Source organism: Burkholderia sp. BE17 (genome assembly GCF_009362305.1).
GTDB classification, from domain to species: domain Bacteria; phylum Pseudomonadota; class Gammaproteobacteria; order Burkholderiales; family Burkholderiaceae; genus Burkholderia; species Burkholderia pyrrocinia_C.
The window spans coordinates 171,903-228,409 of the sequence record NZ_WHNU01000002.1 but is presented as its reverse complement, the minus strand read 5'-3'; the positions used below and the strand labels follow the sequence as shown (position 1 = coordinate 228,409).

The following is a 56,507-nucleotide window of genomic DNA, read 5'->3' as shown; positions in this document are numbered from 1 at the left end:
ATACGCGCCCGACTGCACTTCGATCAGTTCGAGCGGCATCATGCCCGGGTTTTCAAGGCGGTGCGATACGCCGAGCGGGATGTACGTCGATTCGTTTTCGGACAGCAGGAACGTTTCGTCGCCGCGCGTGATGCGCGCGGTGCCGCGCACGACGATCCAGTGTTCGGCGCGGTGGTGGTGCATCTGTAGCGACAGTCGCGCACCCGGTTTCACGACGATGCGTTTCACCTGGAAGCGCTCGCCCATGTCGATCGAGTCGTAGTGGCCCCACGGCCGATGCACCTTGCGGTGATCGGTGGCTTCCGCGCCTTGTTGCGCCTTGATGCGGCCGACGATCTTCTTCACGTCCTGCACGCGCGACTTGTCCGCGACGAGCACGGCGTCGGGCGTTTCGACGACGACGAGGTTCTGCGTGCCGACGCAGGCGACGAGCCGGCTTTCCGAATGCGCGAAGGTCGATTCGGCGCCTTCGAACAGCACATGGCCGCGGCCGACGTTGCTGGCCTCGTCCTTCTGCGAGATCTGCCAGATCGCGTCCCACGAGCCGACGTCCGACCAGCCCGCGTCGAGCGGCACGACGACGCTCTCGCACAGTTGCGGCAGGCTCGCGAGCGGCTCCATCACCGCGTAGTCGATCGAGTTCGACGGCGACGCGGCGAACGCATCGCGATCGACGCGGAAGAAGTCGCCATCGGCCTTGCCCTGCGCGATGGCCTGTTCGCAGGCCGCGTAGATCGCCGGTTCGAGCTGGCGGATCGCCTTCAGCCACACCGACGCGCGGACGATGAAGATGCCGCTGTTCCACCAGTACTCGCCGGATGCGACGTACTGCTGAGCGAGTTCGAGGTGCGGCTTCTCGACGAAACGGTCGAGGCGGCGCACGTCGAGGTTGCCCGTCGCGGCATCGCCGAGCGGCGTGCCGACGCGGATGTAGCCGTAGCCGGTTTCCGCGTGCGTGGGCACGATGCCCATCGTCGCGATTTTGCCTTGCGCCGCGCAGTGCACGCCGGCCGCGACGGCCGCGTGGAAGCGCGGCAGGTCGGCGACTGCATGGTCGGCCGGCATCACGGTCATCACCGCATCGTTGCCGTCGGCGACGAGCCGCAGCGCGGCGAGCGTCAGCGCGGGCGCGGTGTCGCGGCCGAGCGGCTCGAGCATGATCGTCGCGGGTTTGGCCGTCAGGCGCAGTTGTTCGGCGGTCGTGAAGCGGTGATCCTCGCCGCACACGATCAGCACGTCGTCGTTCAGCGGGTGGTCGGCCGTCAGGCCGTCGAGGCGCAGCGCGGTCGACTGCAGCAGCGAATGCTCGCCGAGCAAGCCGATGAGCTGTTTCGGAAAGCGTTCGCGCGACATCGGCCACAGGCGTGTGCCGGACCCGCCGGCAAGAATCACCGGCTGCACGACGAGGCGCGTGCCGGTGGCGGGGGCGGCGGAAGAAGATTGGCGCGTTTCGGCTGCCACGGCCGGAGCATTCATGATGACACTCTCCACGGTTGAAGTCAGTGCCTGTCGTTGTAGCATGAAGTAAATCGACAATAAAACCGGGTCCATTGGCTGATATTCGCCGGGCATTCATCTGGAAAAATTTTCCGCGATCGCATCGGATGCAAATAAAAAAATAAAAAATAATTCCGGGCATTGTTGGCCATCCCGTGCCCGCAAAGGGCTCGCGGCGAACGTAAAGTTTCCGAAACTTCCCGATTCCCGATCGATTCGGGAAAACGTGCCGAATTAAATCAAAAAGTTCGCGGCAAGAATTTCCGATTATTTTTCGAAATACTTGTGCGCTTGAGGGGCGATTTTCTTGTCGCTTCAATAGCGTCATGCAACGTTTGAATCGAATGTGCGGCACGGGCTGCACGAGGAGCTGTTCGGCAAACGCCTGTTCAAAGAGGAAGCAGACATGTTGAGCGTGCTGGCGAGAGTCATCGATATCGCGATGGTCGTGGCAGGGGCGCTGATCGCCGCTGCGCTGCACGACGGCAGCATCTGGCTCAACGACCTGCAGCGCACGACGGTGCTGTTCGACTGCCTGCTGGTCGTGGTGTTCTTTCCGGCCATCGGCATCTACCAGTCGTGGCGCGGCAAGCGTCTCGTCGGGCTGATGGGGCGCGTCGCGTTCGCGTGGCTCGTGGTCGAGCTCGCGGGCATCCTGATGAGCTTCAGTTTTCACCAGTCGGGCGACCTGTCGCGACTGTGGCTCGGTTACTGGGCGCTCGTGACGATGACGCTGCTCGCCGGCTCGAAGGCCTGCGTGCACGTCGTGCTGCGGCAACTGCGCCGCGGCGGCTACAACCTGAAGGCGGTCGCGATCGTCGGCGGTACGCCGGCGGCGCGGCGGCTGATCGCGCAGATGCGGGCGCGGCCGGAAGCGGGCTTCAACCCGGTATGCGTGTACGACGAAAGCGAAGCGCCGGGCGATGTCGCACTCGATGACGTGCGCATCGAGCGGCAGTTCGAATCGCTGGTGTGGCTCGTGCGCAGTCGCGCGATTCGCGAGCTGTGGCTCACGCTGCCGATCTCGGAGGAACCGAGGATTCACCAGATCGTGACGGTGTTCCGCCACGATTTCGTGAACATCCGTTTCATTCCGGACGTGCGCACACTGTCGTTCTTCAACCAGGAAGTGGTCGAGGTGCTCGGCGTGCCGGCGATCAACCTCGCGGCGTCGCCGATCACCGACGTGCGGATCCTGCCGAAGTTCGTGTTCGACCGGCTGTTCGCGCTGGCGGCGCTCACGGCGCTCGCGCCGGTGATGCTGCTGATTGCGAGCCTGATCAAGCTGACGTCGCGCGGGCCGGTGTTTTTTCGCCAGAAACGCAAGGGCATCGACGGGCACGAGTTCGAGATCTACAAGTTCCGCTCGATGAAGGTGCACCAGGAAGCGGCGGGCATGGTGACGCAGGCGACCAAGAACGACACGCGCGTGACGCCGGTCGGCCGGTTCCTGCGCCGCACGAGCCTCGACGAACTGCCGCAGTTCATCAACGTGCTGAAGGGCGAGATGTCGGTCGTCGGCCCGCGCCCGCATGCGCTCGCGCACGACGACATCTACAAGGATCTGGTCAAGGGCTACATGTTCCGCTACCGGATCAAGCCCGGCATCACCGGGTGGGCGCAGATCAACGGCTTTCGCGGCGAGACCGACCAGATCGAGAAGATGATGGGACGCGTGAAGCTCGATCTGTACTACATGCAGAACTGGTCGTTCTGGCTCGACATCAAGATCGTCGCGCTGACGCTGTGGAAAGGCTTCACCGGCAGCAACGCTTACTGAGCGCCCCGGGATCTGTCGCTTCGCGCCAGGCCGCCCGAGGGGAGCATCCCCAAAGGGGGCTTCCTGCGGGGCCGAAAACTCGGGACGGCTCGATGTTTTCTCGAGATGCACTCCCGCGCAGGCATTCCGGTTTTACGAATTTCGAATCATTGGTCAAGAGGTCCGACACATCATGAATCTGACTATCATCGGCAGCGGTTACGTAGGTCTTGTCACCGGCGCCTGTCTCGCCGACATCGGGCACGACGTGTTCTGTCTCGACGTCGACCAGGCGAAGATCGACATCCTGAACAACGGCGGCGTGCCGATCCACGAGCCGGGCCTCAAGGAAGTCATCGCGCGCAACCGCTCGGCCGGCCGCCTGCGCTTCTCGACCGACGTCGAGGCCGCGGTCGCGCACGGCGACGTGCAGTTCATCGCGGTCGGCACGCCGCCCGACGAGGACGGCTCGGCCGACCTGCAATACGTGCTCGCGGCGGCGCGCAACATCGGCCGCTACATGACGGGCTTCAAGGTGATCGTCGACAAGTCGACGGTACCGGTCGGCACGGCCGAGCGCGTGCGCGCGGCGGTCGCCGAGGAACTCGCGAAGCGCGGCGGCGACCAGATGTTCTCGGTCGTGTCGAATCCGGAATTCCTGAAGGAAGGCGCGGCGGTCGACGATTTCACGCGGCCGGACCGCATCGTGATCGGCTGCGACGACGACGTGCCGGGCGAGCGCGCCCGCGAGCTGATGAAGAAGCTGTACGCGCCGTTCAACCGCAACCACGAACGCACGCTGTATATGGACGTGCGCTCGGCCGAGTTCACGAAATACGCGGCGAACGCGATGCTCGCGACGCGCATCTCGTTCATGAACGAGCTGGCGAACCTCGCCGACCGTTTCGGCGCGGACATCGAGGCCGTGCGCCGCGGGATCGGCTCCGATCCGCGCATCGGCTATCACTTCCTGTACGCCGGCTGCGGCTACGGCGGCTCGTGCTTCCCGAAGGACGTCGAGGCGCTGATCCGCACGGCCGACGAGCACGGGCAATCGCTGCAGATCCTGAAGGCCGTGTTGTCGGTCAACGCGACGCAAAAGCGCGTGCTCGCCGACAAGATCGTCGCGCGCTTCGGCGAGGACCTGACGGGCCGCACGTTCGCGATCTGGGGCCTCGCATTCAAGCCGAACACCGACGACATGCGCGAGGCGCCGAGCCGCGAGCTGATCGCCGAGCTGCTGTCGCGCGGCGCGCGCATCGCCGCATACGACCCGGTCGCGCAGCAGGAAGCGCGCCGCGTGATCGCGCTCGATCTCGCCGATCACCCGAGCTGGCTCGAGCGCCTGAGCTTCGTCGACGACGAAGCGCAGGCCGCGCGTGACGCCGATGCGCTCGTGATCGTCACCGAATGGAAGGCGTTCAAGAGCCCCGACTTCGTCGCGCTCGGCCGCCTGTGGAAGACGCCGGTGATCTTCGACGGCCGCAACCTGTACGAGCCGGAGACGATGAGCGAGCAGGGCATCGAATACCACCCGATCGGCCGGCCGGGCTCGCGCCAGGCTGTTGCCGCCCGCGTGCCGGGCGCCGCGCGCGAGCGCGCGTAACCCGCTTCACGTCACCCGTTACGAGACGCCATGTTCCGGAACATCCTGATCGTCTGTCACGCGAACGTCTGCCGCAGCCCGGCGGCGGAAATGCTGTTCAAGTCGCACGCCGCGTCGCGCGGCGGCCCGCGCGCGACGTTCCACTCGGCCGGCGTGCATGCGAACGACGGCGACGGCATCGATCCGGTGATGCGGCGCTTGCTTGCCGAGCGCGGCGTCGATGCGACGACCCACCGCTCGCGGCGGCTGTCGCGCCGGATCGTGCGCGACGCCGACCTGATTCTCGTCAGCGAGCGCGGACAGATCGCGGCCGTCGAATCGGTCGATCCGTTCGCGCGCGGCAAGGTTCACCTGCTCGGCAAGTGGGAAGGGGCCGAGATTGCCGATCCGCACGGCGGCCCCGAGGCCGAATACCGCGAGAGCTACTCGCAGATCGAACGTCTGGTTCAAGGATGGCTACAGAAACTATGCTGAAACGCCCGATGCGCCCGATGCGCCCGATGCGCCCGGTGGCGCTTGCCGTCGCGCTGACGACTTTCCTGTCAGCCTGTGCAACCGCGCCCGGCAACTACCTCGACTCGTCGAACCTGAAGGACGACGGCCGCCAGCAAGCGGCCGAGACCTATCCGGTTCATTACATCGACGCCAAAGTGGTGATGGACCAGTTGCAGAAGAAGCAGGTCGATCACCCGCTGCCGCCTGCGCGTTATACCGATCCGTCGCAGTACGTGTACCGCGTCGGCCCGCAGGACATCCTCGGCGTCACGGTCTGGGACCACCCGGAGCTGACGACGCCGCAGGGCCAGTCGTTCTCGAGCGGCGGCAACACGACGCAGACGATCGCGGGCGCGCTGCAGCAGCCCTATTCGTCGTCGCTGCCGGGCCAGGCCGATCCTTACGGCCAGACGGTGGCCGCCGACGGCACGATCTTCTTCCCGTTCGTCGGCCGCATCCACGTGGCGGGCAAGACGATCGCGCAGACCCGCGACGAGCTGGCCACGCGCCTCGCGCGCTACGTGAAGAACCCGCAGCTCGACGTGCGCGTGCTGTCGTACCGCAGCCAGAAGGTGCAGGTGACGGGCGAGGTGAAGACGCCGGGCCCGCTCGCCATGAGCGACGTGCCGCTGACGCTGGTCGACGCGATCTCGCGCTCGGGCGGCTCGACCAACGAGGCCGACCTGCAGCGCGTGCGCCTGACGCGCGACGGCAAGCTCTACACGCTCGACGCGAACGGCGTGCTCGATCGCGGCGACGTGAAGCAGAACGTGATGCTGCAGCAGGGCGACATCGTCAACGTGCCGGACCGCAGCGACAGCCGCGTGTTCATCATGGGCGAGGTCAAGACGCCGGTCACGGTGCCGATGCTCAAGGGCAGGCTGACCATCGCCGACGCGCTGACGGCCGGCGGCGGCATCCTCGACACCGATGCGAACCCGCGCAAGATCTACGTGATGCGCGGGATGCGCGACAACCCGACGAAGCCTGAAGTGTTCCGCCTCGACATGACGCAACCCGATGCGCTGATGCTGTCGAGCCGCTTCCCGCTTCAGCCGCTCGATGTGGTCTACGTCAGCACGGCCAGCTCGGTGCAGTTCAACCGTGTGCTGCAGCAAGTGCTGCCGACGATCCAGACGATCTTCTTCATGCGGCAAATCACACGCTGATAGCCCGCCGGGGCGGCGCCTCCGCCCCGGCACCACTCAAGCGGGAACGAATGGTGAACACGCAAGCGAAACACTCCTACGCGGATCTGTCCGTGAAAACCGAGGAAGAGGACGTCGTCCTCGGCCAGTTGCTCCAGGTGATCATGGACGACATCTGGCTGCTGCTCGGCATCGCGGTGACGGTCATCGCGCTCGCCGGCCTCTACTGCTACATCGCGAAGCCGGTCTACCAGGCCGACGTGCACGTGCGGGTCGAGGGCAACGACAACACGTCGCAGGCGCTCACGCAGACGCAAACGGGCGCGTCGATCAACAGCGGCCCCCAGCAGGCGCCGACCGACGCGGAAATCGAGATCATCAAGAGCCGCGGCGTCGTGGCGCCCGTCGTCGAGCAGTTCAAGCTGAACTTCTCGGTCGTGCCGAAGACGCTGCCCGTGATAGGCAGCCTCGCCGCGCGCGTCGCGACGCCGGGCGAGCCGGCACGGCCGTGGCTCGGCCTGAAGTCGTACGCATGGGGCGGTGAAATCGCCGACATCGATTCGATCAGCGTCGTGCCCGCGCTCGAAGGCAAGAAGCTGACGCTGACGGCCGGCCCGAACGACACCTATTCGCTCGTCGACCAGAACGGCACCCGGCTGCTGGCGGGCCAGGTCGGCGAATCGGCGCAGGGCGGCGGCGTGACGCTGCTCGTGAAGAAGCTCGTCGCGCGCCCCGGCACGCAGTTCACGGTGACCCGCTACAACGATCTCGACGCGATCAGCGGCTTCCAGACCGGGATTCAGGTGAGCGAGCAGGGCAAGCAGACGGGCGTCGTGCAGATCTCGCTCGAAGGCAAGGACCCGGACCAGACCGCCGCGATCGCGAACGCGCTCGCGCAGTCGTACCTGAACCAGCACGTCGTTGCGAAGCAGGCCGAAGCGACCAAGATGCTCGACTTCCTGAAGGGCGAGGAACCGCGCCTGAAGGCCGACCTCGAACACGCGGAAGCCGCGCTGACTCAATACCAGCGCACGTCGGGCTCGATCAACGCGAGCGACGAGGCGAAGGTCTACCTCGAGGGCAGCGTGCAGTACGAGCAGCAGATCGCCGCGCAGCGCCTGCAGCTTGCATCGCTCGCGCAGCGCTTCACCGATTCGCACCCGATGGTGATCGCCGCGAAGCAGCAGCTCGCCGAGCTGGAGGGCGAGAAGGACAAGTACGCGAACCGCTTCCGCAGCCTGCCGGCGACCGAAGTGAAGGCCGTGCAGCTCCAGCGCGACGCGAAGGTCGCCGAGGACATCTACGTGCTGCTGCTGAACCGCGTGCAGGAGCTGTCGGTGCAGAAGGCCGGCACGGGCGGCAACATCCACCTCGTCGATTCGGCGCTGCGCCCGGGCGACCCGGTCAAGCCGAAGAAGGTGCTGATCCTGTCGGCCGCCGTGTTCCTGGGGCTGATCCTCGGCACGGGCGTCGTGTTCCTGCGCCGCAACATGTTCCAGGGCATCGAGGATCCCGATCGCATCGAGCGCGCATTCAACCTGCCGCTGTACGGGCTGGTGCCGCAAAGCGCCGAGCAGGTGAAGCTCGACGCCGCGGCCGAGAAGGGCGGCGGCCGCGCGCGGCCGATCCTCGCGAGCCTGCGTCCGAAGGATCTCAGCGTCGAGAGCCTGCGCAGCCTGCGCACCGCGATGCAGTTCGCGATGATGGATGCGAAGAACCGCGTGATCGTGCTGACGGGCCCGACGCCCGGCATCGGCAAGAGTTTCCTGGCGGTCAACCTCGCGGTGCTGCTCGCGCATTCGGGCAAGCGCGTACTGCTGATCGACGCCGACATGCGTCGCGGCCTGCTCGACCGCTACTTCGGCCTCACCGTGCAGCCGGGCCTGTCCGAACTGTTGAGCGACCAGTCGCCGCTCGAGGATGCCGTGCGCGAGACGCCGGTGCAGGGCCTGTCGTTCATCGCGGCCGGCACGCGTCCGCCGAACCCGTCGGAACTGCTGATGTCGACGCGCCTGCCGCAATACCTCGAAGGGCTCAGCAAGCGCTACGACGTCGTGCTGATCGATTCGCCGCCGGTGCTGGCGGTGACCGACGCGACCATCATCGGCCGCATGGCCGGCTCGACGTTCCTCGTGCTGCGCTCGGGCATGCACACCGAAGGCGAGATCGCCGACGCGATCAAGCGCCTGCGCACCGCGGGCGTCGATCTGGAAGGCGGGATCTTCAACGGCGTGCCGCCGAAGGCGCGCGGCTACGGCCGCGGTTATGCGGCCGTGCACGAATACCTGAGCGCCTGAGTGCAGTGCGCGAAACCGGGCCGGCGCGCAGCGCGCCGGCCCGGCCGACTGGAGAACCATCGATGAAAATTTCCGTGCTCGTTCCGACCTACCGGCGCCCGGCCGACCTCGCGCGCTGCCTGCTGGCGCTGCAGCGGCAGCAGCGGCTGCCCGACGAGGTGATCGTCGTCGCGCGCCCGGAGGACGACGCCACGCACGAGCGGCTCGCCGATCCGGCGGTCGGCGGCGCGCTGCCGCTGCGCATCGTGCCGGTCGACGTGCCGGGGCAGGTCGCCGCGCTGAACAAGGGGCTCGACTCGGCGAACGGCGACATCGTCGCGATCACCGACGACGATGCGGCGCCGCACCCCGACTGGCTGGCACGCGTCGAATCGGCATTCCAGGCCGATCCGCGCGTGGGCGCGGTCGGCGGGCGCGACTGGGTGCACGAGAAAGGCCGCGTGCTCGACGAATCGCGCGAACTGGTTGGCCAGCTCACGTTGTCCGGCAAGATCGTCGGCAATCATCACCTCGGCGTCGGCGGCCTGCGCGAAGTCGACATGCTGAAAGGCGCGAACATGAGCTACCGCCGCACCGCGATCGAACGGCTGCGTTTCGACACGCGGCTGCGCGGCGCGGGTGCGCAGGTGCACAACGACATGGCGTTCAGCATGCGCGTGCAGCGCGACGGCTGGAAGCTCGTCTACGACCCGGCGATCGCGGTCGATCATTTCCCGGCCGAGCGCTTCGACGACGACCGGCGCGATGCCGCTTCGCTGAATGCGATCAGCAACGGCGCGTACAACCTGCATCTGATCCTGCGCGAGCATCTGCCGCCGGTCCGGCGCGAGATCGCGTGGTGGTGGTGGACGCTGGTCGGTACGCGCGTCTATCCGGGTTTCGCGCACGTGCTGCTGTCGGTGCATACGGCGCAGCGCAGCCGGATCCGCGAGCACTGGCGCGCGGTGCGCCGCGGCGCGCGCGACGCACGCCGCGCGAACCTTGCCCCCCACCGTGCGGCGATGCCGCCGGTGACGTCTTGAACGGGCTGCGCGCATCGCGCGCGGCCATCCCCGGAGGGCTCGAAATGAAACAATCCCCACGCGCGCTTTGCGCGCTGCCTCCCGAGGGGGCGGTCAGCCTCCTTGGGGCGGCCCGGCGGAGGCTGACATGACTGCAACGAAAGCCGCAACGAACGTTCACGTCCATTTGTTTTACGGCGCCGATCCGCGTACCTACCGGAAAGGCGAGAACGTCGGCTGCCTGTACGGTTATCACCATGCCGAATCCGACGAATTCCGGCTGACCTATTCGCAGGACGGCGGCGAGGGCCGTGTCGCCAGCCTCGCGCGCCGCGCGCTGAAGGCGGCGCTCGGCTTCGACGTCGTGCATGCGTGGCGCAACCGCGCCGCGCTGCTGAATACCGACGTGATCTGGACGCATACCGAGCAGGAGCACCTCGCCGCTTCGCTGATCCTGAAGTTCGCCGGCGCACAGGGCAAGCGCCCGCTGCTGCTCGCGCAGAGCGTGTGGCTGTTCGACAAGTGGGGCAGCTTCGGCGGCGCGCGCCGCTGGCTGTACCGCAAGCTGCTCGCGCGCGCCGACGCGCTGACCACGCTCGCCCGCGACAACGCCGAGCTGTGCCGTCGTTATCTCGGGCGCGATGCGGAGTTCGTCTATTACGGGCTGAACACGCAGGATTTCCCGCTTACCGAGCCGCGGCAGTGGCAACCGAACCGGCCGCTGCGGATCGCGGCGATCGGCAACGACCGCGACCGCGACTGGCGCACGTTCCTCGCCGCGTTCGGCGGCGACGAGCGCTACGACGTGCGGCTTGCGACGCGTCGCCGCGTGCCGCGCGAATGGCATGCGCCGAACGTGAAGATCGGCTCGGCGTCGGGGCTCGCGAAGCAGCACGAGCTGTACGCGTGGGCCGACGTGATCGTCGTGCCGCTGCGGCCGAACTTCCACGCGTCGGGCATCACGGTGATGCTCGAGGCGGCAGCCGTCGGCAAGCCGATGATCGTGTCCGACGTCGGCGGCCTCAGCGACTACTTCCCGCACGATACGGCCGCCTATGTGCCGGCGTTCGACGCGCAGGCGATGCGCCAGGCCGCCGATCGCTTCGTCGCCGATCCGGTCGCGGCGCTCGGCTGCGCGCGGGCTGCCGCCGCGTGCCTGCGCGAGCGCGACCTGACCACGCAGGCGTTCGCCGAGCAGCACGTGCGGATCACGCGCGACCTGCTGCGCCGGCGCCGCACGCCGGCGGCCGCGGGCCTGGCGATGCCGCTCGCGGATTCGCGTCCGTCGTCGCGGTGAGAGCGGATCGATGAGTACGATTGCCGCCGAACGCGCACCGTCGCGCAACCGCAGCTGGTTTGCCGAGCCGAAGCACTGGGCCGGGCAGGCCGGGCTGTGGTCGTTCACCGCCGTGCTGATCGCCGCGCACCAGGGCAAGGTGCTGACGCTCGCGTTTCCGGTGCTGGCGATCGCGGTCGGCCTCTGGCTGTATTTCAAGAGCCCGGCGCGTTATGTCGGCTTCATGTGGTGGGTGTGGTTCCTGAGCCCCGAAGTGCGGCGTCTCGCCGACTGGTCGAAGGGCGCGTTCACGCCGACGAGCCTGATCCAGGTCGCGCCGCTCGCGGTGACGATGATCGCCGGCTTCGGGCTGATCCGGCATTACCGCGTGCTCGCGCAGCGGCGCGGGATACCGGTGCTGCTGATGCTGTTCGGGCTCGCATACGCCTATCTCGTCGGGATCGTGTCGAGCGGCGTGATGGCCGCGACCTACGATCTCGCGAACTGGGTGTACCCGGTGCTGATCGGCTTTCACATCATGGTCAACGCGCGCGACTATCCCGAGTACCGCGACGTGCTGCTGTCCACGTTCATGTGGGGCATGCTCGTGATGGGCGTGTACGGCGTCGTGCAGTACTTCGTGATGCCGCAGTGGGACGTGCTGTGGATGATCGGTTCGGACATGGGTTCGCAGGGCGAGCCGGTGCCGTACGGCGTGCGGGTATTCAGCACGATGAACTCGTCGGGGCCGTTCGCGTTCGCGATGATGGGTGCGCTGGTGTTCGTGCTCGCGGCGCCGCAGAAGATCCGCTGGTTCGCGGGCGCGGCCGGTTTCGTGTCGTTCGCGCTGTGTCTCGTGCGTTCGACGTGGGGCGGCTGGGTGATCGCGCTCGCGATCCAGCTCGCGCAGTCGAACAACCGCGTGCGGATGCGGATCCTCATCAGCGGCGTCGTGCTGGTCGGCTTATGCGTGCCGCTGCTGACCGTCGGGCCGGTGGCTGATCGTCTCGGCCAGCGTCTGCAGTCGATCGTGAACCTGAAGGACGACCGCAGCTACGACGACCGCAACAAGTTCTACGCAACCTTCGCGCAGACGGCGTTTACCGATGTCGCCGGCGAAGGGATGGGCGCGACCGGCGCATCGACGAAGCTGTCGAGCGACAGCGGCGAGCTCGGCAAGTACGGCAGCTTCGACAGCGGCGTGATGAACGTGCCGTTCGTGCTCGGCTGGCCCGGCACGCTGCTGTATCTCGCCGGCGTCGTGATGCTGTTCAGCCGCACGCTGCGCGCGGCGTTCAAGCTGCGCAAGGACAAGTTCGTCGGCGCGTGCCTGAGCCTGTGCCTGTCGACGTTCGCGATGCTCGTGTTCACGAACTCGCTGATCGGCACGGGCGGCCTGCTGATGTTTACAGCCATTTTTTCGATACTTTCCGCGGCGCACTGGCAGAAGGCTCAGCGCCTGCTGGCCGCCGCGCGTTCACGGGGAGGCGACCTTTGAGAATCGCGATCGTCACGCATGTCGTGCGACATAACGACGGGCAGGGCCGCGTCAATTACGAAATCGCGCGCGCGGCGCTGGCCGAGAACTACGAAGTCACGCTGGTCGCGTCGCACGTCGCGCCCGAGCTGCTGGCCGACCCGCGTGTGCGCTGGGTGCCCGTGAAGGTCGGGCGCTTCTGGCCGTCCAATCTCGTCAAGCAGCAGGTGTTCGCGCTGAAGAGCGCGTGGTGGCTGCGCGCGCATCGCGGCGAGTACGACGTGCTGCACGTGAACGGCTTCATCTCGTGGATCAAGGCCGACGTGAATACCGCGCACTTCGTGCACGGCGGCTGGTTCAGGAGCCCGTACTATCCGTTCGGGCTCACGAAGGGGATGTGGTCGGCTTACCAGTATGTCTATACACGCGTGAACACCGCGCTCGAGCGCTGGGCATACCGGCGTTCGCGTGCGATCACCGCCGTGTCGCAGAAGGTGGCCGACGAGATCGCCGCGCTCGGTATCGACAGCCGCAAGATCAGCGTGATCTACAACGGCGTCGACGGCAGCGCGTTCGCGGGCGCGCAGGCCGACCGTGCGGCGTTCAAGCTGCCGGACGACGCGTTCCTGCTGCTGTTCGTCGGCGACTTGCGCACGCCGCGCAAGAATCTCGGCACCGTGCTGAAGGCGCTGACTAATCTGCCGGCGAACGTCCATCTGGCGGTAGCCGGCTATCTGCCCGGCAGCCCGTATCCGGAGGAGGCGCGCGCGCTCGGCATCGATTCGCGCGTGCATTTCCTCGGCCTTGTGAAAAACATGCCGACGCTGATGCGCTCGGTCGATGCGTATGTATTCCCGTCGCGCTACGAAGCGATGAGCCTGTCGCTGCTCGAGGCGATGGCGGCCGGGCTGCCGGTCGTCACCGCGCGCACCGCGGGCGGTGCGGAAATCATCACGCGCGAATGCGGGATCGTGCTGGAGGACCCGGACGATCCGGCCGCGCTCGCGCAGGCGATCGGTTCGCTCGCGGCGTCGCGCGACACCTGTCGCGCGATGGGCGACGCGGCCCGCGAACTGATGACCCGTTTCGGCTGGGCGCACATGGGTGCCCAGTACGTCGCGCTCTACCGGCGCATCGGCCAACCTACGCAGCCGTCCGCTTTCGAGCGGGTCGAGCATGCAGTTACCCAGGAGCAGTCGTGATGTCCCAATCTTCCCGGCCGATCAAATCGTTGCAGATCGGCATGCACTGGTTCCCCGAACGTGCGGGCGGCCTCGACCGGATGTATTACTCGCTCGTCGGCGCGCTGCCGGGCGCGGGCGTCGAGGTGCGCGGGCTCGTCGCCGGCTCGCCGAAGGTCGCCGACGACACGGGCGGTGCGATCCAGGGCTTCGGTCCCGCGTCGCAGACGCTCGCGCGCCGGATGCTCGCCGCGCGGCGCGCGCTGCGCGAGGAGATCCGCAGCGAGCGGCCGGACGTGATTTCGTCGCACTTCGCGCTGTACACGTTCCCGGGCCTCGACGTGACGCGCGGGATTCCGCAGGTGTCGCACTTCCAGGGGCCGTGGGCAGACGAAAGCCAGGTCGAGGGTGCCGCGACGCTCGGGCAGCGCGCGAAGCGCTATCTCGAGCAGGCCGTCTATACGCGCTCGTCGCGGCTGATCGTGCTGTCGCAGGCATTCGGCCAGATCCTGACGAATCGCTACGGGATCGAGCCGTCGCGCGTGCGCGTAATTCCCGGCTGCGTCGATACCGCGCAGTTCGACACGCCGCTCACGCCCGCCGAGGCGCGGCACAAGCTGCAACTGCCGCAGGACCGGCCGATCGTGCTGGCCGTGCGCCGGCTCGTGCGGCGCATGGGGCTGGAGGACCTGATCGACGCGATCGGCCTCGTCAAGCACCGTCACCCGGACGTGCTGCTGCTGATCGCCGGCAAGGGCAAGATCGGCGAGGAACTGCAGCAGCGCATCGACGCGGCGGGGCTGCAGGACAACGTGAAGCTGCTCGGCTTCGTGCCCGACCATCATCTCGCGGCGCTGTACCGCGCGGCGACGGTCAGCGTCGTGCCGACGGTCGCGCTCGAAGGCTTCGGGCTGATCACCGTCGAATCGCTCGCGTCCGGCACGCCCGTGCTGGTCACGCCGGTCGGCGGGCTGCCGGAGGCGGTGGCCGGGCTGTCCAACGATCTCGTGCTGCCGTCGACCGGCGCGGACGCGATCGCGGAAGGGCTCGGCGGCGCGCTGTCGGGTGCGATCGCGCTGCCCGACGAGGCCGCGTGCAAGCGCTATGCGCGCGATCATTTCGACAACGCGGTGATCGCGCGGCGCGTCGCCGGCGTGTACGAAGAGGCGATCCAGGCGGCAGGCTGAGCGCCTGCGGCGCGCATCGTGCGTGCCGAACCGAAGGTCGAACCGGCGCGCATGCGCGCCGGTTCGCGCACCGGCCGCCCGCTACGGGCGTGCCGGCTTTCCCCACCCGATCCGCATCGCCGGCACGCGTCACGCGCGCCTGAGCGTCGCGACCCACACGCCGAGCGCGGCCAGGCTCACGACCGCGCCGAGCACGCAGACGCCCGTCCATCCGGCGCGCGCATACGTCATCGTCGACGCAATCGCGCCGAGCCCGCTGCCGGCCGAGTAGAACAGCATGTAGCAGCCGACGAGCCGTGCATGTGCGTCGGGCCGCGTGCCGAGAATCATGCTCTGGTTGACGACGTGGACGGCCTGTCCGCCGACGTCGAGCAGCACGATGCCGACGATCAGCAATGCAATCGACGTATCGCCGAACGCGAGCGGCAGCCACGAGCACGCGAGCAGCGCGAGCGCGGCGCCGGTCGTCGCTTCGCCGCGCCCGCGATCGGCAAGCCGGCCCGCGCGCGTGGCGGCGGCAGCGCCCAGTGCGCCGACGAGACCGAACGCGCCGATCTGCGTGTGCGACATCGAATGCGGCGGTGCGCTCAGCGGCAGCACCAGCGCACTCCAGAAGATGCTGAACGCCGCGAACATCAGCAGCGCGATCGCGCCGCGCACGCGCAGCACGCGCTCATCGCGCAGCAGCGACACCATCGATCGCAACAGCGCCGCGTAACCGATGCGTTCGCGCGGCCCGTTCGTGTCGGGCAACATCCGCGACAGCACGGCGAGCATCGCGATCGCGAGCGCACCCGAGGCGAGATAGACCGCGCGCCAGCCGGCAATATCGGTGACGACGCCGGCCACCGAGCGCGCGGCCAGCAGCCCGATCACGACGCCGCCCTGCGCGGCGCCCACCACGCGCCCGCGTTCGCCGGCGCCCGCGAGCGCTGCCGAGCACGCGATCAGCCCTTGCGTCATCGCGGTGCCGAGCAGCCCGACCGCGACCATCCCCGCCAGCAGCGCGATGCGCGTCGACGCCGCCGCCACGCCGATGCAGGCCGCCGTCAGCAGCAGAAGCTGCACGGCGATCAGGCGTTTGCGGTTCAGCAGATCGCCGAGCGGCACGACGAACAGCAGCGCGAGCGCGCAGCCGAGCTGCGTGGCGGTGATGACGCCGCCGACCGCGGCTTGCGACACGCCGAAATCCCGCGCGATCGAATCGAGCAGCGGCTGCGCGTAGTAGACGTTCGCGACGCTCGCCGCGCAGCAGACGGCCAGCAGCGAGACGTGCACCGCGGACAGGCGGCCGTCGCCGGCCGGATGCGCGGCGTTCGGTGCATTCGCTGCGTTCGACGCAACGGTGCTTGAATGACAGGAAGGCGCCATCGGTTTCCTAACGCAAAGTAGTTGCAATTCGAAACTGGTGTGAGTGTAGGAAAAGTAGTTTTAAAATGCAACTTGTTGTGCGGCGGGCGACGGGCCCGCGCACGGATGGCCGGCGCTGCCGTGAAGGCGGCCGGCACGAGAATGCGGAGAGGAACATGGCCAGGCAGAAAAGTCTTGCGGATTCGCCGTGCCCGGTAGCGCGGGCGACCGATATCGTCGGCGATCGCTGGGCGCTGCTGATCGTGCGCGATGCGTTCGACGGCGTGCGCCGCTTCGGCGATTTTCGCGCGAGCCTCGGCGTCGCGAGCAACATCCTGTCCGACCGGCTCAGGATGCTGGTGGACGCCGGCGTGTTCGACGTCGTGCCGGCGTCGGACGGCACCGCGTATCAGGAGTACGCGCTGACCAAAAAGGGCGAGGGGCTGTTTCCGGTCATCGTGATGCTGCGGCAGTGGGGCGAGGCGAACCTGTTCGCGCGCGGCGAGCCGCATTCGGTGCTGGTCGACCGCGACACGGGGCGCGCGATCCGCAAGCTCGCGCTGCGGCACGACGACGGGCGGCTCGTGAAGGCGGCCGACACGCTCGTGAGGAAGGTCGGCGACGAAGCGGGCGCGACGCGGCGGTGAGTGTCACGCGCGACGTTTTTACGCGGCTTCGCCTGATTCTGCGCGACCCCGGCGAAGCGTGACCGCGCGAGGTCAATCGGCAGCCGGCAATGCGTGACGCACCGGCGATGTGCCGCGATGCGCATCGGGTCGGACCAGCGTCGCGAGCAGCGCGGCGATGATCAGCAGCGCGACCGACACGGCCGTGTCGATCCGCAACCCGTCGACCACCTGCCACGGACCACCGCCGTCTGCGAGCGCGCCGAACGCGGCGACACCCATCGCGCCGCCGGCCTGCCGCGCGGTATTCAGCACGGCCGACGCAATGCCGGCCCGCTCGGGCGCGACCGATGCGAGCACGGCCGTCGTCATCGCCGGCACCGCGAACCCCATTCCCGACGGAATCAGCAGGAACGGCACGAGCAGCACGGGCAGCGGCGTCGACCCATCGACGAAATGCAGCGACCCGTAGCCGAGCGCGGCGACGAGCGCACCCGCCAGCATCGGCGCGCGCGGGCCGTGACGCGCGACGACCCGGCCGCTCGCGAGATTCGACAGCAGGAAGCCGCCGGTCAGAGGCAGGAACGCGAGACCCGCCTGCAACGCCGATTCGCCGCGGGCGCGCTGCAGGTACAGCGCGAGCACGAACACGGTGCCGTAGTACGTGAGGTTCACGCAGATCCCGAACAGCACGGCCGCGCTGAACGTGCGATGGCGGAACAGCGCCAGCGGCAGCATCGGCGTGGCCGTGCGCGACTCGACCGCGACGAACGCGAGCGCGGCAAGTGCCGCCAGCGCGAACCCGCCGGCGACGACCGGATGCGCGAAGCCGAGCGGCCGCCATTCGATTACCGCGCCGGTCAGCGCGGTCAGCATCGCGATCGCGATGAGCTGGCCGTGCAGGTCGAGCGCGCGGAGGGAACGGGTGCGCGCGGCCGTCTCGCGGCGTGCGGGCACCCACGCGAACGCGGCCGCGAGCCCCACCGCGCACAGCGGCAGGTTCACGAGGAAGATGCCGCGCCAGCCCCACGCCGCGATCAGCAGGCCGCCGACGACCGGGCCGGCCGCGATCGAGATCGAGCCGGCCGCCGTCCACCAGCCGACGGCCCGCGCGCGCAGGTGCGGGTCGTGCCGGCACGCGTCGTTGAGCAGCGCGAGCGAATTGGGCAGCATCGCCGCGGCGCCGACACCCTGCAGCGCGCGGGCCGTGATCAGCATCGCGGGCGCACTCGCGGCGCCGCACGCGAGCGACGCGAGCGCGAACAGCGCGAGGCCCGCGACATACAGGCGGCGCGCGCCGAAGCGGTCGCCGAGTGCGCCGCCCGACAGCATCAGTACCGCGAACGCGAGCGTGTACGCATCGACGACCCACTGCAGGCCGGCGACCGGCAGGTGCAGGTCGCCGGCGAGATGCGCGAGCGCGATGTTGACGATCGTTACATCGAGCTGCGTGACGACGAAACCGGTGCTGACGGTCGCGACGACGCGTGCAAGCGCGGGCGGGAAGGCGGGGGAAGGCGTGGTCGTATCCATGCGCCCATCGTAGGACGCGACGGGCGGGCGACGTTTCAGCGGGACGTGAAGCGTCGATACGCGCGACGCGCTGCGGCCGGGCTGCGAGCGGGAAAGAAGCGGGAAAGAAGCGGGAAAGAAGCAGGAAAGAAGCAGGAAAGAAGCGGAGGCGATGAAGGCCGCGACCGGGCCTGCGCGGATGCGGTTTGCCGAACCGTGACGCTATGTGGATCGACGCGTGCTCAGCTCAGGGAGACGGATTCGCTCAATGCCGCTCGCCGCGCCAGCGGCCCGGCGCAACGCCGAAGCGCTTCGTGAACGCATGCGTGAACGTGCTTTGATCCGCGAAGCCGACCATGCCCGCGATGTCGACGAGCGGATGCCGGCCGTCGGCGAGCAGCACGACCGCCGCGTCGAGCCGCAGCCGCTGCAGGTAGCGATGCGGCGTTTCGCCGAACGCGTCGACGAACAGTTGATGAAATCGGCGCATCCCGTAGCCGCAGTGCGCGGCGAGATCGGCGATGCGCAGCGGCTCGGCGAGTCGCGCGCGCAGCCAGCGGTCGATGCGCGCGAAATCGAGGCCCGACGCGGGCGCGGCGATGCCGGCATCGTCGATGAGCGCGCCGCACAGGCGCGCGGCGGCCTGCCACTGGAAACGGTGCGCGGCGGCCTGCCGTGCGTCGCCGGCCGGCGCATCGAGTTGCGCGGTCGCCGCCGCGACCTGCGCGACGAGCGAAGTGAGGGCCGGGTCGATCGACACCGCGCGTGCGTGGTCGAACAACCGTTGCGGCACCGCGAGCGATGCCGCGGGCAGGTCGATCACGAGCTGGCGATTGTCGCCGAGGCCCGCGTAGTCGTGGCGCGCGCCGGCCGGAATCAGCCAGGCCGCGTGCCGGTCGATGCGCCGGCCGATCCCGTCCACCGCCATTACCATCGCGCCATCGACGCCGAGCACGACCTGGTGGAAGTCGTGCACGTCCGACGCTTCGCACGTGTCGTAGCGGCGCAGCGCGATGGCGGGGGACGCGATGCGTTCCATCGGAAGGAAACGGCCGGGGGCGTCGTCAGACGTCGAGCAGTTCGACTTCGAACACGAGCGTCGCGTTCGGCGGAATCACGCCGCCTGCGCCGCGCGGGCCGTAGGCGAGTTGCGGCGGGATCGTCAGGCGACGCACGCCACCGACCTTCATGCCCTGCACGCCTTCGTCCCAGCCCTTGATGACCATGCCGCCACCGAGCACGAACGCGAACGGGTCGTTGCGATCCTTGCTCGAATCGAATTTCTGACCGTCGGTCAGCCAGCCCGTGTAGTGGACGCTGACGGTCTTGCCGGCTTGCGCTTCCGCGCCGGTGCCTTCGGTCAGGTCTTCGTATTTGAGGCCCGATTCGGTCGTGATGACAGACATGACTACTCCTGAAAGAGGGTTGCGTAAAACCGCTATTGTAGGCGAGCCCGCAGCGGGCCGTCGCACGTGGCTTTCACCCGCCGGCCCGCGTGCCGCGGACGGCTGCGAGGCAGCGCGCCCGCGATCGCCGCAAACGCGAATGGAACGTGCGTTTGAATTTTGCGCGGGCCGCGCGACCGGGGTTGCACCGTGCGAGTGCGCCGCGCGTATGAATCGGTGCTGCCGGGGCGGTATTCCATATGCCGCGCGCCGCCGCCGGATTCGTCGAAACGCCCGTCGCACGGGGCATTCGGGCAGATGGCGAGTCGCAGCGCCGACCGCCTCGCGTCGCTCGCAGGCCGGCGTGAGCGTTCGAATCGCGGCCCGCCCGGGCGCGGTTCGAACGTCGTTTTTTCCGCCTTTTCGACCGTGCCCTGTTTGGAAGCGCGCATCTACCGCGCGGCTTGCGCGCGCCGGCGCGGGCGGCCTATCTTTACATTTATCGATGTCAAGATTTTGGCGGTGCGCGATGCGCCGCCGGAGCCTGCGCCGGACCACGCGCCGGGCCGCTCCGGAACAGGAGAACGATGAACATGAAGTCAGCCGCTTCCGCCACCGCAGCCGGGATCATGCCGGTGCGCCGCGACCTGCGCTTCGACCTGCCGGTCGAACGCGCGAAGGACTGGCATGGCCTCGGGTCGCACGTGACCCATTTCTTCAACGCGCTGTCGCTGCTGTTCCCGGCCGGCGAGCGCTTCTTCATGGATTCGGTGCGCAATTACCGCGACCGGATCGACGATCCGGTACTGAAGCAGCAGGTGCTCGGCTTCATTGGCCAGGAAGCGATGCATACGCGCGAGCACGTCGAATACAACGAGCGGATGCAGGCGAACCGCTTGCCCGCGCGCAAGCTCGACAAGCGCGTGTGGGCGGTGCTCGGCTACATGAAGCGCAAGCTGCCGCATTCGGTGCAGCTCGCGCATACGATTGCGGCGGAGCACTACACGGCGATGCTCGCCGAGTGGCTGCTGCGCGACCCGACGCGCCTCGAAGGCTCGGTCGACGGCTACCGGCAGATGTGGATATGGCACGCGCTCGAGGAAACCGAGCACAAGGCCGTGTCGTTCGACGTGTGGAATGCCGTGATGAAGCCGGGGCTGCGCCGTTACCTGATCCGCATCGGCGTGTATCTGCTGACGACGCTGACGTTCTGGCCGGCCGTGTTCCTGATGCACGTGACGCTGCTGTGGCGCGATCGCGGCGCCGGACATCACGTGCGCGGGATGCTGCGCACGATCGCGTTCCTGTACGGGCCGCGCCGCGGGCTGTTCCCGCGCATCGCGGGCGAATGGCTGAGCTTTTTCCGGCCGGGCTTCCATCCGTGGGATCACGACAACCATCACCATCTCGCGCGAGTCGACGCGCTCGTCGCCGCTTACGGCGAACACGGCGGCACGCCGGCCGGCCGCGGCCGCGCGAACGCGCTGGCGCCGGTCGCGTCGGGCCGCTGACACAATCCGCCGCGCTGCCATGTGCGGCGTCGCACCGAGCATGTTGCGTTCCTGCATCATCCGGCTTCCTCTGACGATTGACCGAAATCAATCGGAACCGGCTGCGCGGGCGTCCGGCTGTCCGGTCGACCGGCCGCGCACATACCCGCCGACGGCCCGATTCTCCATGCGCCGCATCGTACGCGAACGCCGCGCGCCAGCACCGGCGCGGCTTTGCGCGCCGTGCGCCCATCCGTTCCGGGTTCGTGCCGCGCACGCTACAGGGATAACACCCATCTAGCCGCAGGCCGGCCGCATCGATATACCGTTCATGACAGTACCCACCTCACGCAGGATTCATGCACAGGGGGATTTTATTCGGACGGAAATGCGGCCAATATGTCGGTTCAATCGTGGTCCGTCGTACGCGGCGGCGAGCCGGCGCGCGATACCAACGCCAAGCGGGGAATAACGATGGTTGCAAGGTCACCCGACGCAGATGGGCAAGCGGCACCCGAGATGACGCACGTGTCCGTCACCGCTCCCGAGGCCGGACGCAAGCTGTTCGTGATCATGCGTACGCCTGACGAGCCGTTGCTCGCGCAACTGCGCGGGCTCGGCTGGGAGATCGCGGTCGCGAAGACAGCCGGCGCCGCGCAGAACATGACTTCCGGCGTAAACGTCGCCGCCGGGCTGGTCGATTTCACGGGGTTCACGTCGCGCGACTATCCGGCGCTGAAAGCGTGCCTGAGCCAGCCGGCGATCGGCTGGATTTCGATCGCGCAGGCCGGCATCACGATCGGTCCCGCCGTGCGTGAACTGATCCGCAGCTACTGTTTCGATTACGTGACGCTGCCGCTGCCCTACGAATGGATTTCGCATGTGCTCGGCCACGCGCGCGGGATGGCCGCGCTCGACCGCGTCGACGGCGCAGCCTATGCGGCGTCGATCGGCGAACACGGGATGATCGGCAACTGCGAGGCGATGCAGCAGTTGTTCAGCACGATCCGCAAGGTCGCGAAGACCGACGCCAGCGTGTTCATCTCGGGCGAGTCGGGCACCGGCAAGGAACTGACGGCGCTCGCGATTCACGAGCGTTCCGGCCGCGGCAAGGGGCCGTTCGTCGCGATCAATTGCGGTGCGATTCCGCATCACCTGCTGCAGTCGGAGCTGTTCGGCTATGAGCGCGGCGCGTTCACCGGCGCGAACCAGCGGCGAGCGGGCCGGATCGAATCGGCGAACGGCGGCACGCTGTTTCTCGACGAGATCGGCGACATGCCGGTCGAAAGCCAGGCGAGCCTGCTGCGCTTCCTGCAGGAAGGGAAGATCGAGCGGCTCGGCGGACAGGAATCGATCGCGGTCGACGTGCGGATCATCTCGGCGACGCACGTGGATCTCGACGGCGCGGTCGAGGCCGGGCGCTTCCGCGCGGATCTGTATCACCGCCTGTGCGTGCTGCGCATTCACGAGCCGCCGCTGCGCGCGCGCGGCAAGGACATCGACATCCTCGCGCATTACGTGCTGCAGAAGTTCAAGGCAGACAGCGGCCGCAAGATCAGCGGTTTCACGTCGGCCGCGCTCGATGCGTTGCGGCGCTACGAGTGGCCCGGCAATGTGCGCGAACTGATCAACCGCGTGCGGCGAGCGATCGTGATGGCCGAGAGCCGGCTGCTGACGCCGCACGATCTCGGGCTCGAGACGCCGGGCGAAACCGAACCCGTGACGCTCGAACAGGCGAGGGCGCTCGCCGAGCGAACCGCGATCGAGAATGCGCTGCTGCGCAACGATCACCGGATCAACAAGGCTGCCGCCGAACTCGGCATCTCGCGCGTGACGCTCTACCGGATGATGATCGAGCACGGGCTGAACGATCACGACAACAACGGCGGGCACGATGGCACGCCGCCCGGCGACGCGGGGCGGGAGCGCGTCGGCTGAGCGGTGCGTCAAGCGCGTGAACCGGCTCAGCGACAGGTCCAGAGCCGGTGCAGCACGAACGTGACGGGCACGCGCAACGCGTGCCCCGTTTCGGTTTCGCAGTATAGAGCCGTGCGATCGGCAGCCGGATCGGCCGGCCCCGCAATCGCCGTCCGGGCCTGCGCGCGATCGACGGCCCCGATGCCGCCGGGCATGTAAAGCGCATGAAACGTTTCGCGTCGGCAACCGGGCGAATTTCCGCTGGGAATCGGCCGATCGCAACAGCGCCGGTCGGAAAGAATTCCGTGCTCCATTATTCAGCCTTATCCCGCAAGGCTCGGTCGCTACACGGCCGGCGCGTGCCGCGCGACGCATGTTTCAGATTCGCAACTTCCGGCATTCCGCACCCGTTCCGGCCCTCATCCCGTGCGCCCAAACCCTTGTGCGGATGGGCGCGCGCGAAGCTGGCCCGCTCCTTGCGGATATGAACGTACGAAAGTCGACGACGCGAGGTCCGGCCGGTTCTGCAGCGAACCCTGTCAGTACCGGCCAGGACGCAGTCCGCGGGGATGCGGTGGTGGAGCGCGGCGCAGCAGCCGCGTTCCGGCGAGCATGGAACGTCGTCGCCTGATCGTCGGGGCGCCGGCATCGTCCGGTTGCCGGAACAAGCACCAGGCTGAAAACGGGGTAGAAAAATGATCGATCGCCACACGCCGCGGCCGGCAGGCCGCGATCGCAGTGATTCGGAGCATCGCCGGTCGAACGTCGTTCTCGCAGCCGGCCGGCATGCATCGACTGGCCATCTCTCCGCGCCCGGTGCGAGGCGGATCCGGCTGATTCCCGGTCATCCGCGCCGGGTCGGGACTTTCCTGCACGCAGACCCGACTCGAAAGGGCATGTGCGCACGGGCGCCGGTATCGCGACGCCCGATCTTCGCCTACTGAATTCGCACGAGATCCGGTCGCGTTGCCCATCGGTCGCGCGAACCATTGCAATCGATCTGCAATCCGAATCAGGTTCGACACGTTGCGCCGCGCGCGCGACCGAGGATGAATTCGATGCGGCGGCGAACGGCACGATGCCGTCGCCGCCCGGTGGTGAGGGGAGGGGCGGTCGGACGCGCGCGACGGGAGTAGCGCCCGTACGCGCGCGACGCCGTTTCAGCCGCCGTAGATGTCGAAGTCGAAGTACTTCGACGCGAGCCGCTTGTAGGTGCCGTCCTTGACCATGTCGACGATCGCGCGGTCGATCTTCGCCTTCAGGTCGGCGTCTTCCTTGCGCAGCCCGATGCCGGCGCCGATGCCGAGCACCTTTTCGTCGACGAGCTCGGGCCCGACGAACTGGTAGTTCGCGCCGCGCGGCGATTTCAGGAATCCGATCGCGGCCTGCACTTCATCCTGGAGCGCCGCGTCGAGGCGGCCCGAGGTCAGGTCCGCATACACGCCGTCCTGGTTCTGGTACGACACGACGTTCGCGCCTTGCTTGCCCCAGTACGCCTTCGCATAGGTTTCCTGCGTCGTGCCCTGCTCGACGCCGATCGACTTGCCCTTCAGCGATTCGGCCGTCGGCAGCAGCGGCGAGCCCTTCTTCACGACGAGCCGCGTCGGCTGGTTGTAGATCTTCGTCGTGAAGCCGATCTGTTCCGCGCGCTGCGGCGTGATCGACATCGACGACAGCACCGCGTCGAACTTCTTCGCCTTCAGCGCCGGAATCATCCCGTCGAAATCGTTCTCGAGCCACACGCACTTCGCCTTCAGGCGCGTGCAGATCTCGTTGCCGAGGTCGATGTCGAAACCGACGAGCTTGCCGTCGGGCGCCTTCGACTCGAACGGCGCGTAGCTGGCGTCGGTGCCGAAGCGGATCGTGGTCCAGTCCTTCGCGACGGCGGGGCCTGCGGATACCGCGAGCAGGGCGATCGAAACAGCGGCAATCAGTCTCTTCATGGTGCGTTTCCTTGGCGTGGTGCTTCCGGTTCTGTGCGACACGGTTCCGCGGACAGGACCGCGTCTGCACGCGCTGTCCGCACGGCCATTAACGCAGAAAATAAAATAAGAGTCCAGAATGGACAAAAAATATCGTTTTGCCGGAAGCGCGGGGCGGCCACCGCTGGCCGATCGTCGGGTGTCGACCCTTGCAAAAATACGAAAATGGACTAGTCTTGTTAGTGAATTCATTTCGAGACTAACCATCATGTCACAGCCTGCCTACGATTCGCATTCCGCCCCGCCGCAGGCTTCGTTCGCGCAGATGTCGGCGGCTGGCCTGCGTGCGTTTTTCAACATCGCGCGCGACTGGGAATTGACGATCGACGAGCAGATCGTGCTGCTCGGGTCGCCCGGCCGTTCGACGTTCTTCAAGTGGAAGGCCGCACCGGAATCGGCACGGCTGCCGCGCGATACGCTCGAGCGGCTATCGCTGCTGCTCGGCATCTACAAGGCGCTGCAGATCCTGCTGCCGCAGCCGGCCGCGGCCGACGCATGGGTCAAGCGGCCCAACGACGCGGCGCCGTTCGGCGGCAAGCGCGCGCTCGACCGGATGCTGGCCGGCAACGTCGGCGATCTGGTCGCCGTCCGGCAATATCTCGACGCGATGCGAGGTGGCTGGGCGTGACGATGACGATGCCGATCGAAGCAAAACAATGGCCCACGACCGCCGTCGACTGGGCGCCTGCCTATCGTGTGATCCCCACCCGTTTTCCTGCGATCAACCTGTTCGACCGCGTCGCGTCGGCGGACGATTTCGACGCGCTGTACGCGCTCGAATCACTGACCAACGACCGCATCCGCAACGAAGTCGGTACGCTCGACCTCGTGCCGCCCGCCGAGCGCCGCTACGGGCTGGGCTGGGGGCCGATCATGGCCGCGTTCACGCACCTGAATCCGCAGGGCAGCCGCTTTTCCGACGGCAGCTACGGCGTGTTCTACTGCGCCCGCTCGCGCGACACCGCGATCGCCGAAACGCGCTATCACGGCGCGCTGTTCCTGGCCGCGACGAAGGAGCCGCCGATGCGCCAGCAGATGCGGCTCTACACGGTGTTCGCGCAGGGCGACGTGGTCGACGTGCGCACGTGGCCGCAGCGCGATCCCGCGTTGCTGCATCCGCTCGATTACAGCGCGGGGCAGGCGCTCGGCCGCGCGGTGCGCAACGCGGGCGGCGCGGGGATCGTCTATCCGTCGGTGCGCGACCCGCGCGGCGAGTGTCTGGCCGCATTCCGCACCGCGCTGCTGCGCGACTGCCGTCATGCGGCCTACCTGGAATACAACTGGAACGGCTCGGCTGTCGACGCCGTGTTCGAACTGAACCAGGTCGGCTAGCGTTCGCTCGCGGGCCGTTGCGGGCGTGAAGGCGCGAGGGGACTAAGGCAGCGGCCAGTCGCCCGCGTGGCGTTCGCGCGCCTCGGCCTGCGTCATCGACCACGTGCTGCCGGTGCGCGGCTCGGCGAGCGTGAGCCGCCCGGACGGCGCGAACGCGCCGGTGTCGATGAACCACTGCGCGCCGATCCGCTGCGGCGCGCGCACGGGCGTGTGCCCGGTGCAGGTCAGCGACAGTCCGGCCTGCCGCGCCGGATCGGCGAGCCCCTGGACGAGATCGCGGCCCCAGATCAGCCGTTCGCGCACGTCGTGCGAATAGCTGCCGGTGTCGAGCTCGGCGTCCGAGCCGAAGAATTCCGCGTGCAGCACGTTGAAGCGCTCGGGGCCGTCGCCGATCACGCGCACCAGCGGCAGTGCGTCGACGCGTGCCGCATGCGCGTGCAGCCGCTCCGGCGGCAGGTCGGCGCCCCAGTCGCCGCCGATCCCGCGCCACGCGTCGGGCGACAGCTTGCCGCGCGACACGAGGCTCAGCACTTCCTCGTGATTGCCGCGCACGACATGGCACCACGGGCGGTCGAGCAGGTCGAGCGTGGTTTCGGAGGCGGGGCCGCGGTCGACGAGATCGCCGACCGAGAACAGGCGGTCGCGGGCCGGATCGAAGCGGACGTCGTGCAGCAGCGCGCGCAGCACGTCCACGCAGCCGTGCAGGTCGCCGACGACGAAGTCGCGGCCGGCCGTGTTCGCTGGGTGGCGGCAGAGGGAGGCGGTGGCAGTCATCCCAGTATCTTAGGCGCTCGCGCCCATCGCCACGTCACGACGGAATGGCGATAATCGGGGCGCGGTACCCGCCGGCGCGGCGCAGCGGGCCGCACCACGCGCCGTTCGAACCCTTTCCATCCGCTTTCGGAATTTCACGATGACGTTTTATCCGCAGGTATTACGCAACCGGCCGCGCATGGTCGCGGCGTTCGTCGCGGGCTTGCTGTGCGCGGTGCTGCTGCCGTTTCAGCTGCGTCCGACCGCGCGTGCGCTGATCGGCTGGGATTGCGCGATCTGGCTGTATCTCGTGCTGATGTGGGTGCGCATGGTCACCGCGCGCCATCACAAGGTGCGCGAAATCGCGATCCGCGAGGACGAGAACGCGACCACGGTGCTGACGGTCGTGTGCCTCGCGACGGTCGCGAGCGTGGCCGCGATCGCGATCGAGCTGGCGACGGCCAAGGGCGTCGGGTTTCGCGCGGGGCTCGGCCATTACGCGGTGACGGGCGCGACGCTGTTCGGCGCGTGGTTCCTGATCCCGACGATCTTCACGCTGCACTACGCGCGGCTCTATTACGGTTCGCCGAGCAGCGACCGCGCGCTGCGCTTCCCGGACCAGCACCCCGAACCCGATTACTGGGATTTCCTGTATTTCGCGTTCACGCTCGCGGTGGCGTCGCAGACGGCCGACGTGTCGCTGGCGAACCGCTCCGCGCGGCGCGCGGTGCTCGCGCAGTCGATCCTGTCGTTCTACTTCAACATGGCCGTGCTCGGGCTGTCGATCAACGTCGCGGCGGGGTTGCTGAGTTGACGCCGGTTACTTGAGCAGGTCGTACGGGCCGCCGCGTTCCAGCGCCCGCCGGTACGCGGGCCGCGCGTGGATCGTGTCGAGAAAGCGCGCGATCGCGGGGTACTGGCTGCCGCCGCCGCGTGCGGTCGCGGCTTCGAGCGGGAAGCTCATCTGGATGTCGGCCGCGCTGAAGCCGTCGCCGACGAACCAGCCGGTGCGCTTCAGCGCGCCGTCGATATGGCCGAGATGCAGCGCGATCTGCGGATCGACGAAGCCCGACTGCAGCGTCGTGGCGATCTTGCGCGCGATCGGCCGCGCGAAGAACGGCATCGGCGCATGCGCGATCCGCAGCGCGACGAGCTTGAGCAGCAGCGGCGGCATCGCCGACCCTTCCGCGTAGTGGAGCCAGTACGTGTAGTCGTGCCGCTCGGGCGTGCCGGGCGGCGGCGCGAGGCGCCCGTTGCCGTAGCGTTCGACCAGGTACTCGATGATCGCGCCCGATTCGGCGTACGTGCGGCCGTCGTCGGTGACGACGGGCGACTTGCCGAGCGGATGGATCGCGCGCAGCGCGGGCGGCGCGAGCATCGTTTTCGGGTCGCGCTCGTAGCGCACGATCTCGTACGGCACATCCAGCTCTTCGAGCAGCCACAGCACGCGCTGCGAGCGCGAGTTGTTCAGGTGATGGACGGTGAGCATGTCGAGGCCGGAAGGGGGGCGGGAACGACATCATACCCAGCGCGCGTGGCGTGTATGCGAATCGCATCGCTCATCGTTTCGAGCCGCTTCGAGCCGTTATGCGCGCCGCACCGCGATCCACGCGCCCCAGAACAGGCTCGCGAAAAAGCGCAGCGGCGCATCGAAGCCCGCATCGCGCAGCAGGTCGAACACGGCTTCCTCGGACGCGGGCGGATCGGCGCCCTGCAGGATCTTCGCGAGTTGGGTTCGCACGGCGTCGGGCGTGGCGCCCTTCATGCGCCAGCGCTGCTGCCACGCGTCGAGCAGGCGAGGGTGGTCCGCGTAGCGGCGATGATTGCCGGCGAGCACGAGCGGCGCGCCGGGCTTCAGGCGTCGCGCGATCGCGTGCAGCAGCGCCGCCTTTGCATCGTCGCCCGGGACATGATGCAGCACGCCGATCAGCGTTGCGCCGTCGAACGCGGGTGCGTCGGGCAGCGCATCGACGTTGTCCTCGACGAACGCCGTGCGCGCGCCGAAGCCCGCGGCTTCGACGTTCGTGCGCGCGAGCGCGAGCATCGGCGCGGACGGGTCGACGGCCGTGATCCGCCACCCCGGTTCGAGCGCGGCCGCCACGCAGATTTCCTGCCCCGTGCCGCCCGCGCCCGCGACGAGTATCCGCGCATCGGGCGCGCCGATCGCCGACGCGAGCATGCACGCGGTGAGTTCGTGGCAGGCATCGTAGCCGGCGAGTGCGATGCGGGATTGCTCGGCGTATTCGTGTGCGCGTGCCGGATCGAATTTCGCGGCGCTGGCGGGAAGCGACATGGCGGGTTCCTCGGGTCGGGCGCGGACGACGTGTCCGCGAGCATGGCGCAGAGCGTAAGCGCGCGTGGTCGACGCAACAAGGCGAGCGGTCATTCCGGTATGCCGACTACCCGATTCGGCGAGCGTCGGACTGCCGATTTTCCGGGGGTCGATTCGCATTTAAAAATGTCTGACCATGATGCATCGCGGTGGCGAATCCGGCGCATACTCGGTCCTCTCCCCCCGCCTGGCCGTCGCATGCCGGGCCCCGATGCGCCGCGCCAGTGGCGCGGCCATGCCGCTCGGCACGCACGAGGAGCGCATGATGTCCGATTGTCCGCACGATCCGTACGCGCAGCACTACATTCATTGTTTGCCGTTTGGCGCGCAGCCCTGCGGCGCGCTCGGCACGACACCGCGCACGCATTTTCGCGTGTGGGCGCCGGGCAGCACGCAGGTCCAGCTCGAGCTCGATACCGGCTACGGCCCGACGCTCGTCCCGATGACGGCCGCCGGCCCGAACTGGTTCGAAGTGTTCGCCGATTGCGGCGCGGGTGCGCGTTACCGCTATCGCCTCGACGATGCCGTGTCGATTCCCGATCCCGCGTCGCGCTCGCAACCCGAAGGGCTCAACGGCCCGAGCGAGGTCGTCGATCCGCGCGCGTTCACGTGGCGCAACACGTTCTGGCGCGGGCGTGCGTGGGAAGACATGGCGCTCTACGCGATTCGCCCGCACGCGGTGGGCGGCTTCGCCGGCGTGCGCCGCCGCCTGCCGCAGCTCGCGCGCCTCGGCGTGACCGCGCTGGAACTGCTCGCATCGCCGCACGACAGCCTGCCGTTCGCGCCGCTTGCGGTTGAAGGCGGCCCCGATGCGCTGAAGGCGCTGATCGACGACGCGCACGGTTTCGGCCTCGCGGTGCTGCTGGAACTCGACTACGCGCGCTTCGGCAGCGGCACCGACGCGCTGCGCCACTTCACGGAGCCTTTTTTCCATACACGCGACGATCCGCTGCAGGCGCCGCCGCTGGCGCTCGATCATCCGGACGTCTGCGATTTCTTCTGCGACAACGCGCTGTACTGGATCGACGAATACCGTTGCGACGGGCTGCGCCTGCGCGAGGCCGACCGGATCGACGTGTCGTGGCTGCGCGAGATCGCGGATCGCGTGCGCGCGGCCGTGCCGGCCGACCGGTTCATCCATCTCGTGCTCGGCAGCGAGCGGCATCCGGCGCATCTCGCCGATACCCATTTCGATGCGCAGTGGAACGGTTGCGGCGAACGCGCGCTGCACCGGCTGACGGGGCGAGACACATCGCCCCATGAAGGCATTTCCACGCACCAGTCGATCCATACGCTCGCCCGCGCGCTGACCGCGGCTGGCGCGGCGTTTCAGCCGGCCGCGCCGGCCGAAGGCATGGCCGCCGAAACCGGTCTGTCGTTGACGTCGCTGGTGCTGTCCGATGGCGCGTGGCGCGACTGCGGTCAGGGCGAGCGAGGGCAGGAGGCCGGCCTGGCCGGGCTCGCGCTGTCGCTGCTCACGCCGCAGATCCCGCTGATCTTCGACGAAACCGCGCGCGACGCCGATCGTGCGCATTTCGTGCAGTCGGCGCTCGCGGTGCGCGCGAAGCTGATCGCGCCGCGGCTGTCCGATTGCCGGCCGCAGGACGCGCATGCGCTGAAGGCGGGCGGCGACGGCGATGCCGACGCGCTGCTTGCGTCATGGCGCCTTGCCGACGACGAGACGCTGACGATCGCGTTGAACCTGTCGCCCGATGCGGTGCCGTTCGATGCGCCGAGAGGGCAGGTCGTGTTCGAGACGCCGGCGCGCGCGCGCGACCGGGTCGATGAAGGGGAGTTGCCGCCGTATTCGCTCGTCGCGTGGCTGACGGGCGACGTCAACCGGTATGCGCTCACGCACGACGTGCGTCGCATCGACGATGGCTCGTGGCGCGGGGCGCGTCCGAACCTGAACGCCTGAAGAACGCCTGGGCGAGTAACTATCCGAACGGCCGAGGGCGCTTCCGCGCCCGGCGGCTGTTTTGCCGGAACGCCCCGGGCTACCAGAACCCGCGAATGCCTGCGATGCCGTACGCGCCGTGGCGGCGCGCGTCGTCGAGATGCGCGCGGGTCATTCCGCCGAGCGCGTAGACGGGCATCGCGGCCTGCGCGGCCAGCGAGTCGAATCGGCTCCAGCCGAGCGCCGGCGCACCGGGGTGGCTGAGCGTCGGCAACACGGGCGACAGCGTGACGAAATCCGCGCCGACGCGCGCGGCCAGCAGCAGGTCGTCGTGCGTGTGGCAGGCCGCGGACACCCATCGTCCGGCCGGCAACGGCCGCTGCGCGGCGGCGCGCAACGCGGTGCCGTCGAGATGCCAGCCGGCGCCGTCGAGCCGCATCACGCCGGCCGCGTCGATCGGGCCGTTCAGCATCAGGTGCGCGCCGGCCGCATCGCAGCGCGCGAGCGCCGCGGCGGCGAGCCGCGCGAACGCGGCCGCATCGAGCGATTTCACGCGCAGTTGCACGAGCGTCTCGCCGCGCGCGAGCACGGCCGACAGCCGGTCGAGGAACGCATCGCAATCGGCCGCCGACGCGGACGCCGGCTCCGGCGTGATCACGCAGCAGCGCGGCAGCGTTGCGTTCATCGCGTGCGGCGCCGACAACGAGAAGCCGTCATTCGTCGGCCTCCTTCGCGATCTTCGGATAGACGCGCACGAGCACGATGCGCGGCCCGTTCATCTTCTTCACGACGACGTCGAAGCGGTCGAACGACACGCGCTGCCCTTCGTTCGGCAGGTCGCTGAGCGCCTGGATCACGAGGCCGCCGACCGATTCCGCGCGGCCTTCGTCGATGTCGATGCCGAGCGCCTGCTCGAGCGACACGACGGGCAGGCTGCCCTTGCCCATCAGCGTGCCGTCGTCGAGGCGGCTCCAGTCGGCATCGCCCTGGCGGAACTCGTCGTGGATCTGGCCGACCAGCGCGCCGAGCAGGTTGTCGAGCGTCAGGAAGCCGATCGGCTTCTCGCCCTTGTTGCCGACCAGCGCGAAGTGCGGCGCACCCTTGCGGAAGCGGCGGAACAGGTCGAGCGCCGGGGTGTCGGGCCTCACGTACTGCACGGGGCGCACGTAGTCGGACAGGTCTTCGAGCGCCGCGCCCGCGTGGCGCGCGAGCAGCAGGTCCTTCAGGTGGATCAGCCCGCTTACCTGTTCGCGCGACGCGTCCTCGAACAGCGGATAGCGGCTGAAGCGGTGCCGCGCGACGATCTCCATGTTGTCGGGCAGCGGCAGGTCGCGCCGCAGGCCGATCATTTCATGGGCCGGCCGCATCAGGTCCGATACGGTCATCGACGAAAAATCGAGCGAATGCGCGAGCGTGTTCCACTCGTCGTTGCTGTACGTGCCGCGCGCCGGCTGTGCCGTGTTGCCGGCCGTGCTACGGCGGCTGCGCAGGATCAGCTTCAGCTCATCGGTCGAGTAATGCGCGTCGCCGCCGTGGTCGGCGGACAGCCCGGCAAGCCGCAGCACCGCGTTGGCGCTGTTGTTGAGCACCCAGATCGCCGGATACATCGCCCAGTAGAACGCATAGAGCGGCAGCGCGACCCACAGGCCGACCTTCTCGGACTGGCGGATCGCCATCGATTTCGGCGCAAGCTCGCCGACGACGATGTGCAGGAACGAGATCAGCGAGAACGCGAACACGAGCGAGATCAGGTGCACGACGCGTTCGGACTGCACGCCGATCAGGTCGAGCAACGGGCTGAGCAGTTGCGCGAAGGCCGGTTCGCCGACCCAGCCGAGGCCGAGCGACGCGAGCGTGATGCCGAGCTGGCACGCGGAAAGATACGCGTCGAGCCGGCCGTGCACGATGCCGAGGATGCGCCCGCGCAGGCCGTGCTTGCGGGCGAGGGTCTTGACGCGCGTCGCGCGCAGTTTGACGAGGCCGAATTCGGCCGCAACGAAGAACCCGTTCAGGGCCACCAGGAACAACGCGCCGATGAGCGCGAAGATCTGTAACAAAGAATCGCTCCGGTTATGACAGGCTCATCAGTATAGAGCCTGAAATGGATTTGTAATGTTTCGGGCGGCCGATTGCTTACACCGGCGCCTCGCAGGGAACGGCGAGCGTGATGGTGGCGGTCGCACCGTCGGTGAACGCGGTATGCGAGAACGTGCCGCCGTGCGCGAGCGCGACGCGCTGGCACAGCGCGAGCGCCCATGCGATCCGCTTCGCGTCGCGCTCGCGCAGCATCTCGCGCCGCGCGAACGATTCGAACGCATGCGGCTGCGCGGGATCGGCGAGCGCGTCGGCGCTGACGGTGCAGGTGGCGCGCACGACGAACTGCGCGCCGTCGCGCGTGCACGCGAATGTCACGCGGCTGCCGGTGGCGCTGGCCTCGACGGCCGCCGTCAGCATGGTCCAGAGGGCTTGCGCGATGCGTTCGCGGTCGGCCGACAGCGATGGCTCGCCGTCCGGCAGCGTCGCGTCGAGCGCGACCTGCCGCGCGTCGGCGAGCGCGAAACGGACGAGCGCGAGCGTGTCGTCGAGCAGCGCGCGCAGCGCGAGCGGCCGCGGCGCGATCGCGAGCGTGCGCGTTTCGGCGCGCGGTGCATCGAGCACGTCGTCGATCAGCGTCACCTGCTGGTCGATGCCCGTGCGGATGCCCGCGAGCGCGCGCTGCAGGTTCGGATCGGCATTGGCGAGCTGGCGCTCGAGCACGTATGCCCAGCTATGCATCGCGTTCAGCGGGCTGCGCAGGTCGTGCGACGCGGTGGAGAGCGCCTGGTCGCGCAGGAACAGCGCCGCCTGGGTGGCGTAGTGCGCTGCGCGTTCGCGCAGCAGGTCAGCGGCGGGATCGACGGAAGTGGACGTCACGGAGCAGGCCTGTCGGAAGCGGTTGGCGTGGAAGTCACGCGAACCGCCATTATAGGGACGGTGCGTGTCACGCCGGCAGCGCGTCCTCGTCCTTTTTCCGCGCGTCGCCGTTCGGCAGCAACTGGCACGCAAGCAGGCCGGCCAACATCAGCGCGCAGCCGACGAGCGCGCGCAGCGTCAGCGTTTCGCCGAGCGCGGCCCAGCCGGCGATCGCCGCGAACACGCCTTCCATGCTGAAGATCACGGCCGCGTGCGCGGGTGCCGCGTCGCGTTGCGCGACGACCTGCAGCGTATAACCGATGCCGACCGACAGCAGCCCGCCGTACAGCAGCGTCGGCAGCGCGCCGCGCAGCATCGCGACGCTGATCGGCTCGACGGCCAGGCCGACCGCGAGGCACGCCACGCCGCAGACGACGAACTGCATGAACGCGAGCACGAGCGGATCGTGGCGTTTCGCGAGATGGCCGACCGCCATCACGTGCGCGGCGATGATGACGGCGCCCGCGAGCTGGAACCAGTCGCCGTAGAGCACCGAGAAATGCTCGTCGATGCTGAGGAAATACAGGCCGATCGCCGCGAGCAGCGCGCCGAACCACGTGCCGGCGCCGATCCGGTGGCGCGCGAACACGCCCATCAGCGGCACGATCACGACGTACAGCGAGCTGATGAAGCCCGCGTTGGCGACCCGCGTGTACTGCAGGCCGAACTGCTGCAGCGAGATCGACACCGCGAGCAGCCCGCCGAGCGCGAGGCCCGGCAGCAGCAGCGCCGGCTCGCGGCGGATCGCCGCGAACTGCGCGCGCGACGCCGCGTTGAGCATCAGCAGCGGAACCAGCACGAGCGCGCCGAGCAGGAAGCGCAGCCCCGTGAACAGGAACGGCCCGATCACGTCGAGGCTCAGTCGCTGCGCGACGAACGCCGAGCCCCAGATCGCGGCGGCGGCGAGCATCAGCAGGTTGGCGTGGAGGTGCTTGCGGGCTTCGGGCTTCATTGGATTCTTCTGAAGATTGCGGGCGGCGAAACTCCACAGCTTACGCCGAGATTGCAAGGCTGTCGGCAAACCTGCGCAGCGCGGCGGCCGCACGTGCGTCGCGCACGCGCGAATACAGCACGACCTGCGACTGCGGCAGCGGCGGCAGCCCGAATTTCGCGCCGACGTCGACCAGCGTGCGCGGCGCGACACGCCGCGCGAGCGGACAGACGGCGAGCCCCGCCGCGGCGGCCGCCGTGACCGCCGCGACACCGCCGCCCGTGAAGCGTTCGCGCCACGGCCGCCCCGCATGGTCGAGCGCACGCAGTGCCGCGGCCCGCACGCCGCACGGGCCGGCCAGCACCGCGAGCGGCAGCGGCTCGCCAGCACGGGGCGCCCAGTCCGGCGCGGCAAGCCAGGCCAGCGGTTCGGCAAACAGTAGCGTGCCGTCCTCGCGCGGCGGGTCCTCGCCGGGTTCGTGCCGCACGATCGCCGCGTCGAGCCTGCGTTCGTCGTATTGCGCGAGCAGGCCCGCCGACATCCCGAGATGCATTTCCAGCGACAGCCCCGGATCCTGTCGATGCAAGCTCGTGAGCACGGCCGGCAGGTCGGGCACCGCGACGTGTTCGCTGACGCCGAGCGACAGGCGGTGCGTGCCGGCCGAGATTGCGCCGAGCGCGTGGTCGTGCGCGTCGAGCAGCGCACGGGCCGCCGGCAGGAAGTTCTCGCCGTCGGCGGCCAGCTTGACCACGCGCGGCGTGCGCGCGAGCAGCGGCTTGCCGAGGTGCGCCTCCAGCCGCTTCAGCTTCAGGCTGACGGCCGATTGCGTGGTGCCGAGCGCATCGGCGGCGCGGGTGAAGCTGGCGAGATCGGCAACCAGCACGAACGCGCGCACGGCATCGAGATCGAGTACTTTCATTTCAAATGAAAATGAATGAAATATTCATTGATGACTGTTCATTATAGTTAGGCGGGCCTAACCTGACGTCGTGTTTCCGTTCTTCAACGTCACCGACAGGAGCAGGACCATGCCATTCACCCGTATCGCAGTGCGCGAAGGCAAACCGGCCGCATATCGCGCGGCGCTCGTCGACGGCGTGCATCGCGCGCTGATGCACACGTTCAACGTGCCCGAGGACGACATCTTCATGGTCGTCACCGAGCATGCGGCCGAGAACTTCGTGTTCGGCCGCCACTATCTCGACATCGAACGCAGCGACGATCTCGTGATGATCCAGATCACCGCGAACAACACGCGCACGCTCGAGCAGAAGCGGGCGTTGTACCGGACGATCGCGGAGAACCTCGCGCGGCAGCCCGGCGTGCGGCAACAGGACGTATTCATCAGTCTTGTCGAGGTGCTGAAGGAGGACTGGTCGTTCGGCAACGGCATCGCGCAATACGCCGGTTGATGCGCGACAGGGCGACGGGGCCGGATCGTCGCCCGCGCGTTTTGACGGCGTGTACTATGGAAGTTGCTTCACGGACGACGCCGGCGTGGACGACGCGCCGGCGATTCTTCATGTGCAGGAGCTTCCATGTCGCGTGTGCTGGAAATCGTGTTGTCGTTGTCGCTGGAAGGCTGGCCGGTCAAGGCTGCGAGTCGCGCCCGCGGCACGCAGCGCGATTTCGGCGCCGAACTCGTGCGCGCATGGCGGATCTGCCCGCAGGTCCGGATGCGCCGAGGCCATGAACGCGTGACGATCGAGCCGTGCCAGGTCGAGGAGGCCGAGCCGAGCCCCGGCGCGAGCTGGTGGACCTGGGTCGAGTCGAATGCGCATGGCAGGCGGGTCGTCGCGTCCCGCACGAAGGTGTTCGCGCCTGGCGTCACGCAGCGCGAACTGTTCGACGCGGAGCACGCGGGCATCGTCGTCGCGATGCCGCTGCCCGCGACGGCCGCCGCGGCCGATGCCGATGCACCGACGGGCGAAGTCGACGAAGCCGACGAAGCTGACGGTATCGCGCCGGACGCCACCGAGCGCCCTATCGCCGGCACGCCGCAGGAATCGTCGGCGCTGCGCCTCGTGAGCGAACGGCGGCGCGGGCGGTGGGCCGACGACAGCGGTGTCGTGGTCGAAATGACGCTCGACGACGTCACGCTGCACGGCGGCGACGAGCCGCCGCGCCGCTACGTCGAGCTGCGTCTTTCCGCGCCCGACTGGGAAACCTCCGCCGCGCGCACGGCCGCGCTGCACACGCTGTTTGCCGCGGCGCGCGAACTGAGCGGCGCGTGGCCCGCATTCGTGCAACTGACGAGCGTGATCGACCGCGCCTGTGCGGGCGAGCCGGCCGCCGCCGGGCCGGTCAAGGCGCGGCTCGTCGACCTGACCGGCATCCGCACGCAGCGCGCCGCGCTGTTCGCGCTGTCCGGCGACATCGTCGCGCAATGGCTCGGCAACGAGGGCGGCGTGCTCGATCGCGACGATCCCGAATTCGTGCACCAGATGCGCGTCGCGCTGCGCCGTTTGCGCACGCTGATGCGCTTCTTCCCGCTCTTTGCCGACCGCCAGTGGCAGGAAACGTTCGGTGCCGACCTGCGCTGGCTTGCCGCGCTGCTCGGCACGGTGCGCGACTGGGACGTGTTCTCGACCGAAAGCCTGCCCGCGCTGATCGCGGCCGACGATGGCAGCGCCGACGCCGACTGGAACGGCACGCTCGACGCCGCGCGCGCGCAATCCATGGTCGCGCGCGGCGAGTTGCGGCAAGCGCTGCATTCGGCCCGCTATGCGCGGCTGACGCTCGGCTGGCTCGAATGGCTCAGTACGCTCGCGCTGCCGCCTGCCGAAGGCGGCGACGCGCCGTCGCTGCGGCGTCATGCGACGAAGCGCGTGCGGCGGCTGTTCGGCCATCTTTACGCATCGCCGTCGCTCACGTCGCTCGATACGGCTGCGCGCCATCGGGTGCGGATCGACACGAAGCGGCTGCGCTATGCGCTCGAATTCTTCGCGTCGCTGGCGTCGCGCCGCACGCGCAACGAGACGGTCAAGACGCTCGCGCGCGTGCAGAGCGTGCTCGGCGAAGCGAACGACACGATGGCCGCGCTGCATCATCTCGAGCAACTGGCGGCGCCGCCGTACCAGCTCGGTTTCGTGCGTGGTTACGGCGCGGCGCTCGAACAGCGTGCCGCGCACGACGCGGAGGTGCTGCTGGCCAGCCTGCGTCCGCCGAAGCTCGACGGCAAGCGGGGCTGAGCGGCGCGCGCTGACTATAATTGCCGACCGTTTCCCGCACCCATACGATGACCGACGCACCGCAACCTTACCCGTCCTCCGAACCGCTCGAACTGGGCGGCGAGCTGTGGCTGCGCGCGGGCGAGCAGACGCTCGGCGGCGCCACGCGCATCGCGCTGCTCGCGGCGATCGGCGACACCGGTTCGATCACGCGCGCCGCGAAGGCCGTCGGCCTCAGCTACAAGGCTGCATGGGATGCGGTCGACACGATGAACAATCTCGCCGGCGAACCGCTCGTCGCGCGTTCGACGGGCGGCAAGGGCGGCGGCGGCACGACGCTGACGCCGCGCGCGACGTCGCTGATCGCCGCGTTCCGCACGATCGAGCGCGAGCATCGTCGTTTCATCGAGGCCGCGAGCGCGGCCGTAGCCGGGTTCGACGTCGACTGGGCGCTGATCGGCCGGATCGGCATGAAGACCAGCGCGCGCAACCAGTTGTTCGGCAAGGTCGCATCGATCGTGCGCGGCACGGTCAACGACGAAGTGACGCTCGCGCTGCCAGGCGGGCAGCCGATCGTCGCCGTGCTGACGCACGAAAGCGCCGATGCGCTCGGCTTGCAGGAAGGTGCGGCCGCATGCGCGCTGGTGAAGGCGTCGTGGGTCGTGCTGGCGGTCGACGATGGCGGGCCCGACCTGAAGGTGTCCGCGCGGAACCGGCTGCGCGGCAGCGTCGAATCCGTCGCGGCGGGCGCGGTGAACAGCGAAGTGACGCTGGCGCTCGACGGCGGCGGCACCCTGACGGCCGTCGTCACCAACGAAAGCGCCGATGCGCTGCAGCTCGACGCCGGCCGGCGGGCGATCGCGCTGTTCAAGGCATCGAGCGTGATTCTCGCGGTGACGGGCTGACGGCGCGGGCAGGGCGGCGCGCCGCGGCGATCGTGTGACGGACGGGGCGAAGCCGGCGCCGGACGTCGTCTGCATGGCACCGGCTTCGTTTCCGTTTTCAACTCATGCCGCGAAGCGCGGCTTCTCTCAGGCTCCAACGTGGCTGCCGGCGCCACGGCCTCGGCCTCGCGCGCTCACGCGACGCGCGTCGGCCACTCGGCGTGCGGCGGTGTCGCCTGCACGCGTCCTTCGCTCAATTGCACGACCTGGTCGCCGAACGCGGCGACGTCGTCCGGGTCATGCGAGATCAGCACCATCGGGATGTCGAGCCGCGCCTGCAACTCGGCGAGCTCGTGGCGCATGCGCTGACGCATCGCGGCGTCCAGCGCCGCGAACGGTTCGTCGAGCAGCAGGATCCGCGGTTGCGCGACCAGTGCGCGCGCGAGCGCGACGCGCTGCTTCTGCCCGCCCGACAGTTGCGACGGATACTGCCCCGCGAGCGCTTCGAGGTCGAACGCGCGCAGCCAGTACGCGACTTCGGGCGGCACCGTCTTTGCGCGCGGGTTGCGCAGCCCCGACGTGAGCCCGAACGCGATGTTCTGGCGCACGTTCAGATGCGGAAACAGCGCGTAATCCTGGAACAGGTATGCGACGCGGCGTTCCCGGGTCGGCACGTCGATGCGGCGCGCGGCGTCGAACAGCGATTCGCCGTTCAGCGTGATCGTGCCGGCGTCGGGCGACAGCAGGCCGGCGATTGCCTGCAGCGTCATGCTCTTGCCCGCGCCGGACGGCCCGAACAGCACGACGCGCTGCGTCGCTGCCGTGAACGACACGTCGAGCGTGAAACGGCGCTCGGCGTTCGCGTAGGTCTTGCGGATGTCGACGATGAGGCTCATGCGGGCCTCCGCCGAAGCAATCCGGCCGCCGCACGACACAGGCGATACGGACAAGGCAGGCGCTTCATGTCAACTGGCTCCGCCGGGCGCGCGACGGCACGAGCCAGCCGGTCGCGAGCAGCACGAGCACGCAGGTGATCGACGTCACCAGCACGAGGAAGTTGGCCGTGTTGTCGTCGCCGGCCTGCACGGCCGCATAGATTGCAACCGACAGCGTCTGCGTGCGGCCGGGCAGGTTGCCCGCGATCATCAGCGTCGCGCCGAATTCGCCGAGCGCGCGCGCGAACGCGAGCAGCGCACCCGCGAGAATCCCGCGCGTGGCGAGCGGCAGCGTCACGCGGAAGAACACCGCGGCTTCGCCGAGCCCGAGCGTGCGCGCGGCGCGCTCGAGATGCGGATCGACACCTTCGAACGCGGCACGCGCCGACTTCAGGATCAGCGGAAACGCGACGACCATCGATGCGATGACCGCGCCTTGCCACGTGAAGACGAGCTCGATGCCGAGCTTGTCGAGCCACGCGCCGAACACGCCGCGCCGGCCGAGCAGCACGAGCAGGTAATAGCCGAGCACCGTCGGCGGCAGCACGAGCGGCAGCGTCAGCAGCGAATCGACGACATCGCGCAGCGGCGAGCGCCAGCGCGCGAGCATGAACGCGGCGGCGACGCCGAGCACGATGTCGAGCGCGGTCGCCCAGCCGGCGACCTTCAGCGACAACAGCAGCGGTACCCAGGCGTCTTGCATCGCGATACGCTCACTTGCCCGCGGGCTTGAAGCCGAACGTCGACAGCACGGCCTGGCCCTGCGGCGACGCGACGAAGTCGATGAACGACTGCGCCTGCGCGGCGTGGCGGCTGTCCTTGACCACGGCGATCGGATAGGTGATGGCCGTCTTGGTCGGCACCGTCAGCGCGATCTTCACGCGGCCGGGCATGATTGCGGCGTCGGTGCCGAACACGAAGCCCGCGTCGACCTCGCCGCGCGCGACGTAGTCGAGGCTCTGGCGCACGTTGGCGGCCAGCACGCCCTTCGCGCTGACGGCATCCCACACGCCGGCCGCGCGCAGCGCGCCTTCGGTGTAGCGGCCGACCGGTACCGATGCCGGGTCGCCGTACGCGATGCGCTTCACGCCGGGCGCCGTCAGGTCGTTCAGCGACGTCGGCGCGGCCGCGCGGCTGTCCGCCGGCACGATCAGCACGAGCGAGTTCGCCGCGAAATCGCGGCGCGTGCCGGGCACGATCACCTTTTCGTCAGCCGCCCGATCCATCGCCTTCTGGTCGGCCGACGCGAACACGTCGGCCGGCGCGCCCTTGGCGATCTGCTGCATCAGCACGTCCGACGCGCCGAAGTTGAACAGCACCTTGGTGTCCGGATGCTGCTTCTGGTACGCGTCGCCGACCGCCTTGAACGCGTTCGTCAGGCTGGCGGCGGCCGACACGACCAGTTCGTCGGCGCAAGCGGGCGCGCTGAACGCCACACCGGCGGCGGCAAGCGCGGCGATCGGCAGCAGGCGGAGCAGGGTGCGGCGAAGCGGACGGACGGTTGAGCGCATGGTGGATTCGCGTGAATGGGTGGAAACCGTAATCGTAATATAGGGCGGGTTATAACGCTCGACATACCGCTCATGCGACGGTGCGCATGAAATGGTCAGGCCTGAAGAATGGTGGGCGTGACGGCCGGGCCGCCCGTCACGCGTGCAGCGTGTGCGTCGGCGATTCGGTGCGCTGCAGCGACGACGGCTGCGACGCGGGGCGATAGTTCGGGTTGGCCTTCCAGCGCGCGCGGACGAACGGGCGCTCGTGGCCCGACAGCTCCAGCGCAACCTTGGTGACCCAGCGATGCGACGGCACCGTGATGCCATGCAGCGCGACGGTGACGAGCACGAGGCTCGCGACGACCGCGGGCACCGACCAGCGGTGCGGCACCGCGCGCCACGAGCCGGCGATGAACGCGAGCGCGGCGATCGCGCCGACGATGCAGCCGGTGATCGATTCGGACGGCGAATGCGCGTCGAGCGCGACGCGCGACACGCCGACCGCGACACCGGCCGCGAGCCCGAGCGCGATGCCGGCGATCCGCACCGGCGTGCGCGTGCGGATCAGCATCAGGAAAATCGCGACCGGATAGACCGACGTCGACAGCATCGCGTGGCCGCTGAAGCCCGTGAAATCCCACGCACGGATGCCGATGCCCCAGCCGAGGAACGCGATCTTCGTCAGCGCGACCACGCCGATCGCGGCCGCGAGCACGCCGAGCCACGCGACCGCGCGCTGTCGCGAGTAGCCGAGCGCGAGCCAGACGGCGATCGTGATCGCGAGCGGCAAGGTCAGGCCGGCGCCGCCGAACGCGGTGATCATGATCCACAGGCTAGATGACAGGTCGAACATCGGGAAGGGACGAACGGAGGCGGGGAGGATGCTTAAATCAACGCGCGAGCCGGGAAGAACGACTACAACGGATACAAGCGGCGAAACTCCAGTATAGCGCCGCGTGTGCACGAGCCCCGTTTTTTGCGCCGTCGGGAACTAACCACGTGCAGGAAAAATCCCAGAAACAATGTTATGGTGCATTGCACAAAGTCGAACGATGCATCCGTTGCGGTGCCCTCATGGCACCCCTATTTTTCCTGACAGCGAGCCCGATCGATGACCAAAAGTCTGACCAAGGTGTGGCTGGGCGGCATGAAACGCGTGCTGTCTCCGGTCGCCAAGCGTGCTGCGCGCGATGCACAGCGCATTACCCGCGACGCACTCGAGGCTGCCGCCTCTCCCGCCGTATCCGATCTGTCCCCGCCGCGCGAATCGCGCGTGCGCCCGCGCGCTGCGGCGTGGGCGGCGGGCGAGTGGACGCGCGGCGAGCATCCGATGGCGCCCGCGCTCGGGCGTCTCGTCCAGAATCTCGCGTACGGCCTGTACGTGCCGCCCGGCCGCCGGCGCGGCGCGATGCCGCTCGTCGTGATGCTGCACGGCTGCCAGCAGTCCGTCGATGAATTCGTGCAGGGTACGCGGATGAACCTGCTGGCCGACAAGCACGGTTTTGCGGTGCTGTATCCGGAGCAGTCGCTGCGCGCACATGCGCACGGCTGCTGGCACTGGTATGAAGATACCGACCGCGCGGGCCGCGGCGAGGCGAACGCGGTTGCGTCGCTGGTCGATGCGCTCGTCGACGAACGCGGTTTCGACGCGTCGCGCGTCTATGTCGCGGGGCTGTCGGCCGGCGCGGGTCTCGCGTCGCTTCTTGCGCTGCACCATCCCGACCGCTTCGCGGCGGTGGCGCTGCACTCGGGCCCCGCGCTCGGCGAGGCGAACTCCGGCATTACCGCGATGGACGTGATGCGGCGCGGCGTGCGGCAGAACCCGGCCGCGGCTGTCGATGCGCTGGTCGATGCCGCTGCGTATCCGGGCATGCCCGCGCTGATCGTCCAGGGCGGCGGCGACCATGTCGTCGCGCCGAAGAACGCCGACCAGCTGACGGTGCAGTTCATGCGACTGAACGGGCTCGCCGACAGCCGCGGCGCGCTGCGCGGCGGCGAACGCGTCGAGACGCGCGACGCGGGCGCACAGATCACCGATGTCTGCCGCGACGGCGAACCGGTCGTGCGGCTGTGCCATGTGAAAGGGCTCGATCACGCGTGGGCCGGCGGCGACGAAGCCGTGCCGTTTCATGCGGCCGTCGGCCCCGATGCGAGCGCGATGATCTGGGCCTTTTTCGAAGCACGCCGTCGCACTGTGGCGACCGAACGACGCATCGTTTGATCAATGCTGGCCAAAGCCTAGGGTTTTCCCTATAATTCGGGAAAACCCTAGTCAAAGAACCTTTGGATTGCGAGATCGAACATGTACCTGCTGAGCCACCTCTTCCTGATGCTGACCAAGAACGCTGAAACGGCCCGTAAAGAGCGAGCCGAGGCGTACCTGTCCGAAGCAACCGACATCCACGATCTCGAATTCCGTATGCGCAAGATCGATCGCGAAGCGTCGATGAACCGCCCGTATTCGTTCGGCGCGCGCTAAGCAGCGCAAGGCGGGCCAGCCGGCCCGCCGTTCCGGCGAGTCACGCAAAAGGGCGCGTGCGGCTTGATGCCGCACGCGCCCTTTTTGCATTCGTCGTCCTGCGTCGCGTCAGACGACCGTCAGGCGCACCGGCACGTTGTTGCGCGTTGCGTTCGAATACGGGCACACGTGGTGTGCCTTTTCGACCAGCGCCTGCGCGTCGGCCTTGTCGAGCCCAGGCAGCGACACGCGCAGCTCGATGTCGAGCCCGAAGCCGCCTGCGTCGTTCGGGCCGATGCCCACTTCCGCCGTGACCTGCGTATCGGCCGGCAGCACCTGCTTGTTCTGGCCGGCGACGAATTTCATCGCGCTCAGGAAGCACGCCGAGTAACCTGCGGCAAACAGCTGTTCCGGATTCGTGCCTTCCGCGCCTGTGCCGCCGAGTTCGCGCGGCGCGGCCAGCTTCACTTCCAGCTTGTTGTCGGCGGAGACCGCGCGGCCGTCGCGGCCGCCCGTGCTCGTGGCGCTCGTCTTGTACAGAATGTTCATCGTGCAGCTCCTGTCGGGAAAAGGGGAGAAAAGCGGCCCGGTCGAATGGAATGTCGCCGGCCACGGATAAAATATAGAACACTAATCATTAGTGTGCAAATGAAATTTTGAAGAAAAACCCGGCAGTGCCGGGTCGGTCGGCCGACGCTCGGTTCGTCAGCGTTCGTTGGCGGCCGACAGCGCATCGCGCAACTGCTGGAGATCGGCGCGCAGCCTGATCAGGAACTCGGGTGTTTGTTGCATCGCGCAGAAGAGATCGGCGGGCACCGAGCGCGCGCGGTCCTTCAGCGCCCGGCCTTCCGGCGTCACGCGCACGTTCACGACGCGTTCGTCGGCCGCGCTGCGCACGCGCTCGACGTAGCCGAGCGCTTCCAGCCGCTTGAGCAGCGGCGTGACCGTGGCCGGGTCGAGGTCGAGCCGCGCGGCGATGTCCTTCACCGCGATATCGTCGCGCTCCCACAGCACGAGCATCGCGAGATATTGGGGATAGGTCAGCGACAGCTTGTCGAGCAGCGGCTTGTACGCCTTCGTCATCGCGTGCGAAGTCGAGTAGAGCGCGAAGCACAGTTGCTCGTCGAGCGTCTGGGGCAGCGGGGGTGGGCGGTCCATGATTCGGGAGGCGCGGCGCACGCGCTAACAATTTGTACGCAAATTATTTTGCGCGCAAAAGATACGGTTGAACAGGGGGCGCCTGGCTAGGGGCGCTCAGCCAAGGGCGGCGGGTGATGGATACCGGGAAAGGGGGTGCGATGGGACCGGGCGCCGGATGCAGTCCGGCGCGGGACACAGCGTGACGGCCGGCGACGCGCGCCGGCCGGGGGAGGCTTCAGCGGCCCGACGTGGTCGTCGTCGCGTCCGGCTCCTGCACGCCGAAGCAGCCGCGATAGGTCGCGTAGAACGAGCAGTACAGCATCGTGACGATGATGATCGTCACCGGCATCATGATCGTCAGCGCATAACCACCGGCGCCGAGCGCCTGCAGCAGCAGCGACAGCGCGAGCGACGTGCCGAGCGCGACGCCGAACCACAGCATGCCGTACACGACGAACGCGCCGCGATTGCGCCAGCAGCTGACGATGCTGAAGAACAGCGCCTTGGCGGGCGGGACGTCATGCCATGCGACGAGCACCGGCGCGAACCAGAACAGCATCGAGATCGGCAGATACAGCAGCGTCGCGAACATCAGCGCGCCGAACGTGCCTTGCGCGGCGAGCGTTTCCGGCGTCGTGCTCGCTTCGTCGGCCGCGCCCATCATCACGTGGAACAGCGCGCCGCCGTCCACGAACGACGAAGCGGCGAACACGAGCACCATCGACGCGACGTAGATCACGCCGAGCACGAGCAGCCGCTGGGTCGCGACGGTGCCGTACGAGCGGAAGCCGTCGATCAGGATCGTCGGCATCACCGGCTTGCCGGCCACCGTGTCGCGGCACGCGGCCATGAAGCCGACCGCGATGCCGGGAATGAACACCAGCGGCAGCGCCGAGCCGATCACGGGCACCATCGACACCAGCGTGATCGCCAGCAGGTACGTGAAGAACAGCGTGATGAACGCGAGCGGGTTCCGGCGGAACAACCAGACGCCTTGACGGAACCAGACATAGCCCGTTTTTGCGGGCACTTCGATCAGTTGCATGCGGTTTGGATCTCGGGAAGCGCGGGCGTATGCGCGATACGCTCGCGCAGGATGCGTTCGAAATGACCGGGGTCGTGCGGCTTGAGCATCTCGGCCGCGCGCGGCAGGTAGAAGTCGTACAGGCGCGACACCCAGAAACGGTACGCGCCCGCGCGCAGCATGTCGCTCCAGTGGCGGCGCTCCTCGGCCGTGAACGGCCGCACGGTCTGGTACGCGCGCAGCAGCGCATCGGCGCGGGCGACGTCGAGCACGCCGGTCGCGAGGTCAACGCACCAGTCGTTGACGGTCACCGCGACGTCGAACAGCCACTTGTCGCAGCCGGCGAAATAGAAGTCGAAGAAGCCGCCGAGCCGCACGTCGTGGCCGGTGCCCGGCGCCGCGTGCGCGAACAGAACGTTGTCGCGGAACAGGTCGCAATGGCACGGCCCGGCCGGCAGCGCCGCGTAATCGTCCGACGCGAAGAAGGCCGCCTGGTGCGCGAGCTCGCCTTCGAGCAGCGTGCGTTGTGCGTCCGTGATGAACGGCACGATCGCCGGCACGTTCTCCTGCCACCACGGCAGGCTGCGCAGGTTCGGCTGGTTGCGCGGATAGTCGCGCCCCGCGAGGTGCAGGCGCGCAAGCATTTGCCCGACCTCGATGCAGTGTTCGACCCCCGGCGCGAGTTCGGCCGCGCCGTCGAGCTTCGTGACGATCGCGGCCGGCTTGCCGTGCAGCTCGCCGAACAGCGCGCCGTCGTCGCGCGGAACCGGATCCGGCACCGGCACGCCGTGGCCGGCCAGGTGCCGCATCAGGTCGAGGTAGAACGGCAGTTGTTGCGCGGTCAGCTTTTCGAAGATCGTGAGGACGTATTCGCCGCGCGTCGTCGTCAGGAAGAAATTGCTGTTTTCGATACCGGACGGAATGCCGCGAAACGCAAGCACGTCGCCCAGTTCGTAGTGGCGCATCCATTGCGCGAGATCGGAGTCGGAAACAGCAGTGAAAACGGCCATGCGGGATGCGTCAGGTCAGGGTGTCGGCACGCGGGCGGCATGCGTCGCGACAGCAGGTGAAGGGAGGCGGCGCGCCGCGATCGATGCGGCGCGCGACGGAATCAGTAGCGCAGGTTCAGCGACGGCAGGCGCGTGATCGGGATACCCGCGTCGTGCGGCTTCGGCGACGTGTCGGGCGTCGAGCTCATCTGGTAGCGCGTGCCGAAGTTCGACTTCACGTCGATCTCGACCGGCTTGCCGCGGTCGCGGTACTCGGTGACCTCGGTGCCGTTCTTGCTCTTTTCATGGAAGCTCGGCGTGCGTCGAATGTCGGCGAAGTCGACTTTCGACGTGACTTCGGCGCCAGGCCGGTTGATCTTGCGGAGATCGGGCAGGCCGGCGGCTTCGTTGGCCTCGGCCCGGGCCTGCGCGTCGGCGTCAGGCGTGGCGCCGGCGGCGTAAGCGACGCTGGCGGCGGCAAACGCGGTGGCAGCGGCGACGAGAATGAGCGGCTTCATGATGAGTCTCCAGTGAACCCATCGATTTTAGCAAATACTGCGGGCCATCCGGCCCTGGCGTGCGTATGGGCGGCCATGAGGATGACCGGGTTCCGTGGTAATGTCGTTCGATCAGACGAGGTGATACAAATGAAGAACGACCTGAGCCGCCGGCACCGTGTGCTGACGCCCGAAAGCCCGCCGGTCGAGGCTTTCGACGATCCGATCGCCGCCGTCGGGCGGCTGTCCGCCATTTACGACACGAATACGGGCTTCCTGCGCGACGCATTCGCGCGCTATCGCCGCCACGAACCGATTACCGAGCACGTGCGCGCGTGCTACCCGTTCGTGCGGATCCGCACCGACGTCAACACGCACGTGGATTCGCGCCGCTCGTACGGTTTCGTCGCCGGCCCCGGCGTGTTCGAGACGACGGTCACGCGCCCCGATCTCTTCGCGAACTACTATCGCGAGCAACTGCGCCTGCTGTCGAAGAACCACCATGTCAAGATCGAGATCGGCGTGTCGTCGCAGCCGATTCCGGTCCATTTCGCGTTTCCGGAAGGCATCCATCTCGAGGGCGAGCTCGACCGCGACCGCCTGCTCGCGATGCGCGACATCTTCGACACGCCCGACCTGTCGTATCTCGACGACCGCATCGTCAACGGCACGTTCGAGCCGGCGCCGGGCGAGCCGCATCCGCTTGCGCTGTTCACGGCCGCGCGCGTCGACTTCTCGCTGCACCGGCTGCGTCACTACACGGCGACGTCGCCCACGCATTTCCAGAACTACGTGCTCTACACGAACTACCAGTTCTACATCGACGAATTCGTGAAGCTCGGCCGCACGGTGATGACGGAGAGCGACGATCCCGAGGTGCGTGCGTACCGCAGCCAGTACAGCTCGTTCGTCGAGCCGGGCGATGTCGTCACGTATAACGCGAACCTCGGCAGCGAGCCGGCCGAGGGCGCCGCGCCGCCGCGCCTGCCGCAGATGCCCGCGTATCACCTGAAGCGTGCGGACGGCAGCGGGATCACGATGGTCAACATCGGCGTCGGCCCGTCGAACGCGAAGACGATCACCGATCACATCGCGGTGCTGCGTCCGCACGCATGGGTGATGCTCGGTCACTGCGCGGGGTTGCGCAACACGCAGCGTCTCGGCGACTACGTGCTCGCGCACGGTTACGTGCGCGAGGATCACGTGCTCGACGCCGACCTGCCGCTGTGGGTGCCGATCCCGGCGCTCGCCGAAGTGCAGCTCGCGCTCGAGCGCGGGGTGGCGGACGTCACGCGGCTCGAGGGCGTCGAACTGAAGCGCGTGATGCGCACGGGCACGGTCGCGAGCGTCGACAACCGCAACTGGGAGCTGCGCGACCATCGCGAGCCCGTGCAGCGGCTGTCACAGAGCCGTGCGATCGCGCTCGACATGGAAAGCGCGACGATCGCCGCGAACGGCTTCCGCTTCCGCGTGCCGTACGGTACGCTGCTGTGCGTATCGGACAAGCCGCTGCACGGCGAGCTGAAGCTGCCGGGCATGGCCGACACGTTCTATCGCGGGCAGGTCGACCAGCATCTGCAGATCGGCGTGAAGGCGATGGAGATCCTGCGCACGAACGGGCTCGACAAGCTGCATAGCCGCAAGCTGCGGAGCTTTGCGGAAGTGGCGTTTCAGTAAGGCGCACGGCCTGCGGGGATGTCGATGCCCCGCCGGGCTTCACGGCGGCTGACGCGCGCACGCTGTCCGGCCCGCGCGCCTGCGCCACCTGCCTGACCGCGTTGACGCTCGCCGCGACCGCATCGCGGCCTTCATACCAGGGCAGGGCGCAATCTGCTGTCGATCGCTGACCGCATCGTCCCGGCGCCGCGCGAGCCAGCCGGTAGCCCGCGGCCGAGCGGCGACCACGGCGTATAAGCGATCCCTTCGCCGATGCACGGTGACAGCACGCCGCGTTAGTCGTCGCGGCACAGCCGATGGCGACATCGGCACGTCGTCGGGCGCACCGACCCGCTGCCCGGACAGTACCGTTTTCGCTATCTGGCGATTTTACGTTTGGTAGTTCTTATCATTAAGAATGGGCTCTCCTGCGTGGCGTTGTCCGACGCTTGCACCAAGGAACGACGAACAGTCGAACCCGATTGATTCCCATCAGATCGATGAGTGAACCTATCTTATAAAAATCAAAATCCTGCTGGCTTCCGTGATGCTCACTTCATCCCTGTGGCCATGGCCAAATGCGCGGTGATCGGGCCGTCCAAGAACCCTTGTGGGCTGGTCGCGGTAATCGGTCCTACCAAGTGCCAGTGCTCTTTGCCAGGCAGGCGATGACACAGGCGCACCCCCCCCGGTGGCGGCCTCATTTCCCCGGAGCGGTTCGCCATAAACGACAAGGCCGCCCGACGCCGAAGCGCGCGGACGGCCTTGCGTGTCGAGCGGCCGTGCGGCGTTGCTCAGCACTCACCCTTCTTCGCGTGTCCCGGCGGGCAGTGGTAGCCGCGACGATCGTCGTAACCATGATGACGTTCCCACTCGCGGCGTTCCCAGTAACGGCGGCCGTCCCAGTAGCGGTCGCCATGCCAGCCGATGATGACCGCGGGCGCCGGAGCGACCACGACGGGCGCGGGCGCGACGATGACCGGCGCTGGCGTGCCGATGTTGACGTCGACGTTGACGGCATGAGCGAGGCCGGACAGCGAAAGGCCCAGGCCGGCGAAGGCGAGGGCGATCAGCGAGCGTTGCATGTTCTTTTCCGTGAGGTCGTTATGAATAGGCCGGCGCGACGCGATGGAAGCGAGGGGGGATCGTTCCACCGGGGGAACGCCGCGCCGACACAATGCAGTGTGCTGGCATGCGACTGAAAAGGCGAGGCGTGTTTGTTACCGCGGGTTGGCGGCTCGCAGGCGCGGGACGCGGGCATTGGGCCGCACATTTGACAATGGGGGGCCGCGGGTGCGGTCGACCACGCTGGATCGCACGGCGCCGGCCGCGCGAATTTGACATTCGGCGGCGCGCGGCCGCGAAGCGGAATTAACAGCGCGTTACAAAGTAGCGCGCGGCAGGCGGCCCGATCGCCATGCCTGCCGCGCGGGAAGCAGTGCGCCGGCCGTCGGGCCGACTGTCGCCGCGGATGGGTTACAGGTAGAACATCCGGTCTTCTTCGGGCCGCGGCGGCTGCCCTTCCGAGCCTTCGCCTTCTTCCTCGCCGCTGTCCTCATAGAACGCGAGCACTGCGTCGAGCACCTGGTCGGGATCGTCGATCACCTGCATCAGATCCATGTCTTCCGGATTGATGAGGCCCATCGGAATCAGCTGGTCGCGGAACCACTGCAGCAGCCCCTGCCAGAACGCGCTGCCGACGAGAATGATCGGCACGAGGCGCGATTTTTTCGTCTGGATCAGCGTGAGTACTTCGGACAGCTCGTCGAGCGTGCCGAAACCGCCCGGCATCACGATCACCGCATCCGAATTCTTCACGAACGTGACCTTGCGCGTGAAGAAGTGGCGGAAGCGCAGCGAGATGTCCTGGTAGTGGTTGCCGGCCTGCTCGTGCGGCAGCTCGATGTTCAGGCCGACCGACGGCGCCTTGCCGGCGTGCGCGCCCTTGTTCGCGGCTTCCATGATGCCGGGGCCGCCGCCGGAGATCACGGCGAAGCCGGCATCGGACAGCTTGCGCGCGATTTGCGCGGCGAGCTTGTAGTGCGGCGTGTCGGGTTTGAGGCGGGCAGAACCGTAGATGCTGACAGCCGGGCGGATCTCCGACAGGTACTCGGTCGCCTCGATAAACTCTGCCATAATCGTGAACATCTGCCACGATGCGCGCGCCTTCTTGGCCGTCGCGCGCTCTTGATCTGCGAGCGAACGCAGACTCGGAATCACTTTTCTCTTGTTCATAATGCCTGAAGAACGAAATCTGGAAGGTAAGACCCTGCTATTGGTTGACGGTTCGAGCTATCTGTATCGGGCTTACCATGCGATGCCTGATTTGCGTGGCCCTGGCGGGGAGCCGACCGGAGCGCTCTACGGAATCATCAACATGCTGCGCCGTATGCGCAAGGAAGTCAGTGCAGAGTATAGCGCTTGCGTGTTCGATGCAAAGGGCAAGACGTTCCGCGACGACCTTTATGCCGACTATAAGGCAAACCGCCCGTCGATGCCGCCCGACCTCGCATTGCAGGTCGAACCGATCCACGGCGCGGTGCGCGCGCTCGGCTGGCCGCTGCTGATGGTCGAAGGCGTCGAGGCCGACGACGTGATCGGCACGCTCGCGCGCGAAGCCGAACGGCACGGGATGAACGTGATCGTGTCGACGGGCGACAAGGATCTCGCGCAGCTCGTGACCGACCACGTCACGCTCGTCAACACGATGACCAACGAGACGCTCGACCGCGACGGCGTGATCGCGAAGTTCGGCGTGCCGCCCGAGCGGATCATCGACTACCTGGCATTGATCGGCGACACCGTCGACAACGTGCCGGGTGTCGAGAAGTGCGGGCCGAAGACGGCCGTGAAATGGCTGTCGCAATACGACAGCCTCGACGGCGTCATCGCGCACGCGGGCGACATCAAGGGCGTGGTCGGCGACAACCTGCGCCGCGCGCTCGACTTCCTGCCGCTCGGCCGCACGCTCGTGACGGTCGACACGGCCTGCGATCTCGCGCCGCATCTCGAATCGATCGAAGCGTCGCTGAAGACCGACGGCGAGGCGCGCGATCTGCTGCGCGACATCTTCGCGCGCTACGGCTTCAAGACGTGGCTGCGCGAAGTCGACAGCGCACCGGCGGAAGGCGGCGATGCCGATGCGCCGGACGGCGAGCCTGCACCGGTGGTGGCGGCCGACATCGTTCGCGAATACGACACGATCCAGACCTGGGAGCAATTCGACGCGTGGTTCGCGAAGATCGACGCGGCCGCGCTGACCGCGTTCGACACCGAGACGACCGCGCTCGACCCGATGCTCGCGCGGCTCGTCGGTCTGTCGTTCTCGGTCGAGCCGGGCAAGGCCGCGTACCTGCCGGTCGCGCACCGTGGCCCCGACATGCCCGAGCAGCTTCCGTTCGACGAAGTGCTCGCACGCCTGAAGCCGTGGCTCGAATCGGCCGATCGCAAGAAAGTCGGCCAGCACCTGAAGTACGACGCGCAGGTGCTCGCGAACTACGACATCGCGCTGAACGGCATCGAGCACGACACGCTGCTCGAATCGTACGTGGTCGAATCGCACCGCACGCACGACATGGACAGCCTCGCGCTGCGTCATCTGGGCGTCAAGACGATCAAGTACGAAGACGTGGCAGGCAAGGGCGCGAAGCAGATCGGCTTCGACGAAGTGGCGCTCGCGCAGGCCGCCGAATATGCGGCCGAGGATGCCGACATCACGCTGCAACTGCATCACGTGCTGTATCCGCAGGTCGCGCGCGAACCGGGCCTCGAGCGCGTGTATCGCGAGATCGAGTTGCCTGTATCGCTCGTGCTGCGCAAGATGGAGCGCACGGGCGTGCTGATCGACGACGCGCTCCTGCTCGCGCAGAGCACCGAAATCGCGACGCGTCTGATCGAACTCGAAGCGCAGGCATACGAACTGGCGGGCGGCGAATTCAATCTCGGCTCGCCGAAGCAGATCGGGCAGATCTTCTTCGAGAAACTGCAGTTGCCGGTCGTGAAGAAGACGCCGAGCGGCGCACCGTCGACCGACGAAGAAGTGCTGCAGAAGCTCGCCGAGGATTACCCGCTGCCGAAGCTGCTGCTCGAGCATCGCGGGCTGTCGAAGCTGAAGTCGACCTATACCGACAAGCTGCCGCGCATGGTGAACCCCGCAACGGGCCGCGTGCACACGAACTATGCGCAGGCCGTCGCGGTGACGGGCCGTCTCGCGTCGAACGATCCGAATCTTCAGAACATTCCGGTGCGCACGGCCGAAGGCCGGCGGATCCGCGAGGCGTTCATCGCATCGCCGGGCCACCGGATCGTGTCGGCCGACTATTCGCAGATCGAACTGCGGATCATGGCGCACATCTCGGGCGACGCGTCGCTGCTGCGCGCGTTCTCGCAGGGCGAGGACATCCACCGCGCGACGGCCGCCGAGGTGTTCGGCGTGACGCCGCTGGAGGTCAATTCCGACCAGCGCCGGATCGCGAAGGTGATCAACTTCGGGCTCATCTACGGGATGAGCGCGTTCGGGCTCGCGTCGAACCTCGGCATCACGCGTGACGCGGCAAAGCTCTATATCGACCGTTATTTCGCCCGCTATCCGGGTGTCGCGCGGTACATGGAAGACACGCGCGCGATCGCGAAGGAGAAGGGTTACGTCGAAACCGTTTTCGGTCGCCGCCTGTGGCTGCCGGAAATCAACGGCGGCAACGGCCCGCGCCGCCAGGCGGCCGAGCGCGCGGCAATCAATGCGCCGATGCAGGGCACCGCGGCCGACCTGATCAAGCTGTCGATGATCGCGGTGGACGACTGGCTCACGCGCGACAAGCTTGCATCGCGGATGATCATGCAGGTGCACGATGAACTGGTGCTCGAGGTGCCCGACGAAGAACTGTCGCTCGTGCGCGAGAAACTGCCGGAAATGATGTGCGGCGTCGCGAAGCTGAAGGTGCCGCTCGTCGCCGAAGTGGGCGCTGGAGCGAACTGGGAAGAGGCACACTGACGCACCGCTGCGCGGTTCCCGATTCCTGCGGCATATTGTTGCAGGGATGCTGAATATCGAGATGGTTTGCTTGTGGTCAACGCGCAAGCTCCCGGACAATGCATGTCAGTCATGTCATTGACGCGGAGCGGCGCGCCCCGCGTTCCGGGGGCGGCGAATCGAAGTGCTTCGAACTGCACATCGATGTTGTCCGAACCGGTTAATCCACCGGGTGGCGCGAATGCATCGCGTTCGCTTCGTCCGGCGGCAGCAGTTTCGAATCGCAAAGGGGGGAATCGGATGCATCGGATCATCATCGTAGGCGGAGGCGCGGGCGGCCTGGAACTGGCGACGCGGCTCGGCGACCGTTACGGCGCGCGCGGCAATCGTCCCGCGCGTGCGCTCGTCACGCTCGTCGACCGCAATCCGACGCACATCTGGAAACCGCTGCTGCACGAGGTCGCGGCGGGCAGCATGGACCCGTTCACGCAGGAGCTCGAATACGCGGCGCAGGCGCGCTGGCACGGCTTCGAGTTCCAGCAGGGCGGGCTGACCGGGCTCGACCGGGCGGCGAAGCGCATCACGCTGTCGCCCATCAACGACAGCGATGGCGAGGAACTGCTGCCGGAGCGCGAGCTGGAATATGACACGCTCGTGATCGCGATCGGCAGCACGACCCACTTCTTCGGCGTGCAGGGCGCGCCGGAAAACGCGATCGCGCTCGATACCGTCGGCGAGGCCGAACGCTTCCGCAAGCGGCTGATCGCCGCGTGCATGCGTGCCGAGCACCAGGCGCCGGCGCCGACCGCGCCGGGCGATACGGCCGAACCGCGCATCCAGGTCGTGATCGTCGGCGGCGGCGCGACGGGCGTCGAGTTGTCCGCGGAACTGCGCAACACTGCGCAGGTGCTGTCCGTGTACGGGCTGCACAAGCTCGACCCGCGCCACGACGTCGGCATCGTGCTGATCGAATCGGGGCCGCGGATTCTGCCGGCGCTGCAGGAGCGCGTGTCGACGGCGACGGCCGAGCTGCTCGAAAAACTCGGCGTGCGGCTGATGCTCGGCGAGCGCGTGACCGAGGTCGCGCCGGGGCTCGTGCATACCGCGAGCGGCAAGGCGGTGCGCGCGGATCTGACGGTCTGGGCGGCCGGCATCAAGGCGCCGTCCGTGCTGTCGCATCTCGACGGCCTGCAGGTCAACAAGCTCGGCCAGCTCGACGTGCGCCGCACGCTGCAGACCTTCACCGACGACAACGTGTTCGCGCTCGGCGATTGCGCGGCGTGCGTGTGGCCCGGCAACGAGCGCAACGTGCCGCCGCGCGCGCAGGCCGCGCACCAGCAGGCGAGTTTCCTGCTGAAGGCGATCGGCTGCCGTCTCGAAGAGCGGCCGCTGCCCGAGTTCACGTATCGCGATTTCGGTTCGCTCGTGTCGCTCGGCCATTTCAGCGCGGTCGGCAACCTGATGGGCGGGCTGATCGGCGGCAACATGCTGATCGAAGGGCTGTTTGCGCGCTTCATGTACATGTCGCTGTACCGGCTGCACATCGCGGCGCTGCACGGCTATCCGCGGATGATCCTCGACACGGTTGCACACTGGCTGCGGCGCACGACGTTGCCGCGCGTCAAGCTGCACTGACCGCGCGTTCGCGCGGGGAGCGGGCGGGGAGTGCGTGCGTCGTGCGTGCTCTCCGCCCGTTGTTCTTGCAGGCGGCGAGGCGGCTGCGCGTGTTCTTGCCGGGCGATATCGGCCACGCTTGTTTCTTTTCAATCCGCAGTCATCCGGCCGCGCAACGGCGATCGATATACGCAGGCCGCGCCGCGATACGGCGGGGCGTCAGCGGGCTTCGAGGCCACGACCGAAGCGGTCGAATCGATGAGTCGTAATCGAGTCTTACACATCAGACAGTTGA

52 protein-coding genes (1 of these 52 only partly in view) are annotated in these 56,507 nt (G+C 68.0%); 26 read left to right on the top strand and 26 right to left on the bottom strand.

The features are described from left to right. Window positions 1–1,476, bottom strand: the 5' portion of a protein-coding gene (locus GD429_RS03525; RefSeq protein WP_152855689.1) for a mannose-1-phosphate guanylyltransferase/mannose-6-phosphate isomerase. Its footprint begins 51 nt before the window's first position; the window shows 1,476 of its 1,527 coding nt (coding positions 1–1,476); the start codon lies at window positions 1,474–1,476; the stop codon falls past the left edge of the window. A gap of 427 nt (window positions 1,477–1,903) precedes the next feature. Here GD429_RS03525 and GD429_RS03520 point away from each other — a divergent pair, with 427 nt between their 5' ends. The 10 genes from GD429_RS03520 to GD429_RS03475 all read left to right on the top strand — a co-directional run bounded on the left by GD429_RS03520 (window position 1,904) and on the right by GD429_RS03475 (window position 14,924). Then, window positions 1,904–3,277, top strand: a complete 1,374-nt coding sequence (locus tag GD429_RS03520) for an undecaprenyl-phosphate glucose phosphotransferase (RefSeq protein ID WP_152855688.1) — start codon at window positions 1,904–1,906, stop codon at window positions 3,275–3,277. Between the two features lie 172 nt (window positions 3,278–3,449). Beyond that, window positions 3,450–4,862, top strand: coding sequence for a UDP-glucose dehydrogenase family protein (locus GD429_RS03515; RefSeq protein ID WP_152855687.1), 1,413 nt, complete (start codon window positions 3,450–3,452; stop codon window positions 4,860–4,862). Between the two features lie 30 nt (window positions 4,863–4,892). Continuing rightward, window positions 4,893–5,336: a low molecular weight protein-tyrosine-phosphatase gene (locus GD429_RS03510; RefSeq protein WP_152855686.1), complete on the top strand. Its 444-nt coding sequence runs from the start codon at window positions 4,893–4,895 to the stop codon at window positions 5,334–5,336. Continuing rightward, window positions 5,315–6,526, top strand: a complete 1,212-nt coding sequence (locus GD429_RS03505; protein ID WP_152855685.1) for a polysaccharide biosynthesis/export family protein — start codon at window positions 5,315–5,317, stop codon at window positions 6,524–6,526. Before GD429_RS03510 ends, GD429_RS03505 begins: the two co-directional genes overlap by 22 nt. A 50-nt stretch (window positions 6,527–6,576) precedes the next feature. Beyond that, a complete protein-coding gene (locus GD429_RS03500) occupies window positions 6,577–8,802 on the top strand; it encodes a polysaccharide biosynthesis tyrosine autokinase (protein WP_152855684.1) in 2,226 nt (741 codons plus the stop codon). 62 nt (window positions 8,803–8,864) lie between these two features. Next, window positions 8,865–9,824 carry a glycosyltransferase family 2 protein gene (locus GD429_RS03495; RefSeq protein ID WP_152855683.1) on the top strand — a complete coding sequence of 320 codons (960 nt, stop codon included), beginning with the start codon at window positions 8,865–8,867 and terminating at the stop codon, window positions 9,822–9,824. A 127-nt stretch (window positions 9,825–9,951) separates the two neighbouring features. Continuing rightward, the gene (locus GD429_RS03490; protein WP_152855682.1) at window positions 9,952–11,100 is read left to right on the top strand and encodes a glycosyltransferase family 4 protein; all 1,149 of its coding nucleotides are present in this window, start codon (window positions 9,952–9,954) and stop codon (window positions 11,098–11,100) included. Window positions 11,101–11,110: 10 nt separating this feature from the next. Further along, window positions 11,111–12,577, top strand: a complete 1,467-nt coding sequence (locus GD429_RS03485; protein ID WP_152855681.1) for an O-antigen ligase family protein — start codon at window positions 11,111–11,113, stop codon at window positions 12,575–12,577. Continuing rightward, complete coding sequence (locus GD429_RS03480; protein ID WP_152855680.1) at window positions 12,574–13,758, top strand: glycosyltransferase family 4 protein; 1,185 nt, start codon at window positions 12,574–12,576, stop codon at window positions 13,756–13,758. The genes GD429_RS03485 and GD429_RS03480 overlap by 4 nt, the downstream gene beginning before the upstream one ends. Then, the gene (locus tag GD429_RS03475; RefSeq protein ID WP_072439360.1) at window positions 13,758–14,924 is read left to right on the top strand and encodes a glycosyltransferase family 4 protein; all 1,167 of its coding nucleotides are present in this window, start codon (window positions 13,758–13,760) and stop codon (window positions 14,922–14,924) included. The genes GD429_RS03480 and GD429_RS03475 overlap by 1 nt, the downstream gene beginning before the upstream one ends. A 129-nt stretch (window positions 14,925–15,053) precedes the next feature. On the opposite strand, the gene GD429_RS03470 is transcribed toward GD429_RS03475, so the two are convergent. After that, window positions 15,054–16,295 carry an MFS transporter gene (locus tag GD429_RS03470; protein WP_152855679.1) on the bottom strand — a complete coding sequence of 414 codons (1,242 nt, stop codon included), beginning with the start codon at window positions 16,293–16,295 and terminating at the stop codon, window positions 15,054–15,056. A gap of 155 nt (window positions 16,296–16,450) precedes the next feature. On the opposite strand from GD429_RS03470, the gene GD429_RS03465 reads away from it, so the two are divergent. Then, window positions 16,451–16,921 (top strand): winged helix-turn-helix transcriptional regulator, encoded by a 471-nt coding sequence (locus GD429_RS03465; RefSeq protein WP_152855678.1) that lies wholly within the window; start codon window positions 16,451–16,453, stop codon window positions 16,919–16,921. 72 nt (window positions 16,922–16,993) lie between these two features. Here GD429_RS03465 and GD429_RS03460 read toward each other — a convergent pair whose 3' ends face one another. The 3 genes from GD429_RS03460 to GD429_RS03450 all read right to left on the bottom strand — a co-directional run bounded on the left by GD429_RS03460 (window position 16,994) and on the right by GD429_RS03450 (window position 19,818). After that, a complete protein-coding gene (locus GD429_RS03460) occupies window positions 16,994–18,433 on the bottom strand; it encodes an MFS transporter (RefSeq protein WP_152855677.1) in 1,440 nt (479 codons plus the stop codon). 244 nt (window positions 18,434–18,677) lie between these two features. Next, entirely contained in the window at window positions 18,678–19,451 is a 774-nt protein-coding gene (locus GD429_RS03455; RefSeq protein ID WP_152855676.1) for a helix-turn-helix transcriptional regulator, read from the bottom strand. A 25-nt stretch (window positions 19,452–19,476) separates the two neighbouring features. Then, window positions 19,477–19,818, bottom strand: coding sequence for an FKBP-type peptidyl-prolyl cis-trans isomerase (locus GD429_RS03450; protein ID WP_152855675.1), 342 nt, complete (start codon window positions 19,816–19,818; stop codon window positions 19,477–19,479). A gap of 572 nt (window positions 19,819–20,390) precedes the next feature. On the opposite strand from GD429_RS03450, the gene GD429_RS03445 reads away from it, so the two are divergent. Both GD429_RS03445 and GD429_RS03440 read left to right on the top strand, forming a co-directional pair. Further along, window positions 20,391–21,308: a metal-dependent hydrolase gene (locus tag GD429_RS03445; RefSeq protein ID WP_152855674.1), complete on the top strand. Its 918-nt coding sequence runs from the start codon at window positions 20,391–20,393 to the stop codon at window positions 21,306–21,308. 453 nt (window positions 21,309–21,761) lie between these two features. Next, a complete protein-coding gene (locus GD429_RS03440) occupies window positions 21,762–23,225 on the top strand; it encodes a sigma-54 dependent transcriptional regulator (protein WP_152855673.1) in 1,464 nt (487 codons plus the stop codon). Window positions 23,226–23,251: 26 nt separating this feature from the next. Here the strand turns inward: GD429_RS03440 and GD429_RS40260 are convergent, their stop codons facing one another. Continuing rightward, window positions 23,252–23,419, bottom strand: coding sequence for a hypothetical protein (locus tag GD429_RS40260; RefSeq protein WP_193727046.1), 168 nt, complete (start codon window positions 23,417–23,419; stop codon window positions 23,252–23,254). Between the two features lie 945 nt (window positions 23,420–24,364). Then, complete coding sequence (locus tag GD429_RS03425) at window positions 24,365–25,147, bottom strand: ABC transporter substrate-binding protein (protein ID WP_152855671.1); 783 nt, start codon at window positions 25,145–25,147, stop codon at window positions 24,365–24,367. A gap of 247 nt (window positions 25,148–25,394) precedes the next feature. On the opposite strand from GD429_RS03425, the gene GD429_RS03420 reads away from it, so the two are divergent. Then, the gene (locus GD429_RS03420; protein WP_034185167.1) at window positions 25,395–25,814 is read left to right on the top strand and encodes an MbcA/ParS/Xre antitoxin family protein; all 420 of its coding nucleotides are present in this window, start codon (window positions 25,395–25,397) and stop codon (window positions 25,812–25,814) included. An 8-nt stretch (window positions 25,815–25,822) separates the two neighbouring features. Continuing rightward, the gene (locus tag GD429_RS03415) at window positions 25,823–26,518 is read left to right on the top strand and encodes an RES family NAD+ phosphorylase (RefSeq protein ID WP_415748924.1); all 696 of its coding nucleotides are present in this window, start codon (window positions 25,823–25,825) and stop codon (window positions 26,516–26,518) included. 42 nt (window positions 26,519–26,560) lie between these two features. Here the strand turns inward: GD429_RS03415 and GD429_RS03410 are convergent, their stop codons facing one another. Next, window positions 26,561–27,292, bottom strand: coding sequence for a metallophosphoesterase (locus GD429_RS03410; RefSeq protein ID WP_152855669.1), 732 nt, complete (start codon window positions 27,290–27,292; stop codon window positions 26,561–26,563). A 139-nt stretch (window positions 27,293–27,431) separates the two neighbouring features. On the opposite strand from GD429_RS03410, the gene GD429_RS03405 reads away from it, so the two are divergent. Then, window positions 27,432–28,085 carry a DUF1345 domain-containing protein gene (locus GD429_RS03405; RefSeq protein WP_152855668.1) on the top strand — a complete coding sequence of 218 codons (654 nt, stop codon included), beginning with the start codon at window positions 27,432–27,434 and terminating at the stop codon, window positions 28,083–28,085. 6 nt (window positions 28,086–28,091) lie between these two features. On the opposite strand, the gene GD429_RS03400 is transcribed toward GD429_RS03405, so the two are convergent. Further along, entirely contained in the window at window positions 28,092–28,760 is a 669-nt protein-coding gene (locus GD429_RS03400; protein ID WP_152855667.1) for a glutathione S-transferase, read from the bottom strand. A gap of 96 nt (window positions 28,761–28,856) precedes the next feature. Further along, window positions 28,857–29,564 (bottom strand): class I SAM-dependent methyltransferase, encoded by a 708-nt coding sequence (locus tag GD429_RS03395; RefSeq protein WP_152855666.1) that lies wholly within the window; start codon window positions 29,562–29,564, stop codon window positions 28,857–28,859. 304 nt (window positions 29,565–29,868) lie between these two features. Between GD429_RS03395 and GD429_RS03385 the strand changes: the two genes are divergently transcribed. Next, a complete protein-coding gene (locus GD429_RS03385) occupies window positions 29,869–31,521 on the top strand; it encodes a DUF3459 domain-containing protein (protein ID WP_152855759.1) in 1,653 nt (550 codons plus the stop codon). 79 nt (window positions 31,522–31,600) lie between these two features. Here the strand turns inward: GD429_RS03385 and GD429_RS03380 are convergent, their stop codons facing one another. The 5 genes from GD429_RS03380 to GD429_RS03360 all read right to left on the bottom strand — a co-directional run bounded on the left by GD429_RS03380 (window position 31,601) and on the right by GD429_RS03360 (window position 36,302). Beyond that, the gene (locus tag GD429_RS03380; RefSeq protein ID WP_152855665.1) at window positions 31,601–32,185 is read right to left on the bottom strand and encodes a thiamine phosphate synthase; all 585 of its coding nucleotides are present in this window, start codon (window positions 32,183–32,185) and stop codon (window positions 31,601–31,603) included. A 28-nt stretch (window positions 32,186–32,213) separates the two neighbouring features. Continuing rightward, window positions 32,214–33,557 carry a hemolysin family protein gene (locus GD429_RS03375; RefSeq protein ID WP_152855664.1) on the bottom strand — a complete coding sequence of 448 codons (1,344 nt, stop codon included), beginning with the start codon at window positions 33,555–33,557 and terminating at the stop codon, window positions 32,214–32,216. A 76-nt stretch (window positions 33,558–33,633) separates the two neighbouring features. Then, on the bottom strand, window positions 33,634–34,413 hold the full coding sequence (locus GD429_RS03370) for a HAMP domain-containing sensor histidine kinase (protein ID WP_321574375.1): 780 nt from the start codon (window positions 34,411–34,413) through the stop codon (window positions 33,634–33,636). A 67-nt stretch (window positions 34,414–34,480) separates the two neighbouring features. Beyond that, window positions 34,481–35,404, bottom strand: coding sequence for a DMT family transporter (locus tag GD429_RS03365; protein ID WP_152855663.1), 924 nt, complete (start codon window positions 35,402–35,404; stop codon window positions 34,481–34,483). Between the two features lie 40 nt (window positions 35,405–35,444). Then, window positions 35,445–36,302, bottom strand: coding sequence for a LysR family transcriptional regulator (locus GD429_RS03360; protein WP_152855662.1), 858 nt, complete (start codon window positions 36,300–36,302; stop codon window positions 35,445–35,447). 109 nt (window positions 36,303–36,411) lie between these two features. On the opposite strand from GD429_RS03360, the gene GD429_RS03355 reads away from it, so the two are divergent. From GD429_RS03355 to GD429_RS03345, 3 genes are all read left to right on the top strand, one after another. Further along, a complete protein-coding gene (locus GD429_RS03355; RefSeq protein WP_152855661.1) occupies window positions 36,412–36,795 on the top strand; it encodes a tautomerase family protein in 384 nt (127 codons plus the stop codon). A 126-nt stretch (window positions 36,796–36,921) separates the two neighbouring features. Beyond that, window positions 36,922–38,574, top strand: a complete 1,653-nt coding sequence (locus tag GD429_RS03350; RefSeq protein ID WP_152855660.1) for a CHAD domain-containing protein — start codon at window positions 36,922–36,924, stop codon at window positions 38,572–38,574. A 47-nt stretch (window positions 38,575–38,621) separates the two neighbouring features. Continuing rightward, a complete protein-coding gene (locus tag GD429_RS03345) occupies window positions 38,622–39,458 on the top strand; it encodes a TOBE domain-containing protein (protein ID WP_152855659.1) in 837 nt (278 codons plus the stop codon). A gap of 173 nt (window positions 39,459–39,631) precedes the next feature. On the opposite strand, the gene GD429_RS03340 is transcribed toward GD429_RS03345, so the two are convergent. From GD429_RS03340 to GD429_RS03325, 4 genes are all read right to left on the bottom strand, one after another. Next, window positions 39,632–40,333, bottom strand: a complete 702-nt coding sequence (locus tag GD429_RS03340) for a sulfate/molybdate ABC transporter ATP-binding protein (RefSeq protein ID WP_152855658.1) — start codon at window positions 40,331–40,333, stop codon at window positions 39,632–39,634. Between the two features lie 64 nt (window positions 40,334–40,397). Beyond that, window positions 40,398–41,075 (bottom strand): molybdate ABC transporter permease subunit, encoded by a 678-nt coding sequence (modB, locus tag GD429_RS03335; protein ID WP_152855657.1) that lies wholly within the window; start codon window positions 41,073–41,075, stop codon window positions 40,398–40,400. Window positions 41,076–41,085: 10 nt separating this feature from the next. Beyond that, complete coding sequence (gene modA, locus GD429_RS03330) at window positions 41,086–41,883, bottom strand: molybdate ABC transporter substrate-binding protein (RefSeq protein ID WP_152855656.1); 798 nt, start codon at window positions 41,881–41,883, stop codon at window positions 41,086–41,088. Window positions 41,884–42,019: 136 nt separating this feature from the next. Beyond that, the gene (locus GD429_RS03325) at window positions 42,020–42,718 is read right to left on the bottom strand and encodes a phosphatase PAP2 family protein (RefSeq protein WP_152855655.1); all 699 of its coding nucleotides are present in this window, start codon (window positions 42,716–42,718) and stop codon (window positions 42,020–42,022) included. Window positions 42,719–42,976: 258 nt separating this feature from the next. Between GD429_RS03325 and GD429_RS03320 the strand changes: the two genes are divergently transcribed. Next, on the top strand, window positions 42,977–44,086 hold the full coding sequence (locus tag GD429_RS03320; protein WP_152855654.1) for a PHB depolymerase family esterase: 1,110 nt from the start codon (window positions 42,977–42,979) through the stop codon (window positions 44,084–44,086). Between the two features lie 81 nt (window positions 44,087–44,167). Beyond that, the gene (locus tag GD429_RS03315; protein ID WP_152855653.1) at window positions 44,168–44,344 is read left to right on the top strand and encodes a DUF3563 family protein; all 177 of its coding nucleotides are present in this window, start codon (window positions 44,168–44,170) and stop codon (window positions 44,342–44,344) included. Window positions 44,345–44,452: 108 nt separating this feature from the next. On the opposite strand, the gene GD429_RS03310 is transcribed toward GD429_RS03315, so the two are convergent. The 5 genes from GD429_RS03310 to GD429_RS03290 all read right to left on the bottom strand — a co-directional run bounded on the left by GD429_RS03310 (window position 44,453) and on the right by GD429_RS03290 (window position 47,994). Then, window positions 44,453–44,872 (bottom strand): organic hydroperoxide resistance protein, encoded by a 420-nt coding sequence (locus GD429_RS03310; protein ID WP_152855652.1) that lies wholly within the window; start codon window positions 44,870–44,872, stop codon window positions 44,453–44,455. Between the two features lie 156 nt (window positions 44,873–45,028). After that, window positions 45,029–45,481, bottom strand: coding sequence for a MarR family winged helix-turn-helix transcriptional regulator (locus GD429_RS03305; RefSeq protein ID WP_152855651.1), 453 nt, complete (start codon window positions 45,479–45,481; stop codon window positions 45,029–45,031). A 217-nt stretch (window positions 45,482–45,698) separates the two neighbouring features. Continuing rightward, window positions 45,699–46,508 carry a BPSS1780 family membrane protein gene (locus GD429_RS03300; protein ID WP_152855650.1) on the bottom strand — a complete coding sequence of 270 codons (810 nt, stop codon included), beginning with the start codon at window positions 46,506–46,508 and terminating at the stop codon, window positions 45,699–45,701. After that, window positions 46,499–47,497: a homoserine kinase gene (locus tag GD429_RS03295; protein WP_152855649.1), complete on the bottom strand. Its 999-nt coding sequence runs from the start codon at window positions 47,495–47,497 to the stop codon at window positions 46,499–46,501. The genes GD429_RS03300 and GD429_RS03295 overlap by 10 nt, the downstream gene beginning before the upstream one ends. 101 nt (window positions 47,498–47,598) lie before the next feature. Continuing rightward, entirely contained in the window at window positions 47,599–47,994 is a 396-nt protein-coding gene (locus GD429_RS03290) for a hypothetical protein (protein WP_152855648.1), read from the bottom strand. A gap of 129 nt (window positions 47,995–48,123) precedes the next feature. Between GD429_RS03290 and GD429_RS03285 the strand changes: the two genes are divergently transcribed. Next, window positions 48,124–49,650, top strand: coding sequence for an AMP nucleosidase (locus GD429_RS03285; protein WP_152855647.1), 1,527 nt, complete (start codon window positions 48,124–48,126; stop codon window positions 49,648–49,650). Between the two features lie 549 nt (window positions 49,651–50,199). Continuing rightward, entirely contained in the window at window positions 50,200–50,301 is a 102-nt protein-coding gene (locus GD429_RS41975) for a hypothetical protein (protein WP_415748923.1), read from the top strand. Between the two features lie 122 nt (window positions 50,302–50,423). On the opposite strand, the gene GD429_RS03280 is transcribed toward GD429_RS41975, so the two are convergent. Both GD429_RS03280 and GD429_RS03275 read right to left on the bottom strand, forming a co-directional pair. Continuing rightward, window positions 50,424–50,714 (bottom strand): hypothetical protein, encoded by a 291-nt coding sequence (locus GD429_RS03280; RefSeq protein ID WP_105393500.1) that lies wholly within the window; start codon window positions 50,712–50,714, stop codon window positions 50,424–50,426. A 391-nt stretch (window positions 50,715–51,105) separates the two neighbouring features. Next, window positions 51,106–51,864: a TIGR00730 family Rossman fold protein gene (locus tag GD429_RS03275; RefSeq protein WP_152855646.1), complete on the bottom strand. Its 759-nt coding sequence runs from the start codon at window positions 51,862–51,864 to the stop codon at window positions 51,106–51,108. Between the two features lies 1 nt (window position 51,865). Here GD429_RS03275 and polA point away from each other — a divergent pair, with 1 nt between their 5' ends. Together polA and GD429_RS03265 are read left to right on the top strand one after the other, a co-directional pair. After that, window positions 51,866–54,619, top strand: coding sequence for a DNA polymerase I (gene polA / locus GD429_RS03270; RefSeq protein ID WP_152855645.1), 2,754 nt, complete (start codon window positions 51,866–51,868; stop codon window positions 54,617–54,619). Window positions 54,620–54,898: 279 nt separating this feature from the next. Continuing rightward, window positions 54,899–56,233 (top strand): NAD(P)/FAD-dependent oxidoreductase, encoded by a 1,335-nt coding sequence (locus tag GD429_RS03265; protein ID WP_152855644.1) that lies wholly within the window; start codon window positions 54,899–54,901, stop codon window positions 56,231–56,233. Window positions 56,234–56,507: the final 274 nt, after the last annotated feature.

Bases quoted from the DNA above. Each gene is read 5' to 3' on its own strand.
- GD429_RS03275 (WP_152855646.1), bottom strand. From the start codon at position 51,864: ATGAACAAGAGAAAAGTGATTCCGAGTCTGCGTTCGCTCGCAGATCAA.
- GD429_RS03280 (WP_105393500.1), bottom strand. From the start codon at position 50,714: ATGCAACGCTCGCTGATCGCCCTCGCCTTCGCCGGCCTGGGCCTTTCG.
- GD429_RS03295 (WP_152855649.1), bottom strand. From the start codon at position 47,497: ATGGCCGTTTTCACTGCTGTTTCCGACTCCGATCTCGCGCAATGGATG.
- GD429_RS03410 (WP_152855669.1), bottom strand. From the start codon at position 27,292: ATGACTGCCACCGCCTCCCTCTGCCGCCACCCAGCGAACACGGCCGGC.
- polA (WP_152855645.1), top strand. From the start codon at position 51,866: ATGCCTGAAGAACGAAATCTGGAAGGTAAGACCCTGCTATTGGTTGAC.
- GD429_RS03510 (WP_152855686.1), top strand. From the start codon at position 4,893: ATGTTCCGGAACATCCTGATCGTCTGTCACGCGAACGTCTGCCGCAGC.
- GD429_RS03440 (WP_152855673.1), top strand. From the start codon at position 21,762: ATGGTTGCAAGGTCACCCGACGCAGATGGGCAAGCGGCACCCGAGATG.
- GD429_RS03395 (WP_152855666.1), bottom strand. From the start codon at position 29,564: ATGTCGCTTCCCGCCAGCGCCGCGAAATTCGATCCGGCACGCGCACAC.
- GD429_RS03365 (WP_152855663.1), bottom strand. From the start codon at position 35,404: ATGAAGCCCGAAGCCCGCAAGCACCTCCACGCCAACCTGCTGATGCTC.
- GD429_RS03355 (WP_152855661.1), top strand. From the start codon at position 36,412: ATGCCATTCACCCGTATCGCAGTGCGCGAAGGCAAACCGGCCGCATAT.
- GD429_RS03385 (WP_152855759.1), top strand. From the start codon at position 29,869: ATGTCCGATTGTCCGCACGATCCGTACGCGCAGCACTACATTCATTGT.
- GD429_RS03290 (WP_152855648.1), bottom strand. From the start codon at position 47,994: ATGAAGCCGCTCATTCTCGTCGCCGCTGCCACCGCGTTTGCCGCCGCC.
- GD429_RS03285 (WP_152855647.1), top strand. From the start codon at position 48,124: ATGAAGAACGACCTGAGCCGCCGGCACCGTGTGCTGACGCCCGAAAGC.
- GD429_RS03450 (WP_152855675.1), bottom strand. From the start codon at position 19,818: ATGTCTGTCATCACGACCGAATCGGGCCTCAAATACGAAGACCTGACC.
- GD429_RS03485 (WP_152855681.1), top strand. From the start codon at position 11,111: ATGAGTACGATTGCCGCCGAACGCGCACCGTCGCGCAACCGCAGCTGG.
- GD429_RS03320 (WP_152855654.1), top strand. From the start codon at position 42,977: ATGACCAAAAGTCTGACCAAGGTGTGGCTGGGCGGCATGAAACGCGTG.
- GD429_RS03360 (WP_152855662.1), bottom strand. From the start codon at position 36,302: ATGAAAGTACTCGATCTCGATGCCGTGCGCGCGTTCGTGCTGGTTGCC.
- GD429_RS03380 (WP_152855665.1), bottom strand. From the start codon at position 32,185: ATGAACGCAACGCTGCCGCGCTGCTGCGTGATCACGCCGGAGCCGGCG.
- GD429_RS40260 (WP_193727046.1), bottom strand. From the start codon at position 23,419: ATGCCCGGCGGCATCGGGGCCGTCGATCGCGCGCAGGCCCGGACGGCG.
- GD429_RS03425 (WP_152855671.1), bottom strand. From the start codon at position 25,147: ATGAAGAGACTGATTGCCGCTGTTTCGATCGCCCTGCTCGCGGTATCC.
- GD429_RS03405 (WP_152855668.1), top strand. From the start codon at position 27,432: ATGACGTTTTATCCGCAGGTATTACGCAACCGGCCGCGCATGGTCGCG.
- GD429_RS03415 (WP_415748924.1), top strand. From the start codon at position 25,823: ATGCCGATCGAAGCAAAACAATGGCCCACGACCGCCGTCGACTGGGCG.
- GD429_RS03515 (WP_152855687.1), top strand. From the start codon at position 3,450: ATGAATCTGACTATCATCGGCAGCGGTTACGTAGGTCTTGTCACCGGC.
- modA (WP_152855656.1), bottom strand. From the start codon at position 41,883: ATGCGCTCAACCGTCCGTCCGCTTCGCCGCACCCTGCTCCGCCTGCTG.
- GD429_RS03495 (WP_152855683.1), top strand. From the start codon at position 8,865: ATGAAAATTTCCGTGCTCGTTCCGACCTACCGGCGCCCGGCCGACCTC.
- GD429_RS03505 (WP_152855685.1), top strand. From the start codon at position 5,315: ATGGCTACAGAAACTATGCTGAAACGCCCGATGCGCCCGATGCGCCCG.
- GD429_RS03460 (WP_152855677.1), bottom strand. From the start codon at position 18,433: ATGGATACGACCACGCCTTCCCCCGCCTTCCCGCCCGCGCTTGCACGC.
- GD429_RS03310 (WP_152855652.1), bottom strand. From the start codon at position 44,872: ATGAACATTCTGTACAAGACGAGCGCCACGAGCACGGGCGGCCGCGAC.
- GD429_RS03345 (WP_152855659.1), top strand. From the start codon at position 38,622: ATGACCGACGCACCGCAACCTTACCCGTCCTCCGAACCGCTCGAACTG.
- GD429_RS03500 (WP_152855684.1), top strand. From the start codon at position 6,577: ATGGTGAACACGCAAGCGAAACACTCCTACGCGGATCTGTCCGTGAAA.
- GD429_RS03300 (WP_152855650.1), bottom strand. From the start codon at position 46,508: ATGCAACTGATCGAAGTGCCCGCAAAAACGGGCTATGTCTGGTTCCGT.
- GD429_RS03445 (WP_152855674.1), top strand. From the start codon at position 20,391: ATGAAGTCAGCCGCTTCCGCCACCGCAGCCGGGATCATGCCGGTGCGC.
- GD429_RS03520 (WP_152855688.1), top strand. From the start codon at position 1,904: ATGTTGAGCGTGCTGGCGAGAGTCATCGATATCGCGATGGTCGTGGCA.
- GD429_RS03420 (WP_034185167.1), top strand. From the start codon at position 25,395: ATGTCACAGCCTGCCTACGATTCGCATTCCGCCCCGCCGCAGGCTTCG.
- modB (WP_152855657.1), bottom strand. From the start codon at position 41,075: ATGCAAGACGCCTGGGTACCGCTGCTGTTGTCGCTGAAGGTCGCCGGC.
- GD429_RS03455 (WP_152855676.1), bottom strand. From the start codon at position 19,451: ATGGAACGCATCGCGTCCCCCGCCATCGCGCTGCGCCGCTACGACACG.
- GD429_RS03340 (WP_152855658.1), bottom strand. From the start codon at position 40,333: ATGAGCCTCATCGTCGACATCCGCAAGACCTACGCGAACGCCGAGCGC.
- GD429_RS03265 (WP_152855644.1), top strand. From the start codon at position 54,899: ATGCATCGGATCATCATCGTAGGCGGAGGCGCGGGCGGCCTGGAACTG.
- GD429_RS03470 (WP_152855679.1), bottom strand. From the start codon at position 16,295: ATGGCGCCTTCCTGTCATTCAAGCACCGTTGCGTCGAACGCAGCGAAT.
- GD429_RS03305 (WP_152855651.1), bottom strand. From the start codon at position 45,481: ATGGACCGCCCACCCCCGCTGCCCCAGACGCTCGACGAGCAACTGTGC.
- GD429_RS03350 (WP_152855660.1), top strand. From the start codon at position 36,922: ATGTCGCGTGTGCTGGAAATCGTGTTGTCGTTGTCGCTGGAAGGCTGG.
- GD429_RS03465 (WP_152855678.1), top strand. From the start codon at position 16,451: ATGGCCAGGCAGAAAAGTCTTGCGGATTCGCCGTGCCCGGTAGCGCGG.
- GD429_RS03475 (WP_072439360.1), top strand. From the start codon at position 13,758: ATGTCCCAATCTTCCCGGCCGATCAAATCGTTGCAGATCGGCATGCAC.
- GD429_RS03490 (WP_152855682.1), top strand. From the start codon at position 9,952: ATGACTGCAACGAAAGCCGCAACGAACGTTCACGTCCATTTGTTTTAC.
- GD429_RS03400 (WP_152855667.1), bottom strand. From the start codon at position 28,760: ATGCTCACCGTCCATCACCTGAACAACTCGCGCTCGCAGCGCGTGCTG.
- GD429_RS03325 (WP_152855655.1), bottom strand. From the start codon at position 42,718: ATGTTCGACCTGTCATCTAGCCTGTGGATCATGATCACCGCGTTCGGC.
- GD429_RS41975 (WP_415748923.1), top strand. From the start codon at position 50,200: ATGGCCAAATGCGCGGTGATCGGGCCGTCCAAGAACCCTTGTGGGCTG.
- GD429_RS03315 (WP_152855653.1), top strand. From the start codon at position 44,168: ATGTACCTGCTGAGCCACCTCTTCCTGATGCTGACCAAGAACGCTGAA.